This is a genomic window from Streptomyces sp. APSN-46.1 (genome assembly GCF_022815725.1).
Lineage (GTDB): Bacteria > Actinomycetota > Actinomycetes > Streptomycetales > Streptomycetaceae > Streptomyces.
This window is the reverse complement of record NZ_JALGRF010000010.1, coordinates 1-56,783: the sequence shown is the minus strand read 5'-3', so window position 1 is coordinate 56,783 and position 56,783 is coordinate 1. Positions and strand designations below refer to the sequence as shown.

Here is a 56,783-nt window from a genome sequence, read left to right as displayed (position 1 = left end):
CGGGCTGCGGTGCCCCGGCATCAGGTCGGTGCGGTTGCCGTGCGGGGTGATGCCGACGGGCCGGGTGTGCGGAACGCCCATCGGGATGCCGTGGAAGTTCACCGAGAGCCGGACGCCGAGGCGCTCGACGATCTGCCGGACGGCGACGGCGAAGCGCTCCCACTCCACATCCGGCTCCGGGCCGGAGAGCAGCAGGAAGGGCGCGCCGGTGGCGTCCTGCACGAGGCGCACCTCCAGGCGGGGCTCCTCGAAGTCGGACCAGTGGTCGCGCTGGAAGGTCAGCAGCGGACGGCGGGCCCGGTAGTCCACCAGCCGGTCCGCGTCGAAGGCGGCCACCAACTGGTGGGGCAGGGTGTCCAGGAGCCGCTCGACGATCTGCTCGCCGGCCTCACCCGCGTCGATGTAGCCCTCGAAGTGGTACAGCATGACCAGCCCGGCCGAGTCCTGGGCAAGCGCCAGGTCCGCCACCGCCAGGCCCTTGGCGTCCCATTCGTACAAACCTTGTGGATCAAGCACCGTCACCGCTCCTCCTCGCCGCGTTCTCTGCGAAGAACGTCCAAGGCGGCCCCACCATTCCCCAGTTGAGCGCTTTTACGGGAACGCGACGAAGCCGGCGCACCACGGGCACACGTACGCACCGCAGGGCACACATACGCACCGCGGGCACACATGCGACAAGGCCCGCCCCCCTGAGGGGACGGGCCTTGTCTTTCAGCTCAGCTCACACTCGCGCCGAGGCGCGGAGCGTGGTGCGCGCTGCGATCAGCTCTGGCCGCCGGCCAGCTTCTCGCGGAGCGCGGCCAGGGCCTCGTCGGAGGCCAGGGCGCCCGAGGTCTCGTCCGACTCCGAGGAGTACGAACCACCCGAGATGCCCGCACCGGCGCTGGCACCGGCGGCCGGGGCGGCAGCACCCTCGGCAGCGGCGGCCTCGTCGGCCTCGCGGCTCTTGATGACCTGGGCCTGGTGCTGCTCGAAGCGCTGCTGCGCCTCGGCGTACTGGGCCTCCCAGGCCTCGCGCTGCTTCTCGAAGCCCTCGAGCCAGTCGTTGGTCTCGGGGTCGAAGCCCTCGGGGTAGATGTAGTTGCCCTGGTCGTCGTACGACGCGGCCATGCCGTACAGGGTCGGGTCGAACTCGACCGACGCCGGGTCGGCACCGAAGGACTCGTTGGCCTGCTTCAGCGACAGCGAGATCCGGCGACGCTCAAGGTCGATGTCGATGACCTTGACGAAGATCTCGTCGTTGACCTGGACGACCTGCTCCGGGATCTCCACGTGGCGCTCGGCCAGCTCGGAGATGTGGACCAGACCCTCGATGCCCTCGTCCACGCGGACGAACGCACCGAACGGAACCAGCTTGGTGACCTTACCCGGGACGACCTGACCGATCTGGTGGGTCCGGGCGAACTGCTGCCACGGGTCCTCCTGCGTCGCCTTCAGCGACAGGGAGACACGCTCGCGGTCCATGTCAACGTCGAGAACCTCGACGGTGACCTCCTGGCCGACCTCGACAACCTCGGACGGGTGGTCGATGTGCTTCCAGGACAGCTCGGAGACGTGGACGAGACCGTCGACGCCACCCAGGTCCACGAAGGCACCGAAGTTGACGATCGAGGAAACGACGCCGGAGCGGACCTGACCCTTCTGCAGGGTGGTGAGGAACGTCTGGCGAACCTCGGACTGGGTCTGCTCGAGCCAAGCGCGGCGGGACAGGACCACGTTGTTGCGGTTCTTGTCCAGCTCGATGATCTTCGCCTCGAGCTCCTTGCCCACGTAGGGCTGGAGGTCGCGGACGCGACGCATCTCGACGAGGGAGGCCGGCAGGAAGCCGCGGAGGCCGATGTCGAGGATGAGACCACCCTTGACGACCTCGATGACGGTACCGGTGACGATGCCGTCTTCTTCCTTGATCTTCTCGATCGTGCCCCAGGCACGCTCGTACTGAGCGCGCTTCTTGGACAGGATCAGACGGCCTTCCTTGTCCTCCTTCTGGAGAACCAGGGCCTCGATCTCGTCGCCGACCTTGACGACCTCGTTCGGGTCGACGTCGTGCTTGATCGAGAGCTCGCGGCTCGGGATCACGCCTTCGGTCTTGTAACCGATGTCGAGCAGGACCTCGTCCCGGTCGACCTTCACGATGACGCCGTCGACGATGTCGCCGTCGTTGAAGTACTTGATCGTCTCGTCGATCGCGGCGAGGAAGGCTTCCTCGTTACCGATGTCGTTGACCGCTACCTGCGGAGTGGTAGAGGTGGTCTCGGTGCTGCTCGTCATGTGGGAAAGGACTCCGGTTACGGACAGAAAGTCGTAGGTAATGCCACGCCGGGAGCCCTTATCGGCATCTGCCGAAGAAGCCGGACAGCCAAGGAAGCCCTGATCCGCAGCAATAGCGGAGAGGCCTCGAAAACCGAGGGGACATCAACAGATGCAAGCGCAGCCTGCTAGGTCTGAGGAGCACAGGCTCGCAGCGCAACTTGTAGCATACGGGGGTAGCCGGACAGGGTCAATGCGCGAAGGCGCACACCCCGGGCGGATCACCGCACAACCGGCACAATTCCTGGGCGGGCGGGCACCTATGGCCCTTCCCGCTCTGTTCCGCAGACTACGACGACGGGCCCCATGAACCAAGAGGACTACGCCTCCGAAGAAGCGTACGAAGCCGTTTCCGCCGGCAACGCCCCCGGCGACGACGCTGCGGACGACGCCGGCGACGACGCCGAGGCCACCCGGCGTAACGCCGACGACGCGGAGAGCAGCCGGGCGAGCCGCGGCTGGTGGGACCGCAACGCCGACGAGTACCAGAGCGAGCACGGGGCCTTCCTCGGCGACGACCGCTTCGTCTGGGGACCGGAGGGCCTGGACGAGGCGGACGCCGCCCTGCTCGGCCCGGCGGACTCCCTGAAGGGCAAGGACGTCCTGGAGATCGGCGCCGGCGCCGCCCAGTGCTCGCGCTGGCTGGCCGCCCAGGGCGCCCGCCCGGTGGCCCTGGACCTCTCCCACCGCCAGCTCCAGCACGCCCTGCGCATCGGCGATGACGTCCCGCTGGTCGAGGCCGACGCCGGCAGGCTGCCCTTCCGCGACGGCGCCTTCGACCTCGCCTGCTCCGCCTACGGGGCCGTCCCCTTCGTCGCCGACCCCGTCAACGTCATGCGCGAGGTCCACCGCGTCCTGCGCCCGGGCGGCCGCTGGGTCTTCTCCGTCACCCACCCCATCCGCTGGGCCTTCCCCGACGAGCCCGGCCCCGAGGGGCTGTCCGTCGCCGCGTCCTACTTCGACCGGACGCCCTACGTGGAGCAGGACGAGCGGGGCCGCGCGGTCTACGTGGAGCACCACCGCACGATCGGCGACCGGGTGCGCGACGTGGTCGCGGGCGGGTTCCGCCTGGTGGATCTCGTCGAGCCGGAGTGGCCCGAGTGGAACGCCCAGGAGTGGGGAGGCTGGTCCCCGCTGCGCGGCAACCTGATCCCGGGCACCGCGATCTTCGTGTGCGAGAGGGACTGACCGACGTGACCCGCGTGACCCGCGTGAGCCCGCGGACCGCCGCCCTCGACGCCCTTCCCGTACGGGAGGCCGTGCCCGCGCTGGTCTCGGCGCTGGACGGCCACGGCACCGCGGTGCTCTGCGCACCGCCCGGCACCGGCAAGACCACGCTGGTGCCGCTGGTGCTGGCGGGGCTGGTGGGCGGCGAGCCGCGGCGCCGGGTCGTGGTCGCGGAGCCCCGGCGGATCGCCGCCCGGGCGGCGGCGCGGCGGATGGCCTGGCTGCTGGGCGAGGCCGTGGGCGCTTCGGTCGGCTTCACCGTGCGCGGGGAGCGGGTGGTGGGGCCCGACACGCTGGTGGAGGTGGTCACCACGGGTGTGCTGCTCCAGCGGTTGCAGCGCGACCAGGAGCTGTCCGGGGTCGACGTGGTCGTCCTGGACGAGTGCCACGAGCGGCATCTGGACGCCGATACCGTCGCCGCCTTCCTTCTGGACGTACGGGAGACCCTGCGGCCGGAGCTGCGCCTGGTGGCGGCTTCGGCGACGACCGACGCGGCCGGCTGGGCTCACGTACTCGGTCACGGCCGTCCGGGCGGTGCTCCGGTGGTGGAGGCCGCGAGCGTCTCGTACCCGGTGGAGACGGTGTGGGCGCCTCCCGCCCGGCCGGTGCGGCCGCCGCACGGGATGCGGGTGGATCCGGCGCAGCTGACGCATGTGGCCTCGGTGGTCCGGCGGGCGCTGGCGGAACGTTCCGGCGACGTCCTGTGTTTCCTGCCCGGCGTCGGCGAGCTCGCCCGGGTCGCCGGGCAGCTGGGCGGCGTGGACGCGGAGGTGCTCCAGGTCCACGGCCGGGCCCCGGCGTCCGTCCAGGACGCGGCCCTGGCACCCTCGCCGCACCGCCGGGTGATCCTGGCGACCGCGGTCGCGGAGTCGAGCCTGACCGTGCCGGGGGTACGGGTGGTCGTGGACTCGGGACTGGCCCGGGAACCCCGGGTGGACCACGCGCGGGGGCTGGGCGCGCTGGCGACCGTACGGGCGTCCCGCGCGGCCGGCAGCCAGCGGGCGGGCCGGGCGGGGCGCGAGGCCCCGGGGGCGGTGTACCGGTGCTGGACCGAGGCCGAGGACGGGCGGCTGCCCGCGTTCCCCTCCCCGGAGATCCGCATCGCCGACCTGGCGCAGTTCGCCCTTCAGGCCGCGTGCTGGGGCGACCCGGACGCGGGCGGGCTGGCGCTGCTGGACCCGCCGCCGGCCGGGGCGATGGCCGCGGCGCGGGAGGTGCTGCTCGCGGTGGGCGCGGTGGACGCCGCCGGGCGGCCGACGCCGCGGGGGCTGCGGATGGCCCGGCTCGGGTTGCACCCGCGGCTGGCGCGGGCCCTGCTGGACGGGTCTGCCGCGCTCGGGGCCCGGCGGGCGGCGGAGGTGGTGGCGCTGCTGAGCGAGGAGCCGCCGCGGGAGTACGGGGACGATCTGGCGGGTGCGTGGCGTTCGGCCCGGCGCGGGGGCGACGGCTACGCCGCCCGCTGGCGCGCGGAGGTCCGCCGCCTGGAGTCCGCCGCGCGGGGCGATTCCCCCAAAACCGGGGCTCCGCCCCAGACCCCCCGGGGCTCCGCCCCGGACCCCCGCGCCTCAAACGCCGGCGAGGCTGAAATTGCCCTGCGGGCAATCCAGCCGCGCCAGGCGGACAGCACCAGCCAAAATCCAGCCCCGCCGGCGATTGAGGCGCGGGGTGCGGGGCGGAGCCCCGGTTCGGAACGCGTCACCGATGACGGCGCCGCCGGGCTCGTCGCCGCGCTCGCGTTTCCCGAGCGGGTCGCCAAGGCACGGGGCCAGGCGGCGTTCCTCATGGCCTCCGGCACCGGGGCCGAGGTGGGCGAAGGATCCGCGCTGCGCCGCGCGCCCTGGTTGGCCGTGGCCGTCGCCGACCGGCCCCCGCACTCCGCCTCCGCCCGGGTCCGGCTGGCCGCCGTGATCGACGAGGACACGGCCCGGGCCGCCGCCGGGCATCTGCTGAGCACCGGCGAAGAGGTCCACTGGGAGGATGGAGACGTGGTCGCCCGCGCAGCGGAACGGCTCGGGGCGATCGAGCTGGTCGCGCGGCCCCTGCGGACCCCCGACCCCGCCCTCGTACGGGCCGCCCTCCTCGACGGGCTGCGCGCCGACGGGCTCGGCCTGCTGCGCTGGACCCCGGACGCGCAGGCGCTCCGGGCCCGGCTCGGCTTCCTGCATCGGACGCTCGGCGGCGCGTGGCCCGACGTAGCCGATGACCGGGCGCTGCTGGCGCGCGCCGACGACTGGCTGGAGCCCGAGCTGTCGCGGGCCCGCCGCCGCGCCGACCTGGCCAGGATCGACGCCGGGCAGGCCCTGAACCGGCTGCTGCCCTGGGCCACCGGCGAGGCCGTCCGCTTGGACGAGCTCGCCCCGGAACGGATCGAGGTGCCCAGCGGTTCCCGGATCCGGGTCGACTACTCCGCCGAGCAGCCCGTACTGGCCGTGAAGCTCCAGGAGCTGTTCGGGCTGGCCCAGACGCCCCGGGTGGCCGGGGTGCCCCTCCTCGTGCACCTGCTGTCCCCGGCCGGGCGGCCCGCCGCCGTCACCTCCGACCTCGCGTCGTTCTGGCAGGGCGGCTACCGCGCCGTCCGCGCCGAGCTGCGCGGCCGCTACCCCAAACACCCGTGGCCGGAGGACCCGGCGACCGCCGAGCCCACCCGGCACACCAACGCCCGGCTCAGGCGGTGAGCCCTTCTTCCTCCCCGCCCTCGCCGCGGCGGCTCCGGGCCTCCAGCCACAGCGCCGTCCCGAACAGCGCGAGCCCGCCGGCCGCGAGGCCGATCGGCGCGTACGTGTGCAGCGCGAGGACCTTCGTACGGTTCGACTTGACGAGGTCGAGGGTGTACTGGGCGTAGTCCTCGCGCATCTTCACGTGCCCGGCGAAGACGGTGAGCCGGCCGTCGGGGGCGCCGGCGGCGATGCCGCCGCGCATCTCCTGCTCGATGACCTGCTCGGCGCTGACGGGCGCGCCGGTCACCGGATCGACCCAGAACATGGCCTTGACCTGGTACCAGAGGCTGGTGCCGGTGCTCTGCTCGAAGGTCGCCGGGTCGATGCCCTCGATCGGCATCTTCTTCGGCAGGGAGACCTTCGTCCAGGGCACGGTCTGCTCGTAGTAGTAGACCTCCATCCCCTTGAACGTGCGCGGGCCGACGTAGTGGATCGGCGACGAGGTGCGGGTCTGGGCGTCGAAGTAGAGGTAGTCGCGCGGCTCGGTGAAGAACGGCCACTTGAACTCGATGCCCTCGCGTTCGACCGGGTCCCCGTCGACCATCTCGCCGGTGGCGTGCACCGGGGCCTGGGTGTGCGCGTCGAAGATGTAGCGCTCGGGGATCTGGGAGACCATCTTCCCGTCCGGGCCGATGATGTGGGACAGCGTGTCCCAGACGACGACGTCCTTGCCGGCGCTCGCCTCGATCTCCTTCGACGCCTCGACGTTGCCCTTGAGGGTCTGGACGATCGTGACCTTGTCGACCTTCTTGGGCTGCATTCCGGCGGAGTAGTCGAGGAGGGTCGCGTCCTTCGCTTCGAGGACCATCTCCTGGTACTGGCTCGGCGGGATCTTGGCGAGCCGTGGGTACGCGTACCAGCGCAGCAGCGGTGCGAGGGCTGCGCAGAACACGGCGAGGGCGAGCAGGACGAGGCTGGCGGTGCGTCTCATGGTCGGGCCTCCCCTCTACTGTCCGGGCGCGGCGGGCGCGGTGGTGAGCAGGGGCTTGGGCGAGGTCTTGCCTTCGGGCGCCCCGAGCGCCGTGATGGCGAGGACGAGGAGCACCGCGAGGACGAGCCCGCTGGCGGCGGCGATGATTGCGCGCATCCGGGCCTCCGGAATCTGATTGGGCGTCAGGGCGGAGGCACCGTAGCAACGCGGAGGCGAGATGAGAACCGTCGGGCCAGGCCCGCGGCGTGGCGAACCGGCCTGCCGGGCCGGGCCGGCTAGGGGGCGGGCGACGGGGACGGCGTGGTCCCGTGCTTCGCGGAAGCGGTGGCGGTGGCGCTCGGGGTCGGCGGCGACGGCAACGGCGTCGGCTTGGCGGTAGGGGTCGGGGTCGGGGCAGGCGTGAGAGCCGGCTTGGGGCTCTGCGTAGGTGTCGGTGTCGGCGTGGGAGTCGGCGTGGGAGTCGGCGTAGGCGTCGGTGTCGGTGTCGGCGTAGGCGTGGGCGTGGGCGTGGGCGTTGGAGTCGGCGTGGGCGTTGGAGTCGGCGTCGGCGTCGGTGTCGGTGTCGGTGTCGGTGTCGGTGTCGGTGTCGGTGTCGGTGTCGGCGTGGGAGTCGGCTTGGGGCTGGGCGTGGGGGTCGGCTTGGGGGTCGGCTTCGGCGGCGGAGTGGGCTTCGGATCCGGCTTCGGCGTAGGGGTGGGGGTGGGGGTGGGGGTCCGCGGGGGCACCGTCGGCACGCCCGTACTCCCGCTGTCCGGGACCTCGTACGTCCCCTTCACGTAGTACGTGAACCAGGACCGCACCGTCCTCAGGTACTCCCCGGACTGGTTGTACGACAGCACGGCCCGGTCCAGATCCCCAGACACTCGAAGGTCCCGGCTCCCCGCGCACAGGTAGCGCCCGGCGGCGAGGGCCGCGTCGTGGACGTTGTTCGGGTTGCGCCGGCCGTCGCCGTCCGCGTCCTGACCCCACGCCGCCCACGTGGACGGGATGAACTGCATCGGCCCGACGGCCCGGTCGTACACCGCGTCCCCGTCGTACGCCCCGCCGTCCGTGTCCCGGATGGTCGCGAAGCCGTTGCCGTCGAGTACGGGCCCCAGGATCGGCCGCAGCGTGGTTCCGGCGACATCGACCCGGCCGCCGCGCGCCTGCCCGGACTCGACCTTGCCGATCGCGGCGAGCAGTTGCCAGCGCAGCCCGCACCCGGGGTCGCTCTCCCCCACCACCTGCTCGGCGCGCCGGTACGCGGCCAGCACGCTCGCCGGTATCCCCTGCGCGCCCTCGCCGGCGCCCCTCGCCACCGCCTCGGCGGCCGGCCGGTCCGCCGCCGCCGCTGCCGGGACCGGCTGCCGGGCCTGCGGCTCGCCCGTCGGCGTCGGTACGGCCGACGGCTCGGGTCCGACCGGCGGCGGGAGTTCGTCGAGGTAGGCGGAGTCCCCGCCGGATCCGGCGGACGGCGCGGTCCGCGCGCCGCCGCCCCCGGAGGCGGCGGTGGCCAGGCCCTCGCCCCCGGCAGCCGGCCCCTGGGAGGCGGTCACCGCGGCGACCACCAGCGCGGAGACCACGGCGGCGGCCCCGCCCCTGCGCAGCCCGCGTCCGAATCGGGACGTTGTACGAGCCGTCGCACGAGCCGTCGTTCGAGCCGTCGTTCGAGCCGTCGTTCGAGCTATTGCGTGAGCTAATGCGCGAGCCGATATTCGAGCCGGCATGGGCCGGACCCCCTCCTCCTCGACGTCCGCGTGACAGTACGTCAACTCCCTGTGCAGGGCACGTATCACGGCCCGGATTTCACGACTTCCGCACGTCTTGCGCAGGTCACGCATACTGTCCGGACCCGTTCAGGACGCATTGAGGCGAAGTAGGGAACGCCTCAAGACCCTTCGGACATCCAGGAGAGGCACCATGCCGTTCACCCTCAGCCATGCGGCCGCCGTGCTGCCGGCGATCCGCCGGACCGGCCGGGCCCGGGGGCCGCTGGTCGCCTCGGCCCTGGTCCTCGGCTCCTTCGCGCCCGACACCTTCTACTTCGCGGACGCGGTGGTCGAAGGCCTCATGGGGTACGGCGACTTCACGCACTCCCTCACCGGCGTGCTGACAGCGGACGCCGCGCTCACCGCCGCGCTCGTGGCGTGCTGGCTGCTGCTGCGCGAACCGCTGGTCGCGCTCCTGCCCCGCGCCTGGCGGGGCCGCGTCCACACCTTCGTGCGCGGCGAGGACTGGCGGGGGCGCCGCCTCCCCTCGCTCGCGCTCTGGTTCTACCTCTCGGCGGCCGCCGGCTCCCTCACCCACGTGGCGTGGGACAGCTTCACGCACATGGACCGGTGGGGGACCAACGCCCTGCCCGATCTCGGCCGGCCGCTCGCCTTCGGACTGCCGCTCTACTCGTATCTCCAGTACGGCAGTTCGGCGCTCGCGGCCTGCGCCCTGGCCTGGTTCACGGTGACCGCCCTGCGCCGGCTGCCGCTCTCCCCCGCCCCCGCGACCGTTCCCGTGCTCGGCCGCGCGGAGACGCGCGCCGCGCTCGCCCTGCTGCTGGTGTGCGTGGCGGCGGGGGTGACGATGCGCGTGCTGCGCTTCTTCACGTTCTTCGACCGGATCAAGTCCCCGCTCGACATCATCCCGACCGTCTGCTTCGGCGCGGGCGGCGGCCTCACCGTGGGGCTGCTGCTGTACGGGATCCTCGTACGCCTGCGCCCCGCGCGCGAGCGGCGCCACACGGACGAGGACACACGAACGCCCGTCCCCACCGCATAGCGGCGGGAACGGGCGGACGCGGCACGCTTCTTACGGGGATCAGTGCGCGGCGGACTCCCAGTCGGGGCCGACGCCGACGGACACATCCAGCGGGGCCCGGAGCTCGACGGCCGCGCCCATCTCGCGGCGCACCAGCTCCTCGACCTTCTTCCGCTCGCCCGGGGCGATCTCCAGCACGATTTCGTCGTGGACCTGGAGCAGCATCCGCGACTTCAGCCCGGCCTCGGTGATCGCCTTGTCCACGCGCAGCATCGCGACCTTGACGATGTCGGCGGCGGTGCCCTGGATCGGGGCGTTCAGCGCCATCCGCTCGGCGGCCTCGCGGCGCAGGCGGTTGTCGCTGTTGAGGTCGGGAAGGTAGCGGCGGCGGCCGAGCACGGTCTCGGTGTAGCCGGTGGCGCGGGCCTCCTCGACGACGCGCTGGAGGTAGTCCCGTACGCCGCCGAACCGCTCGAAGAAGGTCTCCATCAGCCCGCGCGCCTCGGCGGGCTCGATGTTCAGCTGCTGGGACAAGCCGAAGGCGGACAGCCCGTACGCGAGGCCGTACGACATCGCCTTGATCTTGCGCCGCATCTCGGCATCGACCTTGGAGCGCTCCACGCCGAACACCTGGGAGGCGACGGTGGTGTGCAGGTCCTCGCCGGACAGGAACGCCTCGATCAGGCCCTCGTCCTCGGAGAGGTGGGCCATGACGCGCAGCTCGATCTGGCTGTAGTCGGCCGTCATCAGCGACTCGTAGCCCTCGCCGACGACGAACCCGCGGCGGATGGCCCGGCCCTCGTCGGTGCGCACCGGCACGTTCTGCAGGTTGGGGTCGGTGGAGGACAGACGTCCGGTCGCGGCGACGATCTGGCTGAAACTGGTGTGCACCCGGCCGTCGGCGGCGATCATCTTGATCAGCCCCTCGACGGTGACGCGCAGCTTGGCCTGCTCCCGGTGGCGCAGCATGATCACCGGCAGTTCGTGGTCGGTCTGCGTGGCCAGCCAGGCCAGCGCGTCCGCGTCCGTGGTGTAGCCGGTCTTCGTCTTCTTCGTCTTCGGCAGGTCCAGCTCGCCGAAGAACACCTCCTGGAGCTGCTTGGGCGAGCCGAGGTTGAACTCGTGTCCGACCGCCGCGTGCGCCTCCTTTATCGCCTGCTGCACGGCGCCCGCGAACTGCTGCTCCAACGCCTCCAGGTGGTCGCGGTCGGCGGCGATGCCGGCCCGCTCCATCCGGGCCAGCAGCTCGGACGTCGGCAGCTCCATGTCGTGGAGCAGCTCGGCGGCGCCCACCTCGGCGAGCTTGCCGGTGAAGGCGTCACCCAGGTCCAGGACCGCGCGAGCCTGCGCCATCAGCGCCTCCGCCTCGGCCGTCTCGTCGGCGCCGAAGACCAGCTGCCCGTCAGCCGCGGCCGGCGCCAGCTCCCGGTGCAGGTACTCGTTGGACAGCACGTCCAGCGCGAAGGACCGGCGGCCCGGCTTGACCAGGTAGGCGGCGAGCGCGGTGTCCATGGCGACGCCCGCCAGGCTCCAGCCGTGCTCCGGGAAGACCCGCATCAGGCCCTTCGCGTTGTGCACGACCTTGGGCCTCGCCGCGTCCGCGGCCCAGGCCGCGAAGGCCCGCTCGTCCGCCTCGTCCAGCTCGGACGGATCGAACCAGGCGGCCGCCCCTCCGGCCGCCGCCAGCGCGATCTCGCTGACATTGCCCTGGCCCAGCGCCCAGCTGTCCACCGTGGAAACACCGAGGGGCCCGCCCGCGTGGCTCTCCAGCCACGGCGCCAGCTCGCCCGCGCCCAGGACGCTCGCGTCGAGCTCCACGGCGGCCACCGGGGCCGGCGCCTCCTCCTCGGCCGCGCCCGGGTCCACCGCCAGCAGCCGCTCGCGCAGCGAGGCGTTGCGGATCTCCAGTACGTCCAGCACGCCGGTCACCGCGGACCGGTCGTACGGCAGGCGCGTCAGGTCCGCCGGAGTCTTGGGCAGCTCCACGTCCTTGACCATCTCGGTCAGGACGCGGTTGAGCTTCACGGCCTCCAGGTGGTCGCGGAAGTTCTGCCCGGCCTTGCCCTTGACCTCCTCGGCGCGCTCCACGAGCTCCGCGAACGACCCGAACTGGGTGATCCACTTGGCGGCCGTCTTCTCGCCGACGCCCGGAATGCCCGGCAGGTTGTCGGAGGGGTCGCCGCGCAGCGCCGCGAAGTCCGGGTACTGCTGCGGGGTGAGCCCGTACTTCTCCTCGACCTTCTCCGGGGTGAACCGGGTGAGCTCGGAGACGCCCTTGGTCGGGTACAGCACGGTGGTGTGCTCGGACACCAGCTGGAAGGAGTCCCGGTCGCCCGTGACGATCAGCACCTCGAACCCGAGGGCCTCCGCCTGCGTGGCCAGCGTCGCGATCACGTCGTCGGCCTCGAAGCCGTCGATCGCGAACCGCGGCACATGCATCGCGTCGAGCAGCTCGCCGATCAGCTCGACCTGCCCCTTGAACTCGTCGGGAGTCTTGGAGCGGTTCGCCTTGTACTCGGGGAACTCGGTGGAACGCCACGTCTTGCGGGACACGTCGAACGCCACCGCGAAGTGCGTGGGCGCCTCGTCGCGCAGCGTGTTCGCCAGCATCGACGCGAAGCCGTAGATGGCGTTGGTCGGCTGGCCGCCCGCGGTCGTGAAGTTCTCCGCGGGCAGCGCGAAGAACGCCCGGTACGCCAGGGAGTGCCCGTCCATGAGCATCAGGCGGGGGCGGTCCGCTGCGGTCGTCTGGTCGGTCTTCTTCGATGCTGAATCTGCCACGCCCTCGATCCTAGGCGGCCCCGCTGACAATTCCGGCGCCCGCGGTGTCAGCGGAGCGTGACAGGATCGGAGACGTACGAGAACACAGCAGCCGCGCTGCGAAGCTCAAAGGGGAGCGACATGGCCACCAAGCCGCCCGCAGGTGATCCGGTACAGGACGCGCCGCAGGTCGCGCCCCCCCAGCACGCGGCCGCCGGCCTGCCCGCGATCGCGCACACCCTGAAGATCGCGCAGCAGCAGATGGGCGTCGCCCGCACCGCGCGCACCCTGCTCAAGGTCAACCAGAAGGACGGCTTCGACTGCCCGGGCTGCGCCTGGCCCGAGGGTGACAAGCGGCACACGGCCGAGTTCTGCGAGAACGGCGCCAAGGCCGTCGCCGAGGAGGCCACGCTGCGCCGGGTCACCCCGGACTTCTTCGCCGCGCACCCCCTCGCCGACCTGGCCACCCGCTCCGGGTACTGGCTGGGCCAGCAGGGCCGGATCACCGAACCGATGCTTCTGGAAAGAGGGGCTCTGCCGGAAGGCGCGGACCGGTACCAGGCCATCCCCTGGGAGCGGGCCTTCGAGATCATCGCCGAGGAGCTGAACGCCCTCGGCTCCCCCGACGAGGCCCTCTTCTACACCTCGGGCCGCACCAGCAACGAGGCCGCGTTCCTCTTCCAGCTCTTCGCCCGCGAGTTCGGCACCAACAACCTGCCGGACTGCTCCAACATGTGCCACGAGTCCTCGGGCTCCGCGCTGAACGAGACCATCGGGGTCGGCAAGGGCAGCGTCTCCCTCGAAGACCTCCACCAGGCCGACCTGATCATCGTCGCCGGGCAGAACCCGGGCACCAACCACCCGCGCATGCTCTCCGCCCTGGAGAAGGCCAAGTCCGCCGGCGCGAAGATCATCTCGGTGAATCCGCTGCCCGAGGCCGGCATGGAGCGGTTCAAGAACCCGCAGACCCCCCTCGGCATGCTCAAGGGCACCGCCCTCAACGACCTCTTCCTGCAGATCCGCATCGGCGGCGACCAGGCCCTCTTCCGCCTCCTCAACAAGCTCGTCATCGAGACGGCAGGCGCCACCGACGAGGCCTTCATCCGCGAGCACACCCACGGATACGAGGAATTCGCGGCCGCCGCCAAGGAAGCCGACTGGGACGAGACCCTCACCGCCACCGGCCTGACCCGCCCCGAGATCGAGCGCGCCCTCGCCATGATCCTGGCCTCCGAGCGCACCATCGTCTGCTGGGCCATGGGCCTCACCCAGCACAAGCACGCCGTCGCCACCATCCGCGAGGTCGTCAACCTCCTCCTGCTGCGCGGCGCCATCGGCCGCCCCGGCGCCGGCGTCTGCCCCGTCCGCGGCCACTCCAACGTCCAGGGCGACCGCACCATGGGGATCTTCGAACGCCCCGCGCCCGCCTTCCTCGACGCCCTCGACCGCGAATTCCGGATCACCTCGCCGCGCGCCCACGGCTACGACGTCGTCCGCTCCATCCAGGCCCTGCGCGACGGCAAGGCCAAGGTCCTCTTCGCCATGGGCGGCAACTTCGTCGGCGCCACCCCCGACACCGAGGTCACCGAGGCCGCGATCCGCAACGCCTCCCTGACCGTGCACGTCTCCACCAAGCTCAACCGCTCCCACGCGGTGACCGGCCGGCGCGCCCTGATCCTGCCCACCCTCGGCCGCACCGACAAGGACGTACAGGCCTCAGGCAAGCAGTTCGTGACCGTCGAGGACTCCATGGGCATGGTCCACTCCTCCCGCGGCAACCTCACCCCCGCGAGCCCGCACCTGCTCTCCGAGCCGGCCATCGTGGCCCGCATGGCCCGCGCCGTCCTCGGCGCCGCCTCCGCCACCCCGTGGGAGGAGTTCGAGAAGGACTACGCGGCCATCCGCGACCGGATCTCCCGCGTGATCCCCGGCTTCGAGGACTTCAACGCCCGCGTCGCCCGACCCGGAGGGTTCCAGCTCCCGCACGCCCCGCGCGACGAGCGCCGCTTCCCCACCAAGACCGGCAAGGCCAATTTCACCGCCGCGCCCGTGGAGTACCCGCGCGTCCCGGCGGGACGGCTGCTCCTGCAGACCCTGCGCAGCCACGACCAGTACAACACCACGATCTACGGCCTCGACGACCGCTACCGCGGGATCACCGGCGGCCGCCGCGTGGTCATGGTCAACCCCGAGGACGCGGCGGAGCTCGGCCTGGCCGACGGCTCGTACACCGACCTCGTCAGCGAGTGGAAGGACGGTGTGGAGCGCTGCGCCCCCGGGTTCCGCGTCGTGCACTACCCGACCGCGCGGGGCTGCGCGGCCGCCTACTACCCGGAGACCAATGTGCTGGTCCCCCTCGACTCCACCGCGGACACCAGCAACACCCCCGCGAGCAAGTCCGTCGTCGTGCGCTTCGAACCGGCCTGATAAAACGACCTCAGGACAAGATGGTTAACGAACGTTGACGAACGGAGCCGGCCCATGGGCGAGCACCACGCTGTGAAGTTCCCGCAGGAGATCCTCGACGAGTACGCGGCCCTGGGCATCGACCTGCCCACGCTGTTCTCCGCGGGCCACCTCGGCGAGCGCATGGACATCCGCATCCTGGAGGCCTCACCCCAGCGGCTCGTGGCCACCATGCCGGTCGAGGGCAACACCCAGCCCTACGGACTGCTGCACGGCGGGGCCTCCGCCGTGCTCGCCGAGACCCTCGGCTCCGTAGGCGCGATGCTGCACGGCGGGATCAACAAGATCGCCGTCGGCGTGGACCTGAACTGCACCCACCACCGCGGCGCCCGCTCCGGCCTGGTCACCGGCGTCGCCACCCCGCTCCACCTGGGCCGCTCCACCGCCAGCTACGAGGTCGTGATCAGCGACGAGCAGGACCGCCGGGTCTGCACCGCCCGTCTGACCTGCCTGCTGCGCGACGCCGAGGGCGCCGGCGGGGTCCCCTCCGCCTCCTGAGCCCTGTCGCCGAAGTCCCGCCCGCCAGGCCACGCCGGCCCGGACCCGCCCTCGCGCGGATCCGGGCCCGCGCCGCTTCCCGGTCCGCCTGACCGCCGCATAGCCGCCGCCCAGCCCCGCCTGGCCGCCGCCCGCGACTCGCCCCCGCCGGGGCGCCCGCCGGCCGCCACCCGGCCCGGGAACCACCCGGAATCCGCCAGTCCGGGCAGATTCCGGCGACGGCTGTTGTGTCACCTATGGTGACGACCTACCTTCCCCTCATGGGGACCCCGTCACCCGCCGCGCTCCGGTGCGCGACCGCCGCCCTGCTCGCGGCGCTCGCCCTGTCCGGATGCTCCGCTTCCGCCCCCTTCGCGCCGCAGAACTCCCCAACTCCCGCGCCCAGTCCGTCCTCACCGGCACAGATCTGCACAAGTCTGGTGTCCTACTGGGCCAAGGAGACCCTCGAAGGCACCCTGTGGTCCGGCCTCGACTGGGAGCAGAAGGGCCTGTCCAACGAGCAGTACGCGATCCACGAGGACGCGGTCGCCGCGGGCCGGGCCGAGGAGCGAACTGCCGGTCGCGACAAGGCACTTGAGCTGATCGACCGGTTCGTGGCGCGGCGCTGCGCGGAGCAGGACGGCGCCACCGGGAGTTCGGAGAACTGGCGGCCCCCGACATGACCCGGTGACCGGAATTCCGCGCGCGCTGTCCGCCTTCCGGGCACCTGCCGACGTAGGGACGAACCGCAGGTCGCGAGCACTTTGGGCATCAAGCCAAGATCCAGCCACCCGAAGTGAATCAAGGAGTCCCATTACCCTGCGTAATGCTCACGCCCTACTGAATCCCCTTTTTCCCCTGCGCATTACCACCCGATGGATATTTTCAGACACGCGCAGCAACATTCGGTCAAATTTGATCAATGACAGGACCATGAGGGCCTCAAGCCCCTTAGGAGAACAGGGAATTCTCAGCATGTGGTCACCCCCCGACGTAACCAAATGTCCGATCTGTCCGTACTCTCACCGCACATTCTTGGCCTTGGCATAACAAGAGCGTCACATCCTCCTTTCTCCGCTCCCCGCATTCGCCACCTCGGGCCTAGAGTCACGGCCAGTCACCGCGCCACTGAGGCGCGACTCAGCATGGCCGTGGACATCCCAGTGCGGCCCGGTGACCTATCGGCACCTCTACACATGAGGCGGCCGCGCCAGGGAAAGGAAGAATCGTGCGACACCGTTCTTTGCTCGTCCTCACCACCGTGATCACCACGGGAGCACTGACCCTCACCGCCTGCGGTTCGCGCGATGAGGCGAAGACCGGGGACAAGGCCGACGGTTCCAAGACCGTCGTCGTCATCGGCGTGGACGCCCCCCTCACCGGCTCGCTCTCCGCGCTCGGCCAGGGCATCAAGAACTCGGTCGACCTCGCGGCCAAGACGGCCAACAAGAACAACGAGGTCCCCGGCATCGAGTTCAAGGTCGAGGCCCTCGACGACCAGGCGGTCCCCGCCTCCGGTCAGGCCAACGCCACCAAGCTCGTCGGCAACAAGGACGTCGTCGGCGTCGTCGGCCCGCTGAACTCCGGTGTCGCCCAGCAGATGCAGGGCGTCTTCGCCTCCGCCAACCTGGCGCAGGTCTCCCCCGCCAACACCAACCCCGCGCTCAGCCAGGGTGACAACTGGGGCAAGGGCGAGTTCAAGCGCCCCTTCCCGACCTACTTCCGCACCGCCGCCACCGACGTGGTCCAGGGCAAGTTCGCCGCCCAGTACCTCTTCAAGGACGCCGGCAAGAAGAAGGTCTTCGTCGTCGACGACAAGCAGACCTACGGCGCCGGCCTGGCCGCGATCTTCTCCGACGAGTTCAAGAAGCTCGGCGGCGAGGTCATCGGCACCGACCACGTCACCGTGAAGGAGACCGACTTCTCCTCCACCGCCGACAAGGTCAAGACCTCCGGCGCCGACTCCGTCTACTTCGGCGGCCAGTACCCCGAGGGCGGCCTGCTCGCCGACCAGATCAAGAAGACCGGCGCCAACGTCCCGCTCATGGGCGGCGACGGCATCCAGGACCCCGCCTTCATCACCGCCTCCGGTGAGGCCAACGAGGGCGACCTCTCCACCTCCATCGGCTACCCGGTCGAGAAGCTGGAAACGGCCAAGAAGTTCATCGAGGACTACAAGGCCGCCAACTACAAGGACCCGTACGCCGCCTACGGTGGCTACTCCTACGACGCCGGCTGGGCCGTCATCCAGGCCGTCAAGGCCGCCGTCGCCGCCAACGGCGGCAAGCTGCCCACCGACGCCCGCGCCAAGGTCGTCGAGGCTCTCGGCAAGGTCTCCTTCGAGGGCGTGACCGGCAAGGTCGCCTTCGACCAGTACGGCGACACCACCAACAAGCAGCTCACGGTCTACAAGGTCGAGGGCGGCAAGTGGGTCGACGTCAAGAGCGACACCTTCAACCAGTAATCCCCACGTCCCGCTAGCCGGGACCCCGGGCCGGTCCGTCCCGACGGCCTGACCCCTCAAAAAAACCAGCCGCGCGAGGGCGCAAACAGCGCCCTCGCGCGGAGTCTTATCCGACACGCTCATCGGAGGCCCTGCGGTGCACGAACTGCCGCAACAGCTGGCCAACGGCCTTGCCCTCGGTGCCCTTTATGGCCTCATCGCCATCGGGTACACCATGGTCTACGGCATCGTCCAGCTCATCAACTTCGCCCACGGCGAGATCTTCATGATCGGCGGCTTCGGCGCGCTCAGCGCCTACGCCATCCTCCCGACCGGCACCTCCCTGCTGATCGCGATACCTGTCATGATCGTCGGAGGCGCACTCGCCTCGGTCCTCGTCGCCACCGCAGCCGAACGCTTCGCCTACCGCCCCCTGCGCAGCGCACCACGGCTCGCCCCGCTCATCACCGCAATCGGCCTCTCGATCGCGCTCCAGCAGCTTGTCTGGCAGTTCTACCCGGACGCCAAGAAGGCCGTCAGCTTCCCTGAGTTCAAGGGCGCCGCCTTCAAGATCACCGACAGCCTGGCCATCCAGCGCGCGGACCTCTTCGTCCTCATCCTCGCCCCGCTCTGCATGCTCGCCCTCGGCGTCTTCGTCCAGAAGAGCCGCAGTGGCCGCGCCATGCAGGCCACCGCGCAGGACCCCGACACCGCGAAGCTGATGGGCATCAACACCGACCGCATCATCGTCATGGCCTTCGCCATCGGTGCCGCGTTCGCCGCCGTCGCCGCCGTCGCCTACGGCCTCGACAAGGGCCAGATCAACTTCGAGATGGGCTTCATCCTCGGACTGAAGGCCTTCACCGCCGCCGTCCTCGGCGGCATCGGCAACATCTACGGCGCCATGGTCGGCGGCGTCGTCCTCGGCCTCGCCGAGGCCCTCTCGATCGCGTACATCGAAGAGATCCCCGGCATGCAGCAGCTCGGCGGTGGAGCCTGGTCCAACGTCTGGGCGTTCGTACTCCTCATCGTCGTCCTCCTCGTGCGGCCACAAGGCCTGCTCGGCGAGCGCGTCGCGGATCGGGCGTGAGAACCATGACCACCAACACCACCCCGCAGACCGCCGTCGCCAAGCAGGGCCCCGCCCCCGCCGCGCTCCTCTACGCGGTCATCGGCGGCAGCCTCCTGACCGTCATCAGCGCCTTCCTCGCCTGGACCTGGACCGCCGAATTCCCCGGCGACCTGACGTACTACGGCAGCCCGGCGCCCATCCAGTTCCTCAGCCTGATCGCCGGAGCCCTGACCGCCGCCTTCGCGCTCTCCGCGCTCGGCGTCAAGGGCCTGCGCTGGCTCACCCCCACCGGCGCCCGCAAGCCCGTCTGGATCCTCGCGCTCGGCACCCTCGCCGGCACCTGGTTCACGGTCCTCTCCATCGCGGTCGTCCTCGGCGGCTTCGCCCACCTGGAGCCCGGCGCCTACGTCGCCCTCGTCGGCTCGCTCGTACCGGCCCTCGCCGCGTACAAGCTCCCCGACGACAGCCACAAGGCGGCCCCCGCCAAGGGACTGCCCGCCTGGGCCGAGATCCTCATCATCACCGGCGTCTTCGCCCTCGGCCTCTACGTCATCACCTTCGGCATCGACACCGATGACAAGGAACCGCAGCTCTTCGTCACGTACCTGATCACCGTCGGCATCGCGGGCTTCGCCCTGCTCAAGGCCGGCCTCTTCGACCGGCTCGGCAGCCTCACCGCCAAGCACCGCCAGGTCACGCTCCTCGGCACCGCGGCCGCCGCGATCGCCTTCCCCTTCATCCAGCAGAGCGGCGACACCTACACGCTCATCGCGGTCAACATCCTGATCTTCGCGACCGTCGCCCTCGGCCTCAACGTCGTCGTCGGCCTCGCCGGCCTCCTCGACCTCGGTTACGTCGCCTTCCTCGGCGTCGGCGCCTACGCCGCGGCCCTGGTCTCCGGCAGCACCGCCTCCGCCTTCGGCATCCACCTGCCCTTCTGGGCGGCGGTCATCGTCGGCGCACTCGCCTCGCTCATCTTCGGCGTGGTCATCGGTGCACCGACCCTGCGCCTGCGCGGCGACTACCTCGCCATCGTCACCCTCGGCTTCGGAGAGATCTTCCGCATCGCCATGGGCAACCTCGACGGCGACTCCGGCCCGGACATCACCAACGGCCCCAACGGCATCCCCAACATCCCCCACCTCGACCTCTTCGGGTGGAACTTCGGGGAGTCCCACACCGTCGGCGGCATCGTCCTGGGCGCCTACGCCAACTACTACTTCCTGATGCTGCTCGTCATGGCCCTGGTGGTGCTGGTCTTCGCCCGCGCCGGCAACAGCCGCATCGGCCGCGCCTGGGTCGCCATCCGCGAAGACGAGACCGCCGCCGAAGCCATGGGCATCAACGGCTTCAAGGTCAAGCTCATCGCCTTCGCCCTCGGCGCCACCCTCGCCGGCCTCGCCGGCACCGTCCAGGCACACGTCAACAGCACGGTCGTCCCCGAGAACTACGTCTTCGCCGGCCCCGTACCGCCGAACTCCGCGTTCCTCCTCGCCGCCGTCATCCTCGGCGGCATGGGCACCATCCGCGGCCCCATCCTCGGCGCCGCACTCCTCTTCCTGATCCCGGCGAAGCTGGCCTTCCTCCAGGACTACCAGCTCCTCGCGTTCGGCATCGCCCTCATCCTGCTCATGCGCTTCCGCCCCGAAGGCCTCATCGCCAACAAGCGGGCGCAGCTCGAGTACCACGACGACACCGCTGACCAGGCCCCCACGGACCTGGCCACCGCCAAGGCGGGGGCGTGAACGACATGACCACCACAGACACCACCACCACGACCACGACCACCGTGCTCGAAGCCAGCGGCGTCACCATGCGCTTCGGCGGCCTCACCGCCGTCAAGGGCGTCGACCTCAAGGTCAACGCGGGCGAGATCGTCGGCCTCATCGGCCCCAACGGCGCCGGCAAGACCACCTTCTTCAACTGCCTCACCGGGCTGTACGTCCCCACCGAGGGCACCGTCAGCTACAAGGGCACCGTCCTGCCGCCCACGCCCCACAAGGTCACGGCAGCAGGCGTCGCCCGCACCTTCCAGAACATCCGGCTCTTCCACAACATGACCGTGCTGGAGAACGTCCTCGTCGGACGCCACACCCGCACCAAGGAAGGCCTCTGGTCCGCCATCCTGCGCGGCCCCGGCTTCAAGAAGGCCGAGGCCGCCAGCGAAGCGCGCGCCATGGAACTCCTTGAGTTCATCGGCCTCCAGCACAAGGCCGGCCACCTCGCCAAGAACCTCCCCTACGGCGAGCAGCGCAAGCTCGAAATCGCCCGCGCCCTTGCCAGCGACCCCGGACTCATCCTCCTGGACGAGCCCACCGCCGGCATGAACCCGCAGGAAACGCGAGCGGCCGAAGAACTCATCTTCGCCATCCGCGACATGGGCATCGCCGTCCTCGTCATCGAGCACGACATGCGCTTCATCTTCAACCTCTGCGACCGCGTCGCCTGTCTCGTCCAGGGCGAGAAGCTCATCGAGGGCACGGCGGCAGAGGTCCAGGGCGACGAGCGCGTCATCGCCGCCTACCTCGGCACCCCCTTCGAGGGCGCACCGGGCGAGGAAGAAGTCGCCGAGGTCGAGGCCGCCGAAGCCCACGCCGAAGCCGAGGCCGCTGAGGCCGAAGCCGAAGCCGAGGCGGAAGTCGAGGCCGCTGAGGCCGAAGCCGACGCAGAAGCCGAGGCCGACGCGGACAGCACCACCGGCACCACCAGCACGGAAGGAGAGGCCAAGTGACCGCACTGCTCAAGGTCGAAGACCTCAAGGTCGCCTACGGCAAGATCGAAGCCGTCAAGGGAATCTCCTTCGAGGTCAACGAAGGCGAAATCGTCTGCCTCGTCGGCACCAACGGCGCCGGCAAGACGACCACCCTGCGCACCCTCTCCGGGCTCCTCAAGCCCAGCAGCGGCACCATCACCTTCGACGGCCAGCCGCTCGCCAGCGTCCCCGCCCACAAGATCGTCTCCCTGGGCCTCGCCCACTCCCCCGAGGGACGCCACATCTTCCCCCGGCTGACGATCGCCGAAAACCTCCAGCTCGGCGCCTTCCTGCGCACCGACAAGGAGGGCATCGAGAAGGACGTCCAGCGCGCCTACGAGATGTTCCCCATCCTGGGCGAACGCCGCAAGCAGGCCGCCGGCACCCTCTCGGGCGGTGAGCAGCAGATGCTCGCCATGGGCCGGGCCCTCATGTCCCAGCCCAAGCTGCTCATGCTGGACGAGCCCTCCATGGGCCTCTCCCCGCTGATGATGCAGAAGATCATGGCGACCATCGCCGAGCTCAAGGCCACGGGCACCACCATCCTGCTCGTCGAGCAGAACGCCCAGGCCGCCCTCTCGCTGGCCGACCAGGCCCACGTGATGGAGATCGGCAAGATCGTCCTCTCCGGCTCCGGCCAGGAGCTGCTCCACAACGAGGACGTCCGCAAGGCGTACCTCGGCGAGGACTGACACCCGCTGTACGCGAGTGAGGCCCGCCACCGTTTCCGGTGGCGGGCCTCACTCGTACCTCGGGGCGTACGTCCTACCCGTTGGCGGCGTTCTTCTTCTCCTCGGCGTCCTCGATGACCGCCTCGGCCACCTGCTGCATGGACATGCGACGGTCCATGGAGGTCTTCTGGATCCACCGGAACGCGGCCGGCTCGGTCAGCCCGTACTGCGTCTGCAGAATGCTCTTCGCGCGGTCCACCAGCTTGCGCGTCTCCAGCCGCTGGGAGAGGTCCTCGACCTCCTTCTCCAGCGCCCGCAGCTCCGCGAAGCGCGACACCGCCATCTCGATGGCGGGCACGACGTCGCTCTTGCTGAACGGCTTCACCAGGTACGCCATGGCCCCGGCGTCCCGGGCCCGCTCCACCAGGTCGCGCTGCGAGAACGCGGTGAGCATCAGGACCGGCGCGATGGACTCCTCCGCGATCTTCTCGGCGGCGGAGATCCCGTCCAGGACGGGCATCTTCACATCGAGGATGACGAGGTCAGGCCGGTGCTCGCGGGCCAGCTCGACGGCCGTCTGGCCGTCCCCGGCCTCGCCGACGACGGAGTAGCCCTCCTCCTCCAGCATCTCTTTCAGGTCGAGACGGATGAGCGCCTCGTCCTCGGCGATGACGACGCGGGTCGTCAGCGGCGGAACGTGCGACTGGTCGGCGTCGGGCGTGGGCGTCGACTCGTGCTCGGCGGTCACGGGGGCTCCTCTTTGCGGGGCATAACAGCTCCCCCGAGCCTACCTAGCTCCTGTAAGGTGGTGCCACGCAGGGTTTCCCGAAACCTTCGTTTCTCAGGCCCCAGTACTCCAACTGGTCAGAGAGGCCGCTCTCAAACAGCGGACAGTGTGGGTTCGAATCCCACCTGGGGCACCTTTCCTGGAATTCCAAGGTCACCTCCTGAATGGTTGACCTTCCCCCTTTCGGGCGAAAGTGCCGCGATCCGCACATGAAGGCGAAAGTCTTTCCGCATCCTCGTCCGCATGTACGACCCGATCACCCGTCGCCGAGCTCTCGAACTCGTCGCCCAAGGCCGCAGCCTGAACTCAGTCAGCAAAGAAACCGGCATATCCCGGTCCGCCCTCCGTGCCTGGCAAGTGCGGATCGACCCGCTGCCTCGCCTCAACCAAGTGGCCGCCTGCACCGGCCCGGCCGATTCCCCTGCGTACGCGTACCTGCTCGGTCTTTACTTGGGTGACGGCTGCATCAGCCCGCACCCCCGCGGTGGGCACCACCTCCGGATCTTCTGCGCCGACGCATGGCCGGGGCTCATCGATCAGTGCCGCGCAGCGATCACCAAGGTGCGGCCGAACGACAAGGTCTACGTGCTGCAACGCCAGGGCTGCGTGGCCGTCACGAGCTACGGACGGCACTGGACGTGCTTGTTCCCACAGCACGGGCCCGGCAAGAAGCACGAGCGGCGGATCGCCCTCGAACCCTGGCAACAGGAGATCGTCGATGCGCATCCCTGGGAGTTTATCCGGGGGCTCATTCACTCCGACGGGTGCCGGATCACCAACTGGACCGTCCGGAACGGCAAGCGCTACGAGTACCCGCGGTACTTCTTCACCAACCGGTCCGCCGACATCACGGCGCTCCTGACCAGCACACTGGACCGCCTCGGGGTCGAGTGGAGACAGGCGAACGCCTTCAACGTGTCCATCGCCCGCAAGGCGTCCGTCGCGTTGATGGACGCCCGCATCGGGCCGAAGTACTAGATGCGGCGGCCGGTCACCACCAGGTTACCGTCCGGGGTGCGCCGCGCGAGGTCGCCGGTGCGGAAGTAGCCGTCGGTGGTGAAGGAGCGTGCGTTGTGGTCGGGCGCCCGGTAGTAGCCCCGCAGGGTGTACGGGCCGCGGGCGAGGAGTTCGCCGGGCTCCCCGTCGGGCACGTCCTTGCCGTCGACGTCGACCATGCGGATCTCGTCGTCGGGCGAGAGCGGGCGGCCCTGCGTGGTGAGCACGGTCTCGTCCGGATCGGCGGGCCGGGTGAGAGTGAGCAGCCCCTCGGCCATGCCGAAGACCTGCTGCAGGCGACAGCCCCATTCGGGGCCTATCCGTTCGGCGGTCGCCCGGTGCAAGGGCGCGCCGCCGGTCTGCACGAGACGCAGACTGCTCAGGTCGGCCTGGGTCGTGGGGAGTGCGTCGAGCCAGCGCTGGGCGACGGCGGGCACCACCGACGTGATGGTGACCCGCTCGCGTTCGATGGCCGGAAGGCATTCGGCGGGTTCCGGGTTCTCGGCCAGGACGACGGTGCCGCCGACGGAGAGGGTGCCGACGATGCCGGGGCAGCCGAAGGTGAAGTTGAACTCGGCGGGCAGCGCGGCGAGGTATACGTCGTTCTCGGTGAGCGACACCAGTTCGGCGGCGGCCCGCGCCTGGTAGGCGTAGTCGTTGTGGGTGCGCGGGATGAGCTTGGGCTCCGCGTTGGTATCGCCGGAGAGCAGGAGGAACGCGACCTGGTTGGCGTTCTGCGCGAGCGCCGGTTCGGGCGGGGCGTCGATGGAGCCCAGCGGGCTGTACTGGCAGCCCGAGGGGTCGGTCGTGAGGCCGCCGTACGGGGACGAGGCGCCGGGCGCCTCAAGGGTGAACACCCGTCGCAGGAAGGGCTCTCGGGCCGCGATGTCCGCGGCCATAGCCGTGTGGTCGAAGCCCTGGTACGTCGAGGGGCCGACGTAGCCGACGGCCTGGGTGACCCGCACGAGGTGGGACACCTCGGACGCGCGGTGCGAGACGGGGCAGAACACGGGGACCGCGCCGGCGCGCATCAGCGCGAACACGGTGATGACGAACTCGGGAACGTTCGGTAGCTGGACGACGACCCGTTGCCCGGGCCGGATGCCGCGCAGCCGGATTCCGGCGGCCATGCGGTCCACGCGCCGGTTCAGGTGGGCGTATGTGATGCGGGTGCCGTCGTGCACGAGCGCGGTCCGCGGTCCGTTCTGCAGGGCCCAGCCGCGCAGCAGGTTGTCGAGCGTATTGCCGCGCCAGTGCCCGGCCGCCCAGTAGCGATCGACGAACTCCTCGGGCCAGGGCGTGCAGCCGTCGAGCATGGATGTCATTCGTCGCTTCCTTCTGTACATATCGCCCGTTTCTTGACCTTGGCAATCCAATCCGTCAACGCCCCTGTACGCAATGTGCTTTCCAGACCATGGACGCTGAATTCCCTCAGCAGAAAGACCAATGAGCGCCGCTGACCTGTAGTTCGTGGTGACTCGTGAGGCAGAGTGGGGGCATGTCTACGTACGAGACGATGTCGTTCCACCTTGAGACCGAGCGGCTGATACTGCGGCCGTGGGCCGAGTCGGACGCCGCTGAGTTCCGCGCCCTCCTCGCCGAACGCGGCAACGGGACGACGTCCACGGTTGAGCACACCCGGACGGCCATCGCGAAGCTGCTCACCGCGACGGCGACTACGGGGATCGCCCTATTACCCATCCAGCGCCGTGATGAGGGCGACTTCATCGGCTATTGCGGGTTGATCATCGGCCGCTCCACCCTGGAGGAGCCTGAAATCGCGTATGAGTTGTTCCAGCGCGCGCGTGGGCGTGGCTACGCCACCGAGGCGGCCAGGGCGGTGCTCGATGCCGCTGTTGCGACCGGGCGGAAACGGCTCTGGGCGACCGTTGGCGCGTGGAACACACCGTCGTTCCGTGTTCTTGAGAAGCTCGGGTTCGAGCGGGATCACGTTTCCACGGAAGACAGCGGTGAAGTGGTATGGCTCACACATTCGTTGCCGTGAGGCGGGGTCGCGCCCCTGGGGCTTCATGGTTCCGTTTTCGGCGGACCGCCTCTGCCAGGCGGGCGATCATGCGGGCGGCCAGTCGTTACTGACTTCGGCTCGTCAGGGTGACTTCCTCCCCGACGTGCAGCGCGTACACGTCCTACTCGTGGTTGCGCCGCACGGCTGAAGAACGTGGCCCGCGGCGTGCCACAGGCCCTATCTACGCGCCGTCTCACCATGCTCTGCGATGAAAGACCACAGACCTGGCGTCACCGCAGGAGGAGGATGTTCAATGAGGCTCGCTCATAGGATCATCGCAATTGGCGCCGCCGCTGCAACCGCGGCCATCGTGAGTGCCGGCGGTGCTCACGCAGACGGGGACGGACTGCTGGGGGCCGTCAACGGCATCCTCAACGGACCCTCTCTCATCAACATCTGCTACCCCAACGTCCAAAACGGGTACGCCAACCACAACGGCAACCAGAACTCCAACTGCACTCAGAGCGCGACGCAAACGTCGTCGACGTCGGCGACACCGCTGGAGCGGGAGATCGCCACCAGTGGTCCGTTCAACATTCTCCCCGGCGCTGTCGAGGGCCATGATGTCGAATGCCCGGCAGGCTTGGAGCCGGTGTCGGGCGGCGCTAATGCTGGACCGGCCCAATTCGCTTCCATCCGGATCAATGAGACCCACCCCTCCATCTTCTCCGACACCGCCTGGCACACGACCGTGACCAACGAGGGCAACGACGACATCGACGTGACTCTCTATGCCGTCTGCGAAACACCGGCCTAAGGTAGGGCGTCACGCAGAGCGACGCCACACGTCATGTAGTTACTGCCCCCGGCTTGTCAGGGTGACGTTGGAGCGTCGAGGGACAGGCCGGTGAAGCCTGCCTCGCCCTCGAAGCAGACGTAGCCCTCGCAGGCCGCCCGGGCTCTTTTTACCTCCGCCCAGGTCGCCTCCCGCCACGCGATCACGGACTGCTCGTCGCGCTCGGCGACCCGCCGTGCGGGCACCTGCGGGCTCAACCCGAGCCGGTGCATCAGCCTTGTGGCCCCGGAGACGCTGTAGGAGACGTGGAACTTCCTGCCGATCAGTCTGGCCACCCGCGATGCGGTCCACACCTGGTCCTCCACCCAGCCATGCGCGGCCGGACCCTGCTCCAAGTAGACGGCGAGTTTCTCCAGGCAACGCAGCGACAGACGGCACCGCGACCCGCCCGGGCCGCCGGAGGCCAGAGCCTGCACACCGCCGTCCCGCCACAGCCGGTGCCACTGGTAGGCCGACTTCCGGCTCACCCGCAGCTGCCGCGCGACCTCTGTCGGCTTGATCTTCTGCTCGAACAAGAAGAATCACCCTGACGAGCCGAAGTCAGTAAGTCGGCGACATTGGACCTAGCCGCGGGTCTCGCCCTTCTCGGATTCCGTGAGGCGGGCGGTCTCGGCGACGTGGCCGATCATCTGGAGGCGCGTGGTGGCCGCGGTGAGCTGGAAGAGGCCGACGCCCCCGACCGGTACGGAGAGCAGCACCCAGGCCAGCATGGGGGCCAAGTCGCGTACGGCTTCGCACGCATCGCCCTCGGACTCGTAGTAGCTCTGCTTGTAGCGGTCGTCGACGCCGAAGGCGTAGAAGGCCCGGGACTCGCACTCCCTGTCGCGTCGCCCGTCGCGGTCGATGGTGAACGCGAACACCAGCTGAAAGGCGACCCAGAGCCAGATGAGGGAGGCGACGGCGATCAGGCCTATGCCCCAGCGCTGTTGACGGACGGCCCGGACGCGGAAGTCGGTCTCGCACACCTGTACCAGTGATGTCATGCGACCGAAACTAGCAAAGCGTTCGGCGGCGCCGGGCTGGACGGCCCTTCCGGTGACCGCGTCGGGCGGGCGTTCCCGAGTGGTGGTGGGAGCCGGTTGGGTTGCCCGACGCGGTGCGTCTTGTGCGTCTTGTGCGTGGTCTAGCGGACGGGGTCGCCCATGTGGTGGACGCGGACGAGGTTGGTGGAGCCGGTGACGCCGGGGGGTGAGCCGGCGGTGATGACGACGATGTCGCCGGGTACGCAGCGGCCGATGCGCAGGAGTTCTTCTTCGACTTGGGCGACCATGGCGTCGGTGGAGTCGACGTGGGGGCCGAGGAAGGTTTCGACGCCCCAGGTGAGGTTGAGTTGGGAGCGGGTGGCGGGGTCGGGGGTGAAGGCGAGGAGGGGGATGGGTGAGCGGTAGCGGGAGAGTCGGCGGACGGTGTCTCCGCTCTGGGTGAAGGCGACGAGGTATTTGGCGCCGAGGAAGTCGCCCATTTCGGCGGCGGCGCGGGCTACTGCTCCGCCTTGGGTGCGGGGCTTGTTGCGGTCGGTGAGGGGTGGGAGGCCCTTGGCGAGGATGTCTTCTTCGGCCGCTTCGACGATGCGGGACATGGTTTTGACGGTTTCGACGGGGTATTTGCCGACGCTGGTTTCGCCGGAGAGCATGACGGCGTCGGTGCCGTCGATGATGGCGTTGGCGACGTCGGAGGCTTCGGCGCGGGTGGGCCGGGAGTTCTCGATCATCGAGTCGAGCATCTGGGTGGCGACGATGACGGGTTTGGCGTTGCGCTTGGCGAGTTTGACGGCTCGCTTCTGGACGATGGGGACGTGTTCGAGGGGCATTTCGACGCCGAGGTCGCCGCGGGCGACCATGATGGCGTCGAAGGCGGCGACGATTTCGTCGATGTTCTCGACTGCCTGGGGCTTTTCGATCTTGGCGATGACGGGGAGGCGTCGGCCTTCTTCGTCCATGACGCGGTGGACGTCTTCGATGTCGCGGCCGCTGCGGACGAAGGAGAGGGCGATGACGTCGGCGCCGGTGCGCAGGGCCCAGCGGAGGTCTTCGATGTCCTTGTCGGAGAGGGCGGGGACGGAGACGGCGACGCCGGGGAGGTTGAGTCCCTTGTGGTCGGAGACCATGCCGCCTTCGATGACGAGGGTGTTGACGCGGGGGCCGTCCACGGTGGTGACTTCGAGGGTGACGCGGCCGTCGTCGACGAGGATGCGTTCGCCGGCGGTGACGTCTGCGGCGAGGCCTTTGTAGGTGGTGCCGCAGGTGTGGCGGTCGCCTTCGTGGTCTTCGGTGGTGATGGTGAACTCGTCGCCGCGTTCAAGGAGTACGGGGCCTTCGCGGAAGCGGCCGAGTCGGATCTTCGGGCCTTGAAGGTCGGCGAGGATGCCGACGCTGTGGCCGGTCTCGTCGGAGGCTTTGCGTACGCGCTGGTAGCGCTCCTCGTGTTCGGCGTAGGTGCCGTGGCTGAGGTTGAGGCGGGCGATGTCCATTCCGGCTTCGACCAGGGCTTTGATCTGGTCGTATGAGTCGGTGGCGGGGCCCAGGGTACATACGATTTTCGCTCGGCGCATGAGGCGAGCGTATTCCCCTACCAGGCAGTAGGAAATTGGTTCCGGGTGTCCGCTCAACAACCTTTGAGCAAAAGGTTATTGACAATTGTTGAATGTGCATGGGGGTGCTCCGATGAGCACCCCCGGGGCGTGATTCTTGTGGTTTTCAGAGTTGCGGCGGGGTCATCGTGAATCGCGCGTTCACCTGGGCGAACACGGTCTGCCGCTGGGGTTCGAGATCGAGTGGCGGGGCGCCGGCTTCCTCGGCGGTGCCGTAGGCCATGGAGCGCATCATGCCGCCGGGGGCGGTCGCGGTGAGGGCGATGGCGTTCTCGGCGCCGAGGTCGGCCAGTTCGACGAGGGCGGCGAGGCGGGCGCCGAGGGCTTCGGCGTATTCGCGGGCGCGTTGGACGGCTTCGAGGACGGCTTGGCGGCGGGCCTGGCCGTGGGCGGGTGAGGTGGGCCGCAGGGCCCACCAGGGGCCGTCGACCTGGGTGAGTTCGAGGTCGGCGAGGCGGGTGGTGAGTTCACCGAGGGTGGTGAAGTCGTTGAGTTCGGCGGTGAGGTGTACGCGGCCGTGGTAGGCGCGGACGCGTTCGCCGCGTCCGTGACGGGTGAGTTCGGGGGTGATGGAGAAGGCGCCGGTTTCGAGCTTCTCGACGGGGTCGCCGTAGCTCTTGATGAGGTCGAGGACGGTGGCGTTGCGGCGGGTGAGGTCTTCGAGGGCGGTGCGGCGGTCGGTGCCGCGGGCGCTGACGGTGATGCCGATGCGGGCGATCTCGGGGTCGACCTCGATGCGGGCTTCGCCGCGGACGGCTACACGGGGGACTTCGGGGGTTCCGTAGGGCTGGTGCGATGCGTCCTGAGTCATGGCTTCACTGTCGCACTGTCGCTCGTACGGGTGTGGTCATCGGATCGAAACCTGGTGGGGGTGTTGCTCCTTGTTACCGGTGGGCCAGAATCTACGCGCGTGAATCTACGCGCGTTGTTCACGCCTCAGAAGGGGAGATGGCATGGCGTTCGACCGCAGGACTTTTCTCGGGACCACGGCCGCTACAGGTGCGGCCGTCGCGTTGACGGGGGCCGCGAGCAGCCCGGCAGCCGCACAGGGCGAGTCGGGGGGACCGGCGCCGCGGACGTACTCGTTCACGGTGATGGGGACGACCGATCTGCACGGGAACGTCTTCAACTGGGACTACTTCACGGACAAGGAGTTCGACGACAAGGCGCACAATGACGTCGGTCTGGCGAAGATCTCCACCTTGGTGAACGAGGTGCGCGCGGAGAAGGGGCGGCGCAACACGCTGCTGATCGACGCGGGTGACACCATTCAGGGCACGCAGCTGTCGTACTACTACGCGAAGGTCGATCCGATCACGGCGCGGCGGGGTCCGGTGCACCCGATGGCGCAGGCGATGAACGCGATCGGGTACGACGCGGCGGCGCTGGGGAACCACGAGTTCAATTACGGCATTCCGGTGCTGCGCAAGTTCGAGGAGCAGTGCGACTTTCCGCTGCTGGGGGCGAATGCCCTGGATGCGAGGACGTTGCGGCCGGCGTTCCCGCCGTACAGCGTGCACCGGCTGCGGACGCCGCACGGGCCGGATGTGAAGGTGGCTGTGCTGGGGCTGACGAACCCGGGGATCGCGCTCTGGGACAAGGCCAATGTGCAGGGCAAGATGACGTTTCCTGGTCTGGAGGAGCAGGCGGCGAAGTATGTGCCGCGGCTGCGTTCGCTGGGCGCGGATGTGGTGATCGTGTCGGCGCACTCGGGTTCGAGCGGGACGTCGAGTTACGGGGATCAGCTGCCGTACATCGAGAACGCGGCGGCTCTGGTGGCGGAGCAGGTGCCGGGGATCGACGCGATCCTGGTGGGTCACGCGCACACGGAGATCCCGGAGTACCGGGTGAAGAACAAGGCGACGGGCAAGGACGTGGTGCTGTCGGAGCCGCTGAAGTGGGGGCAGCGGCTGACGCTGTTCGACTTTGAGCTGACCCGGTCGAAGGGCTGCTGGTCGGTGGCGAAGGTGTCGGCGCGGGTGCTGAATTCGAACACGGCGGCGGAGGACCCGAAGATCACCGGGCTGCTGTCGGACGAGCACCGCAAGGTCGTGGCGTACGTGAACCAGGTGATAGGCACCTCGACGCGGGCGATGTCGTCGGCGGAGGGCCCGGTCAAGGACGTGGCGATCATCGACCTGATCAACCATGTCCAGGCGGAGACGGTGAAGACGGCACTCGCCGGTACGGAGTGGGCGGCGCTGCCGGTGCTGTCGCAGGCCTCGTGCTTCTCGCGGACGGCGTCGATCCCGGCCGGGCAGGTGACGATCAGGGACGCGGCGGGCCTGTATCCGTTCGAGAACACGATGGAGGCGCGGCTGCTGACGGGTGCGCAGCTGAAGGATTACCTGGAGTATTCGGCGCGGTACTTCGTGAGGACGGCACCCGGAGACGCGGTGGATCCGGCGAAGCTGACGAACGCGGAGGGCATCCCCGACTACAACTACGACGCCGTGTACGGGCTGGCGTACGACATCGACATCGCGCAGCCGGTGGGTTCGCGGATCACGGGGTTGTCGTTCCAGGGGAAGCCGGTGGATCCGGTGGGGCAGTTCGTGCTCGCGGTGAACAACTACCGGGCCTCGGGTGGCGGGAACTTCCCGCATGTTCCGCAGGCCAGGCAGTTGTGGGCGAATTCGGATGAAATCCGTAACACGATCATCCAGTGGGTGAAGGCGAAGGGGACGGTGGATCCGGCGGGGTTCGCTTCGGTGGACTGGCGTCTGACGCGGGCGGGTGTGCCGGTGTTCTAGTCGTCACCCGGTGCGGCGTGGCCGGGGTCCGCTGTGGCGGCCCCGGCGGCGCGGTGTGTCCGGCGGGGGGTCAGGGGTGTTCGACCAGGGGGAGGAGTTCGCCGGCGGGCCGGGGGCGGGTGTGTTCGCGTGGTGCGAGGCCGAAGGTGGTGAAGGCGGTGCGGGTGGGCCGGGGGTAGGGCTCTTTGCCTGTGAGGGTGTTGAGGATGGCGGCGCTGCGCGAGGCGGCGAGGCCGAGGTCGGGGGCTCCGACGCCGTGGGTGTGGCGTTCGCCGTTCTGGACGAAGATGCTGCCGGTGACGCTGGGGTCGAGGATCATCCGGTAGTCGGCGTCGATGCGGGGGCGGTCTGAGGAGTCCTTGCGCAGGTAGGGGTCGAGGCCGGCGAGGAGGCTGTCGAGGGGGCGTTCGCGGTAGCCGGTGGCGAGGATCACGGCGTCGGTGGTGAGCCGGGAGCGGGTGCCCTGTTCCACGTGTTCGAGGTGGAGTTCGACCTTGGTGGTAGCGACGCGGCCGGCGGTGCGGACGCTGACGCCCGGGGTGAGGACGGCGTCGGGCCAGCCGCCGCCGAGGGTGCGGCGGTAGAGCTCCTGGTGGATGGCGGCGATGGTGTCCGCGTCGATGCCTTTGTGGAGTTGCCATTGGGCGGGGACGAGGCGGTCGCGGACGGGTTCGGGGAGTTGGTGGAAGTAGCGGGTGTAGTCGGGGGTGAAGTGTTCGAGGCCGAGCTTGGAGTACTCCATGGGGGCGAATGAGGGGGTGCGGGCGAGCCAGGTGAGGCGTTCGCGGCCGGCGGGGCGGGAGCGGAGCAGGTCGAGGAAGACTTCGGCTCCGGACTGGCCGGAGCCGATGACGGTGACGTGTTCGGCTTCGAGGACGCGTTGGCGGTTGTCGAGGTAGTCGGCGGAGTGGATGACCGGGACGGTGGGGGCGTCGACGAGGGGGCGCAGGGGTTCGGGGACGTAGGGGGCGGTGCCGATGCCGAGGGCGAGGTTGCGGGTGTGGGTGCGGCCGAGGGCTTCGGCTTCGCCGTCGGGGTCGAGTTGGGTGAAGTCGACTTCGAAGAGGTCGCGTTCGGGGTTCCAGCGGACGGCGTCGACCTGGTGGCCGAAGTGGAGTCCGGGGAGGCGGCCGGCGACCCAGCGGCAGTAGGCGTCGTACTCGGCGCGCTGGATGTGGAACTGCTCGGCGAAGTAGAAGGGGAAGAGCCGTTCCTTGTGCTTGAGGTAGTTGAGGAAGCTCCAAGGGCTGGTGGGGTCGGCGAGGGTGACGAGGTCGGCGAGGAAGGGGACTTGGAGGGTCGTTCCTTCGATGAGGAGTCCGGGGTGCCAGCGGAAGTCGCGGCGCTGGTCGTAGAAGGCGGTGGCGAGTTCTGCGGCTCCCTGCTGGGGCAGGCCGTGGGCGAGGGCGGCGAGGGAGAGGTTGAAGGGGCCGATGCCGATTCCGACGAGGTCGTGGGGTGCATCGAGGTGGGCGGTCATCGGTGGGTGCTGCCTTCCAGGAGAGTGACGAGGGTGTCCAGGTCCCCAGCCGTGGTGTGGGGGTTGAGCAGGGTGGCTTTGAGCCACAGACGGCCGTGGGCGGTGGCCCGGCCGAGCACGGCGGTGCCGTCGAGGAGGAGGGTGCGGCGCAGGGTGGCGAGCCTGGTGTCGTCGGCGGGGGTGGGCCGGAAGAGCACGGTGCTGATGGTGGGTGGTGCGTGGAGTTCGAAGCGGGGGTGTGCTTCGAGGAGCCGGGCGAGCTGGTGGGCGAGGTCGCAGGTGCGGTCGATGAGGCGGATGAGGCCGTCGCGGCCGAGGGAGCGCAGGGTTGCGGCGATCTTGAGGGCGTCGGGGCGGCGGGTGGTGCGCAGGGAGCGGCCGAGGAGGTCGGGGAGGCCGGCTTCGGTGTCGTCGGGGGCGTTGAGGTAGTCGGCCTGGTGGGCGAGGGGGGCGAGCAGGGCGGTGTCGGGGACGGCGAGGAGGCCGGCGGCGACGGGTTGCCAGCCGAGTTTGTGCAGGTCGACGGTGAGGGAGTGGGCTCGGGTGAGGCCCGCGAGTTTGTGTCGGTGGCGGGGGCTGAGGGCGAGGAGGCCGCCGTATGCGGCGTCGATGTGGAGTTCGGCGCCGTGGTGGTGGCAGAGGCCGGCGATGGTTTCGAGGGGGTCGATGAGTCCGGCGTCGGTGGTTCCGGCGGTGGCGGTGACGAGGACGGGGCCGGGGGTGCGGTCGAGGGTTTCGGTGAGGCGGGCCGGGTCGAGGGTGCCGGCGGGAGTGGGGATGGCGACGGCGGGGGCCAGGCCGAGGAGCCAGGCGGCGCGGGGGATGGAGTGGTGGGCGTTGGCGCCGTGGAGGACGGTGAGGCCGGGGCCGTGGCGTTCGCGGGCGAGGAGGAGCGCGAGCTGGTTGGCTTCCGTGCCGCCGGTGGTGACGAGTGCGTCGGCGTGCGGGGTGGCGTAGAGCTCGGTGGCGAGGGTGCGGGTGACGAGGGCCTCGATCGCGGAGGCGGCGGGGGCCTGGTCCCAGGAGTCGAGGGACGGGTTGAGGGCGCTGGCGGCGAGGTCGGCGGCGACGGCCACGGCGAGCGGCGGGCAGTGCAGGTGGGCCGCGCACAGCGGGTCGGCGGGGTCGGCCGCTCCGGCGGCCAGGGTGTGGACGAGGGTGCGCAGGGCTTCGTGGTCGCCGGTTCCCCGGTCGGGCAGTACGTCGCCGAGTGCGGTGTGGACGCGGGCGGTGACGGTGTGGGGGCCGCCGGCGGGGAGGGGGCCGCCGCGTGCGGCGGTGCCGGTGCGCAGGGCGTCGAGGACGGTGTCGAGCAGGGGCCGCAGGGCGTCGGCGCCTCCGGGGCCGCCGGCGAGCGGGGGCGGCGGGGTGGGTGTGCCGGGGAGCGCTGTCATGCGGGGTCCTCACGGAGGCTGGGCGGGGGCGACGTGGTCCCCGCCCAGCACAACGATCCGACCCGAATGGGGTAACCGCCGGGGTTTGTCCGGTGGTTTTGCCGCTCGTGGGTTGGGTGTCTTTCAGCCGGTTCGGACGCGCAGGGCGCGGGCGAGGTCGTCGAGCTGGTCGACGAGTTTGCGGCGCAGGATGGGGAGGATGTCGGGGTTCTCCAGGCAGGTGCGGCCGGCTTCGAGGTTGCCCTCGTCGACGGCGTGGGCGGGGAAGGCCCAGTGTCCGGCGGCTTCGCCGATGGCGGGGCCCCGGCGGGCGCCGAGGGCGACGGCGTCGGGGTAGTAGCGGGGTACGTAGTCCCGTACGAGTTCTGCCTGTTCGGGCTGCCAGAAGCCTTGGGCGACGGCCTTGAAGAGGTAGTTGGACACGGTGTCGTCGTGGAACATGCGCTGCCAGGCGGCGGCCTTGGCCTCGGCGGTGGGGAGGGCGGCGCGGCAGCGGGCGGCGCCTTCTTCGCCGGTGGCGCTGGGGTCGGCGGCGAGGGCGGCCTCGATGTCGGTTTCTTCGACGGCGCCGAGGACGGCGAGCCGGGCGAGGATGCGCCAGCGCAGCTCGGGGTCGAGTTCGGGGCCGCCGGCGACGGTGCCGTCGGCGAGCCAGCCGAGGAGGGTGTCGGGCTGGGTGGCGCTGTCGGCGAGGACGCGTACGGCGGCGAGCCGCATGCCGGGATCGGAGCCGTCCTCGGTGCGGCGCAGCAGGGCACGGGCGATGGCGGTGAGGGTGGCGAGGGCTTCGGTGCGCTGTGCGGGGGCGACGTAGCGCAGGGCGATGTGCTCGCGGGCGAAGGCGAGGACTCCTTGGACGATGGCGAGGTCGGCTTCGTCGGGGAGGTGGGCCTCGGCGGTGGCGAGGTAGGTGGCGGGGTCGAGTTCGCCGTCGCGGACCATGTCGCGCAGGGAGGTCCAGACGACGGCGCGGGTCAAGGGGCCTCCACAGCTCGGAGAGCTAGGGGAAGGGTCGGGGATGCGGGAGAGGGCGTGCAGGGCGGTGTCCACGGAGGTCTCGTCGAGGCGGACCTTGGCGTAGGTGAGGTCGCCGTCGTTGAGGAGGAGGAGGGCGGGGCGCGGGCCGCTGACGGAGATGACCTCGTCGGTGGGGAGGTCGAGGGTGAGGGTGTCGCGGGCTTCGAGGGTGCCGTCGGGCTTGCGGTCGTAGGAGCCGGCGGCGATGTGGTGGGGGCGGCTGCCGTGGTGGTCGACGGTGAGGGTCCAGCCGCCGGGGCTCTCCTCGATGCGCGGGGTGAGGGTGTCGGCGCCGGTGGTGCGCAGCCAGATGTCGGCCCAGGCGTGGACGTCGCGGTCGGTGTGGGCGGCGAGGGAGTCCACGAAGTCGGCGAGGGAGGCGTTGGCGAACTTGTGGCGGGTGAAGTGGGTGTTGATGCCGGCGAGGAAGTCCTTCTCGCCGAGCCAGGCGACGAGCTGGCGCAGGGCGGAGGCGCCCTTGGCGTAGGAGATGCCGTCGAAGTTGAGGAGGGCGGAGGCGGTGTCGGGGACGGCGTCGGGGGCGACGGGGTGGGTGGAGGGCCGCTGGTCGGCGTCGTAGCCCCAGGGTTTGCGCTGCATGCCGAATTCGGTCCAGGTGCCGGTGAAGCGGGTGGCTTCGGTGAGGGTCTGGTAGCCCATGTACTCGGCGAAGGACTCGTTGAGCCAGATGTCGTCCCACCAGCGCAGGGTGACGAGGTCGCCGAACCACATGTGGGCCATTTCGTGGGCGATGACCATGGCGCGGCGCTGTCGTTCGGTGTCGGTGACGGCGGAGCGGAAGACGAACTCGTCGCGGAAGGTGACCAGGCCCGGGTTCTCCATGGCGCCGGCGTTGAATTCGGGGACGAAGGCCTGGTCGTAGGAGTCGAAGGGGTAGGGCTCGTTGAACTTCTCGTGGTAGCGGTCGTAGCAGTCGGTGGTGATGGAGAGGATTTCCGCGGCGTCGGCGTCCAGGTAGGGGGCGAGGGACTGCCGGCAGTGGATGGCGAAGGGCAGTCCGGCGTGTTCGGTGCGGATGCTGTGCCAGGGGCCGGCGGCGATGGCGGCGAGGTAGGTGGAGATGACGGGCGTCGGGGCGGACTGCCAGATTCCGGCGCTGCCGGTGGCGTCGCCGCCTGCGCTGCCCGTGCCGCCGCCGCTTGCGCTGCTTGCGCTGCCCGTGCCGTCACGGTCACCGCCGCTGCCGGCTTCGCGGTCGCCGGTGCGGGTGGTGATGCCGTTGGCGAGGACGGTCCAGTGCGCGGGGGCGGTGACGGTGAACTCGAAGACGGCCTTGAGGTCGGGCTGGTCGAAGGCCGCGAAGACACGCTGGATGTCGTCCATGAACATCTGGGAGTAGACGTACGTCTCCCCGTCCACGGGGTCGGTGAAGCGGTGCAGGCCCTCGCCGGTGCGGGAGTAGCGCATCCGGGCGTCCACGCGCAGCTCGTGCGGGCCTTCGCTCAGCCCGGTGAGGGGGAGGCGGTTGCCGTCGAGGGAGGCGGGGTCGAGGGGGCGGCCGTCGAGTTCGGCGGCGCGCAGTTCGTCCGGTTTCAGCTCCACGAAGGTGTCTGCGGCGGCGCGTGCGCTGAACCGGATGACGACGGTGGAGTCGAACGTGTCGTCGCCGCCGGTGGTGAGGTCGAGGGCGACGGCGTAGTGGTGGACGTCGAGGACCTGGGATCGGAGCTGCGCTTCGTTGCGCGTCAGTGCGGACATGGGGCCCATGCTGCCGCAAAAGCGCTGCCGGGCCCCAGGGGCCTACTCTTCGCCTGCGGCGATCGTCTCGTGGTGGCGGATGACCTCGGCGATGATGAAGTTGAGGAGTTTCTCGGCGAAGGCCGGGTCGAGTTTGGCGTTTTCGGCGAGCTGGCGCAGGCGGGCGATCTGGCTGGCCTCGCGGGTGGGGTCGGCCGGCGGCAGCTGGTGTTTGGCCTTGAGGTGGCCGACCTGCTGGGTGCACTTGAAGCGCTCGGCGAGCATGTGGACCACCGCCGCGTCGATGTTGTCGATGCTGTCCCGCAGGCGGGCCAGTTCGGCGGTGACGTTCTCGTCGGTGTCGTCGGTGTCGCTGCTGTTCATGGTTCCCGAGAATACGTGGCCGGAGTGTTCGGTTCCCCGGGCAGTCGTCCCTTGAGACGGCCGGGCGGTACGGGATTCCGCGGGCGTTTCCAGGGGCGGGGCAGCGATACCGAGCCGGCCGCCCTCGGGGGGCGGGGCCCGCGGTGAGGAAGCCGCCGCGCCGACCGGTCGGCCGCACGCAGGCCTCCCCGCCGGGCCCGCGCCTGCCCGGCCCGCGCCCGGCGGGCCGGGCCGGAAGCATCGGGCCTGCCGGACGCATCGGGCCTGCCGGGCCTGACTGTTTGCAGCAACGTTCGCAGGTACCAGAGTTCCGAGTTCTTTTGGCTCCGGTGCCTGTTCGACCGCCGGGCCGGTGATGGGCTGATGCACAAGCGTGACCTGCGAGAAGAGGCCGTCAGCGCCTCGGGTGAGTCGTCGGCTGCCGGTTCGAGGGTGGTACCAAAACACCTGGAACCGTGGTCCCGACGGAAGTGCTTACAGACACCCAGCCGGACCGTATCGGGCCTGCCGGGCTGGACCACACCCGGTCGGCAGGGCCAGGCCGCATCCGGCGGGGCCGCACCCCGTCCAACCGCATCCGACCAGACCGCGCCCAGCCTGACCACATCGGGCCTGCCGGGCCGAATCACACCCGGCGGGCCGGGCCGGGCCGGGCCGCACCCGGCGGGGACGGCAAGCGGTTTTGGTACCACTCGCGAGCTAGCCGACAGCCGACAGCCGACGACTCACCCGAGGCACAGACGGCCTCTTCTCGCAGGTCATGTCTGTACATCAGCCCATCACCGGCCCAGCGGTCGAACGCAGTCGGCCAAGCGCGCCCTCGCGGGGTCCGCGCCCGCGTTCCCCGGGGGCGCGGGCTCGGACGCCGCGCCGCGAATCCCCCGCACGGCCCGTAAACCGGCGGCAGCCGACCGGACGCGCGGACCGCCTCAACCGGCATGGCCGGGCTCGCGTCTTTCAGGAGGAAGCCGGACGCTTCGTTGTGGAGCGCCGTGTGGAGGTACTCGTCGAGGTCGAAGGTGGTGACGATGACGACGCGTGGCTCGTCCCGGTCGGAGAGCCGCCGGGCGACTTCGAGGCCGTCGAGTTTCGGCGTCGGGGGGACCGGTGCGCGCGGCCGACCGCCGGGAGGGGTCCGCGGGGCCGGGGCCGGGGCCGGGACGGCGCTGTCCCAGCCCCGCGATGCGGCGCCGGCCGGCCTTACGTGCGCAGGCGGCACGGGGCCTCGTCCTTCCGGCCGGTTCGCGCTCGGCCGGAAGGACGAGGGGTCTTCAGGAGCCCACGGGCTCGGGCTCAGCTCACAGGGTCGCGGCCGCGCTCTTGATCTGCGAGGCGAAGGTGGAGACCTCGGTGTAGACGCCGGGGAAGTCCGGCCGGGCGCAGCCCTCGCCCCAGCTCACGATGCCGACCTGGATCCAGGCGCCCACGTTGTCCCGGCGGAACATGGGGCCACCGGAGTCGCCCTGACAGGTGTCCACCCCGCCCTGGGCGTAGCCGGCGCAGATCTCCTCGCTCGGGACGAGGGAGCTGCCGTACGACTCCTGGCAGCTGGCGTCGGAGACGAAGGGGACGGTGGCCTTCATCAGGTAGCGCTGCTGGGCGCCGCCCTCGCGGGTGGCGCCCCAGCCGGCGACGGTGAAGGTGCCGTTGTCGTAGGCCTTGGTGTCGGCGATCTTGAGGGTGGGCAGGTTGATGGGCTGGGCGAGCTTGATGAGTGCCCAGTCCTTGCCCGTGCCGTTGTAGCCGGGGGCCTGGAGGACCTTGGTGGACTTGACCTTGATGGCGCTGGAGCTCTTGAGGTCGACGACTCCGGCGGTGGCGGTGATGGAGGTGTTGTTGCCGGAACCGCTCACGCAGTGGGCGGCGGTGAGGACGATCTGCTGGGTGTAGAGGGCGCCGCCGCAGCCCATGGAGAGCCGGACCATGAAGGGGAATTCGCCCTGGGCGGCGCGGGTTCCGCCGACGACGGGCGTCGGGGAGGCGCCGGCGTTGGCGGGCTGGAGGCTGACCGCCGCGAGGGCGACCGCACCGACGGCGAGGGTCCGCTTGAGGATCCGGGCAAGGGAAGACACAGTCAACACACTGCCTTTCGTGGGGGGTTGGGCCGTGCGCGTCATTGGGTGAATGACAAGTCCATGACACATCGGCGGTATGCCCGGCATCAAGAAGGAGTTTTCGGCCAACTTCCGGCAGGACGTGCGGCGAGGGGGACGGCATGACGGAGAACCGTGGGCCGGGCGGCCCGATCGAGCACGGATTTCCGCATCTGGACACGGTCCACAGGGCGATCACGGCCCTGTTCCGCCGGCTCTCCTGCGACGGGATCCGGTCCTACGACACCAGCTTCGCCCCCGCCGACGCGGCCTTCGGTCCCGACGACGACCTCCACTTGGGAGCCCAGCGCGTCGCCTCCGCGATGGTGCGCGCGCTCGGGCTGCCCGACGCGCGGATGGTGATCAGCTACCGGAAGATGGAGCAGGCGGCGACCGTCGAACTGGCCGCCGGCCCCGAGTACTTCATCGAGGTCAACGACCGCTTCCGCACCCACCGCCGCGATCTGGCGGCCGCCCTCGCCCACGAGATCACCCATGTCCTACTGCACCGCCTGGACCTGGGTTTCCCCACCACCGCGGAGAACGAGATCCTCACCGACACCGCCGCCGCCCTCCTCGGGACCGGCTGGCTGCTCCTCGACGCCTACCGCGAGGACGCGCTGACGCACCAGAGGCTCGGCTACCTCACCCCGGAGGAGTTCGGCTACGTCCTCGCCAAACGCGGCAGCCTGCTCGGCGAGGACCTCTCCACCTGGTTCACCAGCCCCCAGGCGTACGAGGCGTACGTGCGCGGCCGCGCCCGGGCCGACCGGGACCACCGCCGGGCTCCGCTGGCGGCCGCGGGCTGGGCGGAACGGCGCCGCTACGCGGCCGCCCGGCGGGCCGGAGCCGCCGCGCCCGGGTCCTCGTACCGCTTCGAACGGCATGCCACCGACGCCGACGGGCTGCGGGTGGACTTCCCCTGCCCGGTGTGCGCGCAGCGGCTGCGGCTTCCGGTGCGGGGGCGGATCAGGGCCCGCTGCGCGCTGTGTCACACCGTTCTCGACTGCGACACCTGAGCGCCCTCCCCCGGCCGGCCGCCCGCCTGTTCACCCACCTGCTCAGCCTCCACAGCCCCCGCAGCCGGGGGCAAACCCGATGGGGTGGCTGGGGTTCAGGGAGTGAGCGCAGTGGGTAGAGATACCTCATCGCACGAGTGCCGGATGCGGGCCCGACCCCTCGCCAGGGGGCCGGGCCCGCGTCTTGTTCCGCGTCCCGCGTCTGCGGTGGTCCTACTCCGCGACCGGCTCGCCCTCGGCCCCGCCGCCAAATCCAGCCTCGCCGGCCTTTGAGTGGGGGTCCCCCCGGACAGAGTCTGGGGGAGGGTCCGGGCGGAGCCCGGTGCCCGGCGGAGCCGGGTTTCCTGGGGCTCCGCCCCAGACCCCGCGCCTCAAACGCCGGCGAGGCTGAATATGCCCGCCCCGCGCAGTAGGCGAAGCCCGAGTATGCGGGGCAGGCGGGCCGGCCCGAGCGGGCCGAGCGGGCGGGTGTCTGTAAGCACTTCCGTAGGCGCCACGGCTCCAAGCCGTTTTGGTACCACTCTCAAGCCGACAGCCGACGACTCACCCGAGGCGCTGACGGCCTCTTCTCGCAGGTCATGTCTGTACATCAGCCCATCACCGGCCCAGCGGTCGAACGGGGTCAGAGCCAAACGGGCGTCGGAGCCAAAGGAACTCGGAACTGCAGGCCAGGCCCAGGCCAGGCCCAGGCCCGGCCCAGGCCGGACCTAAGGGGTGCCCGAGCCGTAAACCGGGTGCGGGGATGGGGAGCGGGAGAGGAGTTTCGCGGCGGTTTCGCCCGCCTCGGTGGGGGTCCAGCGGGCGCCGCGGTCCGCCGAAGGGCCCGGCCGCCAGCCCTCCATCACGGTGATCCGCCCGCCCTCCGTCTCGAAGACCCGCCCCGTGACCCCCGCCGACGCGTCGGAGCCCAGCCAGACCACCAGGGGCGACACGTTCTCCGGCGCCATCGCGTCGAACGCGCCCCGCGCCGGCGCCGCCATGGCGTCCGCGAACGCCCGCTCCGTCATCCGCGTCCGCGCCGCCGGGGCGATCGCGTTGACCTGCACCCCGTACCGCCCCATCTCCGCCGCCGCGACCAGCGTCAGGCCCAGGATCCCCGCCTTGGCCGCGCTGTAGTTGCCCTGGCCCACCGATCCCAACAGCCCGGCCCCCGACGAGGTGTTCACCACCCGCGCCGCCACCCCCCGGCCCGCCTTCGCCTCCGCCCGCCAGTGCGCCGCCGCGTACTTCAGCGGCAGGAAGTGCCCCTTCAGGTGCACCCGCATCACCGCGTCCCAGTCGGCCTCCTCCAGGTTCACCAGCATCCGGTCCCGCAGGAACCCGGCGTTGTTGACCAGCGTGTCCAGCCGCCCGAACGCGGAAAGGGCCCGGTCGACCAGCGAGGCCGCGCCTTCCGGCGTCGCGATGTCCCCGCCGTGCGCCACCGCCTCCCCGCCCAGGTCCCGGATCTCCGCGACGACCCGCAGCGCCGGGCTGTCCTCCCCCGGCAGCCCGTCCAGTCCCACCCCCAGGTCGTTGACCACGACCCGGGCCCCTTCCGCCGCGAAGGCCAGGGCGTGCGCCCGCCCCAGCCCCCGCCCCGCGCCCGTCACCACGACGACACGCCCCGCGGCCAGACCACCCGAACCACCCGGACCACCCATCTCAGCCATCTCACCCATCTCAGCCGTCTCAGCCATCTCACTTCTCCTTGTTCGCAGTCGCCGCGTCCAGGAACGCCGGGCGTTCCCCGCCCCCGTGCACGAGCAGGCTCGCCCCGCTCACGTACCCGGCCCGGTCGTCGCAGGCCAGGAACACCGCCGCCGCCCCCACGTCCGAGGGCTCCGCCAGCCGCCCCAGCGGTACGGTCGCGCCCACCGCCGCGACACCCGCCTCGTCCCCGTAGTGCAGGTGCGCCAGCTCGGTCCGGACCATGCCCAGGACCAGCGAGTTGACGCGTACCTCCGGGGCCCACTCCACGGCCATCGACCGGGCCAGGTTCTCCAGTCCCGCCTTCGCCGCCCCGTACGCCGCCGTGCCCGGGGAGGGCCGGGTTCCGCTGACGCTGCCGATCATCACGACCGAGCCCCGGCTTCGCCGCAGCCACGGGTACGCCGCCAGCGAGGCCGCCATCGGGGCCAGCAGGTTCAGCTCGACGACCCGCGCGTGCCGTTGCGCCTCGCCCTCCCCCAGCAGCCGGTACGGGGTCCCGCCCGCGTTGTTCACCAGGCAGTCGAGCCGCCCGTACCGCCCCGCGACCGCGGCGAAGAAGTCCTGGGTCGCGAGGCCTCCTTCGCGCAGGTCCAGCGCCGCGAAAGAGGCCTCGCGGCCCGCCGCCGCCACCGGTTCCTCCGGTGGCCGCCGCGCGCAGACGACCACCTGCGCCCCCGCCGCGAGGAACGACCGCGCGATCCCGGCGCCGACGCCCCGGGTTCCGCCGGTGACGACGACGACCCTCCCGTTGAGCTCCATCGGCTGCTACCTTCCTCACCTAACAAATGTTTGGTGGAAAGGTAGCTGATCCGCTCATGGGTGTCTCCACCTCAAGCCCCGGCAAGGGCATCGCACTTGTCACGGTCGACTTCCCACCCGTCAACGCGCTCCCCGTGCGCGGCTGGTACGACCTGGCGGACGCCCTGCGCGCCGCCGGCCGCGACCCCGAGACCCGGTGTGTCGTCCTCGCCGCCGAGGGCCGGGGCTTCAACGCCGGTGTCGACATCAAGGAGATGCAGCGCGACACCGGCCACGCCTCCCTCATCGGCGCCAACCGCGGCTGCTACGAGGCGTTCGCGGCGGTCTACGAGTGCGAGGTCCCGGTCGTCGCGGCCGTGCACGGATTCTGCCTGGGCGGCGGCATCGGCCTGGCCGGCAACGCTGACGCGATCGTCGCCTCCGACGACGCCACCTTCGGACTTCCCGAGCTCGACCGGGGCGCGCTCGGCGCCGCCACGCACCTGGCCCGGCTCGTGCCCCAGCACCTGATGCGCGCCCTCTACTACACCTCGCGCACCGCCACCGCCGCCGAACTGCACCTCCACGGCTCGGTCTGGAGGGTGGTCCCGCGCGAGGAGCTGCGCGCCGCCGCCCTCGGACTCGCCGCCGAGATCGCGCGGAAGGACGGCTACCTGATCCGGCTGGCCAAGGCCGCCATCAACGGCATCGACCCCGTGGACGTACGCCGCAGCTACCGCTTCGAGCAGGGCTTCACCTTCGAGGCCAACCTCAGCGGGGTGGCCGACCGGGTCCGCGACACCTTCGGAAAGGCGGAATCGGCATGAGCGGCGGCGACGGCCCGGACAAGGTGATGTCCCCCGAGGACGTGGTCGGGCGGCTGCGCAGCGGGATGACCGTCGGCATCGGCGGCTGGGGATCCCGGCGCAAGCCGATGGCGCTGGTGAGAGCACTGCTCCGCTCCGAGATCACCGATCTGACCGTGATCTCGTACGGCGGCCCCGACGTCGGCGTGCTGGCCGCGGCCGGCCGGATCCGCAGGCTGGTCGCCCCCTTCGCCACCCTCGACTCGATCCCGCTGGAGCCGCATTTCCGGGCCGCCCGCGAGAGCGGCGCCTTCACCCTCACCGAACTCGACGAGGCGATGTTCATGTGGGGCCTGCACGCCGCCGCGAACCGGCTCCCCTTCCTCCCCGTCCGCGCGGGCCTGGGATCCGACGTCATGCGGGTCAACCCGGAGCTGCGCACCGTCACCTCCCCGTACGCCGACGGCGAGGAGCTGGTCGCCGTCCCCGCGCTGCGGATGGATGCCGCGCTCGTCCACCTCAACCGCGCCGACCGCCTCGGCAACGCCCAGTACCTGGGCCCGGACCCGTACTTCGACGACCTCTTCTGCGAGGCCGCCGACGCCGCCTACGTCTCGTGCGAGCGGCTCGTCGAGACCGCGGAGCTCTCCAAGGCGGGCCCCCCGCAGTCCCTGCTGGTCAGCCGGCACTCGGTCACCGGGGTGGTGGAGACCCCGAACGGCGCGCACTTCACCTCCTGCGTGCCCGACCACGACCGCGACGAGGCCTTCCAGAAGCTGTACGCGACCACCCCCTGGCCGGAGTTCGCCGCCCGGTTCCTCTCCGGTGCGAGCGAGCACGACTACCAGTCCGCCGTCCGGGCCTGGCACGAGGAGCAGAGTTGAGCAGCACAGAGTTGAGCAGCACAGGGCTGAGCGGCACAGGGCTGAGCGGCACAGAGACAGCGGCCGATTCGGCCGACGCCGTGACCCGCGCCGAATACTGTGTGGTCGCCTGCGCCGAGGCCTGGCGCGGCAACGGCGAGGTGCTCGCCAGCCCGATGGGCCTGATCCCCTCGTTCGGGGCCCGGCTCGCGAAGCGGACCTTCTCCCCCGAGCTCCTCCTCACCGACGGCGAGGCCATGCTGGTAGGTCTCGACGGCACGCCCGAGGGCTGGCTCCCCTACCGGCGCCACCTCACCATGGTCACCGGCGGCAAGCGGCACGTGATGATGGGCGCGAGCCAGATCGACCGGTTCGGCAACCAGAACATCTCCTGTATCGGCGACTGGGAGCGGCCGGCCCGCCAGCTCCTCGGGGTGCGCGGGGCGCCCGTCAACACCCTCAACAATCCGGTGAGTTACTGGATCCCGAGGCATTCCACCCGGGTCTTCGTCGAGCGCGTCGACATGGTCAGCGGTGTCGGCTACGACCGTGCCGAGGCGGCGGGGGTGACCCGGTTCCACCGGCTCCCCCGGGTGGTCAGCGATCTCGGCGTCTTCGACTTCACCGGCCCGCACCACTCGATGCGCCTCGTCTCCCTCCACCCGGGTGTCACCGTCGAGCAGGTCCGGGCGGCCACCGGGTTCGCCCTGGCCGTCGGCCCCACCGACGGCGGGGCCGTTCCGTACACGCGGGAGCCGACGGCGCTGGAGCTGCGGCTGATCCGCGAGGTCATCGACCCCGAGGGGCTGCGCGAGCGGGAAGTGCGGGTCTGACGCCATGGAGACGGCACTCACCGAGCTGGTCGGGGTGCGGTACCCGATCGTGCAGACGGGCATGGGCTGGGTCGCGGGGCCCCGCCTGGTGTCGGCCGCGGCCAACGCGGGCGCCCTGGGCATCCTGGCGTCGGCGACGATGACCCTGGACCAGTTGCGGGCGGCGGTCCGGGAGGTCAGGTCCCGTACGGACGCCCCGTTCGGGGTGAATCTGCGCGCGGACGCCGGGGACGCGGCCGAGCGTGCCCGGCTGATCGTCGACGAGGGCGTACGGGTGGCCTCGTTCGCGCTCGCGCCCTCGAAGGAGCTGATCGCGCGGCTCAAGGACGCGGGCGTGGTCGTCATCCCCTCGGTCGGGGCCCGCCGGCACGCCGAGAAGGTCGCGGCCTGGGGCGCGGACGCGGTGATCGTGCAGGGCGGCGAGGGCGGCGGGCACACCGGGGAGGTGGCCACGACCGTACTGCTGCCGCAGGTGGTCGACGCCGTGGACATTCCAGTGATCGCGGCGGGTGGCTTCAGCGACGGCCGGGGCCTGGTCGCGGCGCTCTCGTACGGGGCGGCGGGCATCGCCATGGGCACCCGCTTCCTGCTGACCTCCGATTCCACGGTCCCGGACGCGGTCAAGGCCGCGTACCTGAAGGCGGGCGTCAAGGACGTCACCGTCACGACGGCGGTCGACGGGCTTCCGCACCGGATGCTCCGCAGCGAGCTGGTCGATTCCCTGGAGCGGGCGGGTCGCGCCGGGGCGCTGGTCCGGGCCGTCCGGCACGCGGCCGGCTTCCGGGAGCTGTCCGGCCTGTCCTGGTCCCGGATGGTGCGGGACGGCCTCGCGATGAAACACGGCAGGGACCTGTCCTGGAGCCAGGTCCTGCTCGCCGCGAACACCCCGATGCTCCTCAAGGCGTCCATGGTCGAGGGCCGTACGGACCTCGGTGTCATGGCATCAGGCCAGGTCGCGGGCGTGATCGAGGATCTTCCGTCCTGTGCGGAACTCGTCGCGCGCGTCATGGCCGAGGCACACACCGTGCTGGACCGACTGCACGGCCTCAACCCCCCCGCACCCGCCGCACCACCCGCACCCCCGCACCCGCTCGGCGCCCTGCCACCACCAGGGTGATCCCCCTTCTCCGCCACAGGAGTCGCCCAGATGAGCCGTGCCCGAATCCGACTGGCGACCGCGGTGCTCGCCTCCGCTCTCGCCCTCGGGACCCTGCCCGCCTCCGCGTACGCGACACAGGCCGCCGCGCCCGGAGCAGCCGCCGGCCAGCACCGGCAGCTGTGGGCAGAAACGATTCGCCAGATTCCCCTCCAGGGTGCGGTCAACGTCCGCGACCTGGGCGGATACCGCACCTGGACCGGCGGCCGGGTCCGCCAGGGGCTGGTCTACCGCTCCGACGCACTGAGCAAGCTGACCGCCGCCGACGTCACCACCGTCGCCGGTCTCGGCCTCACGAAGGTCGTCGACTTCCGCATCCCGATGGAGCTCCAGTACGACGGCGCCGACCGGCTGCCCGCCGGGCTCTCCGTCACCTCACGCCCCGTCAGCGACCTCGGCCTGTACGGGACCCTGGTCGGCGCGATCTCCAGCGGCGACCCGGTCAAACAGGAGCAGATGCTGGGCGGCGGCCGCGCCGAGGCCTACATGCGCGACATCTACCGCACGTTCGTCACGAGCCCCGAGAACCGGGCGCAGTTCGCGGCGACCCTGCGGGAGATCGCGGCCGGCGGCCAGGGCCCGCTGCTGTACCACTGCACGTCGGGCAAGGACCGGACGGGCTGGCTGAGTTACGTGCTGCTGCGCGCCCTGGCCGTCCCCGAGGACACGGCCGAGCGCGACTACCTGGCGTCCAACACCTTCCGCGCCACGTACGACGCGCAGGTGCGCGCGGGCCTGAAGCAGTCGGGGCGGATGCAGAACCCGGACCTGCTGATTCCGCTCCAGGAAGTCCGCCAGGACTACCTGGACGCCGCGACCGCCCGGATGGAGGCCGACTTCGGCGGCTTCTACGGCTATCTGACGGACGGTCTCGGCCTGGACCTGCGGACCCTGGCGAACCTCCAGGCCAAGCTGGTCGGGTAAGGAACGGAACGGGCGGCTGCGCGACGGGCCCGGACAGCGGTACGCCGGGCAGCGCGCGTGGCGCTGCCCGGCGTACCGGCATGTTTTCAAATGTCACGGCCGAAGGGTCGGCGTCAGGAGCTGGTGCGCCCCGCCGCGGGACGACCGCCACCGGAGCGGCGGCGAGCCGCCGCAGGGGCGCCGCCGGAGCGGGCACCGCCCTGGCCGCCACCCTGACCGCGGGCGCCGGACTGGCCGCCCTGGCCGCCGGCGGAACCGACGGAGCGGGCCCGGCGCGAGCGGCCCTCGCCCGTACCGGCCGAGGTGGCGGAGGATCCCTGGCCGCCACCCTGGCCGCCGCCCTGGCCGCCGCCGGAGCGACGGCGCGCACCGCCGGAACCGGAGCCGGAGCGGCCGGAACCCGAGCCGGAGCGCGCCTTCGGCTGCGTCGGCTGCGGAACCTCCAGCACCACGGGGACGCCCGAGGGCTCCTTGGCGCCGGTCAGGCGGGACAGCTCCTCGTCGGAGGACTTGATCTGCGCGGTGCGCGGGGAGATCCCGGCGTCCGACATCAGACGGGTCATGTCCCGCCGCTGCTCGGGGAGGACCAGGGTGACCACGCTGCCGGACTCACCGGCGCGGGCGGTACGGCCGCCGCGGTGCAGGTAGTCCTTGTGGTCGCTGGGCGGGTCCACGTTGACGACGAGGTCCAGGTCGTCGATGTGGATGCCGCGCGCGGCCACGTTGGTGGCGATCAGCGCGGTGACCTCGCCCGTCTTGAACCAGTCCAGGGTCCGGTTGCGCTGCGGCTGGGAGCGCCCGCCGTGCAGGCCGGAGGCGCGGACGCCGTCCGCGAGGAGCTTCTTGACCATGCGGTCGACCCCGCGCTTGGTGCCGACGAACATGATCACCCGGCCGTCGCGAGCGGCTATACGCGTCGCCACGGCCTTCTTGTCGGTCTCGTCCATGACGTACAGGACGTGGTGCTCCATGGTGGTGACCGCGCCGGCCGACGGGTCGACGGAGTGGCCGACCGGGTCGTGCAGGAACATCTTGACGAGCCTGTCGATGTTCTTGTCGAGGGTCGCCGAGAACAGCATGGTCTGGCCCTCGGGCTGGACCTGCTTGAGCAGGGCGGTGACCTGTGGCATGAAGCCCATGTCGGTCATCTGGTCGGCCTCGTCGAGGACCGTGATGGAGACCTGGGAGAGGTCGGCGTCACCGCGGTCGATGAGGTCCTTGAGACGGCCGGGGGTGGCGACGAGCACCTCGGCGCCGCGGCGCAGGGCGCCCGACTGCCGGTTGATCGACATGCCGCCGACGACGGTGGCGATGCGCAGGTTGACGGCGGTGGCGTAGGGGGCCAGCGCGTCGGTGACCTGCTGGGCGAGCTCACGGGTCGGTACGAGGACCAGCGCGAGCGGCGACTTCGGCTGTGCGCGGCGCCCGGCGGTGCGGGCCAGCAGGGCCAGGCCGAAGGCCAGGGTCTTGCCGGAGCCGGTGCGGCCGCGGCCGAGCAGGTCGCGGCCGGCGAGCGAGTTCGGCAGCGTGGCGGCCTGGATCGGGAACGGCTCGGTGACGCCCTGGGCTGCGAGGGTCTTCAGCAGCGCCTCGGGCATGCCCATGTCCTCGAACGCGGCGACCGGCGGCAGCGCCGGGGTCAGCGGTTCGGGCATGGTGAATTCCTGGGGCCTGGCAACGGGAGCGGACTTCTGCCGTCCCGCGCCAGACTTCGGACGCCCCTGGGCCGCACCTCGACCCCGGGTGGGGCGGCGGCTGGGTCGTGCGGAGTTGGAGCTGGTCATGCGAGAAAGCCCTCCTGAAACCGGCAGGTAAAACAAAGGTCGAAACAGTCGAAACAGCAGACAAGCCGGGGCCCGCACCTCGCGGTGCGGACCCCGGCATGCTGAAAAAATTAGGCGGGGAGGATGTTCTCCGCCTGGGGGCCCTTCTGGCCCTGGGTCACGTCGAAGGAGACGCGCTGACCCTCGGTGAGCTCACGGAAGCCCTGGGTGGCGATGTTCGAGTAGTGGGCGAACACGTCCGGACCGCCACCGTCCTGCTCGATGAAGCCGAAGCCCTTTTCCGAGTTGAACCACTTCACGGTGCCAAGTGCCATTTTGAATCTCCTGAATAGGCGGCAAGGGCCCCATCCGGAGATTCCGGTAAAAACAAATGAAGCGCCTGTCGGAGCAATCCCGTCAGGCGCACATAAAGTTCATGGGTACCACAACTGCAACGTGTCCAAAGCTAGCACACCCCGGTCCGGCGTGCCGACCCGTATATGTGACCTCCGTCCCCTTCCCGGCAGACCCGCCCGGCGGGGCCCGGCCGGCGGGCCCCCCTGCCACCCGCCGACTACAGCCGCTCGATGATCGTCACGTTGGCCTGGCCGCCGCCCTCGCACATGGTCTGGAGGCCGTACCGCCCGCCCGTGCGTTCCAGCTCGTGCAGGAGCGTGGTCATCAGTTTGACGCCGGTCGCGCCCAGGGGGTGGCCGAGCGCGATGGCGCCGCCGTTGACGTTGACGCGCTCCGGGTCCGCGCCCGTCTCCTTCAGCCAGGCCAGGACCACGGGGGCGAACGCCTCGTTGATCTCGACGAGGTCGATGGCGTCCAGCGACATGCCCGTCTTCTTCAGCGCGTACGCCGTCGCCGGGATCGGCGCGGACAGCATCCGGATCGGGTCCTCGCCCCGCACGGACAGGTGGTGGATCCGCGCCCTCGGTGTCAGGCCGTGTTCCTCGACCGCGCGCCCGGACGCGATCAGCATCGCGGCGGCCCCGTCCGAGACCTGCGAGGACACCGCCGCCGTGATCGTGCCGTCCTCCAGCACCGGCCGCAGAGCCGCCATCTTCTCCAGGGTCGTGTCCCGGCGCGGCCCCTCGTCCACCGCCACGTCCCCGTACGCGACGATCTCGCGGTCGAAACGGCCCTCGTCGATGGCCCGGACGGCGCGCTGGTGCGACCTCAGCGCGAACTCCTCCATGTCCCGCCGCGAGATCCCCCACTTGCGCGCGATCAGCTGCGCGCCGTGGAACTGGTTGACCGGCGCGTCCCCGTACCGGGCCCGCCAGCCCTCGGATCCGGCGTAGGGGCCTTCGGTGAGGCCCAGCGGCTCCGCCGCCTGCCGGGAGGCGAACGCGATGGGGACCATTGACATGTTCTGCGTGCCGCCCGCGACCACCAGGTCCTGGGTCCCCGACAGCACGCCCTGCGCGGCGAAGTGCACCGCCTGCTGCGAGGAACCGCACTGGCGGTCGATGGTGACCCCCGGCACCTCCTCCGGCAGACCCGCCGCCAGCCACGCCGTCCGTGCGATGTCGCCCGCCTGCGGTCCCACCGTGTCCAGGCAGCCGAAGACCACGTCCTCCACCGCGGCCGGGTCCACACCGGAGCGCGCGACCAGGGCCTTCAGGACATGGGCGCCCAGGTCGGCGGGGTGGACGGCGGCCAGGCCCCCCTTGCGCCGCCCCACGGGGGTGCGTACCGCGTCGATGATGTAGGCCTCGGACATGGGGACTCCTCTGATCGGTTCTGACCGGTCGGGTCCCGGTCAGTCGGGTCAGCTGCGTACGGCGATCCCGTCGAGCACCATCGACAGGTACTGGCGGGCGATCTCCTCGGGGCTGTGCTGTCCGCCCGGCCGGTACCAGGACGCCGCGACCCACACCGTGTCGCGTACGAAGCGGTAGGTGAGGCGGATGTCCAGGTCGGCCCGGAAGACCTTGGCGGCGACTCCGCGCTCCAGCGTCCCCAGCCAGGCCTTCTCGAACTTCTGCTGCGAGTCGGACAGGTAGTGGAAGCGGGGCTGCGCGGACAGGTGCCGGGATTCCTTCTGGTAGATCGCGACGGCGGCGCGGTGCCGGTCGATCTCCCGGAACGACTCGGTGACGAGGGCCTCGATGGTCTCCCTGGGGCCGAGACCGGCGGCGAGGACGCTGTCGTAGCCCTCCCACAGTTCGTTCAGGAAGGCCGAGAGGATCTCGTCGAGCATCGATTCCTTGGAATCGAAGTGGTAGTAGAGGCTGCCGGCGAGCATGCCGGCGGCGTCGGCGATCTTGCGGACGGTGGTGGCGTTGTAGCCCTGCGCGGCGAAGACCTCGGCGGCCGTGTCGAGGAGTTCGCGGCGCCGCTCGGGTGAGGCGGTCACCTGCTGTTTCTTCTTGTTCGTTGGCACGCGCCCATTCTCGGCCTACGCGCGCTGGCTGCTGACCGAAACGGTCTCGCCCGTCATGTACGACGCGTACGGGCCGGCCAGGAACACGATGACGTTGGCGACCTCCCACGGCTCGGCGTAGCGGCCGAACGCCTCGCGGGCCGTCAGCTCGGCCAGCAGCTCCTCGCTGGTGACCTTCGCCAGGTGCGGGTGCATGGCCAGGCTCGGGGCGACCGCGTTGATCCGTACGCCGAACGCGGCGGCCTCCAGCGCGGCGCAGCGGGTCAGCGCCATCACCCCGGCCTTGGCGGCGGCGTAGTGGGCCTGGCCGGCCTGGGCGCGCCAGCCGATGACGGAGGCGTTGTTGACGATGACGCCGCGCCCGGTGCCGGCCGCCTTGAACGAGCGCAGTGCGGCGCGGGTGCAGCGGAAGGTGCCGTTCAGGGTGACGTCGAGGACCCGGCCCCACTGTTCGTCGGTCATGTCGACGAGGGTGGCGGTGCCGCCGAGTCCGGCGTTGTTGACCACGATGTCCAGGGCGCCGTGGAGCTGCTCGGCGCGCGCGAAGAGGGCCTGGACCTGCTCCTCGTCGGTGACGTCGCAGGGCTGGGAGGTGACGCGGTCGGCCCCGAATTCGGCGGCGAGAGCGTCCTCGGTCTCCTTCAGCCTGCGGGCGTGGGCGTCACTGATGAGGATGCGCGCGCCCTCCTCCAGGAAGCGGCGGGCGGTGGCCCCGCCGATCCCGGCGCCGGCGGCGGCGGTGATGACGGCGGCCCGGTCCTTCAGCAGCCCGTGCCCGGGCACGTACGCGGGTGCGTGCGTGCCCCTCCGTATCCGGGTGCGGAACTCCTCGACGCTACTCATGGCCGTACGTTAACCTACCAAACACTTGTTAGGGAAGGACGTGCTGCCTGATGGACCTGACCCATGACGCGGAGGTGGAGGCGTTCCGGGCCGAGGCCCGGGCCTGGCTGGCCGACCGCGTACCCTCCCGCCCCCTCCCCTCGCTGGAGACCGAGGAGGGATTCGCGGCGCACCGGGAGTGGGAGGCGCTGCTGCACGCGGACCGCTGGTCGGTGGTGTCCTGGCCCGAGGAGTACGGGGGCCGGGGCGCGGACATCGAGCGGTGGCTGGTCTTCGAGGAGGAGTACTGGGCGGCGGGCGCGCCCGGCCGGGTCTCCCAGAACGGCATCAGCCTGCTGGCCCCGACCCTGTTCGACCACGCGACGCCGGAGCAGCGGGCGCGGGTGCTGCCGTCGATGGCGAGCGGCGAGGTGATCTGGGCGCAGGCCTGGTCGGAGCCGGAGTCGGGCTCCGACCTGGCCTCGCTGAGGTCCCGGGCGGTGCGTACGGAGGGCGGCTGGCTGCTGTCCGGGCAGAAGACCTGGTCCTCGCGGGCGGCCTTCGCGGACCGGGCCTTCGGGATCTTCCGCACGGACCCGGCGGCCTTGAGACCGCACCAGGGGCTGAGACCGCACCAGGGGCTGACGTACCTGATGTTCGACCTGCGGGCGCCGGGGGTGACGGTGCGGCCCATCGGGCGGCTGGACGGCAAGCCGGCCTTCGCGGAGCTGTTCCTGGACGAGGTGTTCGTACCGGACGAGGACGTCATCGGGGAGCCGGGGCAGGGCTGGCGGATCGCGATGTCCACGACGGGCAATGAGCGGGGGCTGACGCTCCGCTCGCCGGGGCGGTTCCTGGCGGCGGCGGACCGGCTGGTGTCGCTCTGGCGCTCGGCCGGGGATCCGGCCGACACCGCGCTGCGGGACCGGGTCGCGGACGCGGCGGTGGGGGCGCGCGCGTACGAGCTGTTCACCTGGGGATGCGCTTCGCGGTTCGCGGCGGGTGAGGCCATCGGCGCCGAGTCCAGCCTGAACAAGGTGTTCTGGTCGCAGTACGACATCGCGCTGCACGAGACGGCGCTGGACCTGCTGGGCCCGGACGCGGAGCTGGCGGACGGCGAGTGGGCCGAGCCCTGGATCTTCTCGCTGGCCGGGCCGATCTACGCGGGCACGAACGAGATCCAGCGCGACATCATCTCCGAGCGGCTGCTCGGCCTGCCGAAGGGGCGCCGCTGATGCGATTCCTGCTGACCGACGAGCAGTCGGACTTCGCCCGTGCGCTGCGCGGACTGCTGGGCTCGTCGGACGTACCGGCGGCGGTACGGGCCTGGTCGCGCGGGGACCACGCGCCGGGGCGGGCGGTGTGGGGGCGGCTGGCGGACGCGGGGCTGTTCGCGCTGGGGGCGCACGAGGCGTACGGGGGTGTGGGGCCGGAGCCGCTGCCGGTGGAACTGGCGGTCGCCTTCGTGGAGCTGGGGCGGGCGGGAGTGCCGGGGCCGGTGGTGGAGACGGTGGCGGCCTCCGTACTGCTCGGGCGGCTGGGGGACGAGGGAGTGGGCGACGAGGGGGTGGCGAAACGCTTCCTCCCCGGGCTGGTGGCGGGCGAGGCGATGGCCACGCTGGCGCTGCCGGGCGGGGGGCCGTACGTCCTGGACGCGGATGCGGCCGCGTACTGCTTCGTCGTGTCGGAGGCGGGTGAGCTGCGGCTGGGGGGTGGGGGTGGGGGCGTACGGGCTTCCACCGATCCGGCGCGGCGGTTGTCGGTGGCGGCCGGGGTGGGGGGTGGTGACGTGCTGGCGGCGGGGCCCGCCGTGACCGCGGCGGCGGAGGCGGCCTGCTGCTGGGCGCGTCTCCTGACGGCTGCCCAGTGTCTGGGCGTCGGGGAAGCGCTCCTGGCGCGGACGGTGGAGTACGCGAAGCGGCGGACGCAGTTCGGCGCGCCGATCGGGTCCTTCCAGGCCGTGAAGCACCGGCTGGCGGACACGCTCCTGGCGCTGGAGTTCGCCCGCCCGCTGCTCTGGGCGGCGGCGCTGTCCCTGGATCCGGGTGACGTGGCGGCCGCCAAGCTCACGGCGGGCGAGGCGGCGTACGCGGCGGCGATGACCGCGCTCCAGTTCCACGGCGCGGTCGGTTACACGGAGGAGCTGGACCTCTCCCTGTGGCTGCGGAAGGCGCGGCCGCTGCGGGACGCGTGGGGCACGCCGGCCGCGTGCCGGTCGGCGGTGCTCCGTGCGGCCTCCCACGCTCCTTCCCGCGCTCCCTCCCGCCTCAGAGGACGGCCACGCTGAGGGTGACGACGTAGGGCTCCTCCACCACCGCGTCGGGGAAGAGCGCGGCCAGCCGGGCCCGCTCGCCCCGGAGGAACTCGGTCGTGCGCGGTTCGCCGAGGAGGAGGAAGGCGGAGTGGCTGGCGAGGTTGGCGAGGTGGTGGTCGAGGGAGATCCGGCGGGACCAGGGGATGGTGCGGGTGGTGAAGTCCAGCTCGTCCAGGGATTCGCGCGGTGTGAGCCCGATCTCCCCGAAGAAGGTGCGGATCCGCTCGGCCTGCTCGGCGACCCAGGGGACCTCGGTGTCCAGGTCGTTCCACCAGAGGGCGAGCGCGCCGCCGGGGCGCAGGACGCGGCGGGCCTCGGGGACGGAGCGGGCGGGGTCGGTCCAGTGCCAGGCCTGGGCGTACGTGAGCAGGTCGAACCCGGCGGTGGCGAGGGGCAGCCGGTCTCCGTCCCCGCGCACGACGGGGATCCCGGGGTGCGTGCGGCGGAACTCGGCGGCCATGCCGTCGCCGGGCTCGACGGCGACGACGTCCGCGCCGCGGGCGCGCAGGAGCCCGGTGGCGATCCCGGTCCCGGCGCCTACGTCGGCCACCCGCGCCCCGCGCAGCGAACGGCCGCTCAGCTCCTCGACGGCGTCGAACAGCGAGTCGGGATACCCGGGCCGGTGCGCGGCGTACAACGCGGCGGCGGCATCGAAGGACCGCGCCCGTGCGCGGGGAGTCGAGGTCACCCTCCCATTCTGGCGGCTGGCCGGGGGTGGGGCCGATGCCGGGGGGTGCCGGGGGTGGGGGTGGGGGTGGGGGCCGGTGCCGGGGGGGGGGGGGGGGGGGGGGGGGGGGGGGGGGGGGGGGGTGTGGGGGGGGGGGGGGGGGGGGGGGGGGGGGGGGGGGGGGGGGGGGGGGGGGGGGGGGGGGGGGGGGGGGGGGGGGG

General features: G+C 71.0%; 48 protein-coding genes and 1 tRNA gene (1 of these 49 running past the window's edge). 24 read left to right on the top strand and 25 right to left on the bottom strand.

Annotated elements, in window-relative coordinates; translation table 11 throughout:
* Positions 1-516, bottom strand: the 5' portion of a protein-coding gene (locus tag MTF65_RS23335) for a PAC2 family protein (RefSeq protein ID WP_243630868.1). Its footprint begins 423 nt before the window's first position; the window shows 516 of its 939 coding nt (coding positions 1-516); the start codon lies at positions 514-516; the stop codon falls past the left edge of the window.
* A 246-nt stretch (positions 517-762) separates the two neighbouring features.
* On the bottom strand, positions 763-2,271 hold the full coding sequence (gene rpsA, locus MTF65_RS23330; protein WP_243630867.1) for a 30S ribosomal protein S1: 1,509 nt from the start codon (positions 2,269-2,271) through the stop codon (positions 763-765).
* 345 nt (positions 2,272-2,616) lie between these two features.
* Between rpsA and MTF65_RS23325 the strand changes: the two genes are divergently transcribed.
* Both MTF65_RS23325 and MTF65_RS23320 read left to right on the top strand, forming a co-directional pair.
* Positions 2,617-3,498: a class I SAM-dependent methyltransferase gene (locus MTF65_RS23325; protein ID WP_243630866.1), complete on the top strand. Its 882-nt coding sequence runs from the start codon at positions 2,617-2,619 to the stop codon at positions 3,496-3,498.
* A gap of 5 nt (positions 3,499-3,503) precedes the next feature.
* A complete protein-coding gene (locus MTF65_RS23320; RefSeq protein WP_243630865.1) occupies positions 3,504-6,212 on the top strand; it encodes an ATP-dependent RNA helicase in 2,709 nt (902 codons plus the stop codon).
* Here MTF65_RS23320 and MTF65_RS23315 read toward each other — a convergent pair.
* The 3 genes from MTF65_RS23315 to MTF65_RS23305 all read right to left on the bottom strand — a co-directional run bounded on the left by MTF65_RS23315 (position 6,202) and on the right by MTF65_RS23305 (position 8,747).
* Positions 6,202-7,185 carry a DUF3068 domain-containing protein gene (locus MTF65_RS23315; RefSeq protein ID WP_243630864.1) on the bottom strand — a complete coding sequence of 328 codons (984 nt, stop codon included), beginning with the start codon at positions 7,183-7,185 and terminating at the stop codon, positions 6,202-6,204. The genes MTF65_RS23320 and MTF65_RS23315 overlap by 11 nt on opposite strands.
* Before the next feature lie 15 nt (positions 7,186-7,200).
* A complete protein-coding gene (locus MTF65_RS23310; protein WP_243630863.1) occupies positions 7,201-7,341 on the bottom strand; it encodes an SPW_0924 family protein in 141 nt (46 codons plus the stop codon).
* Positions 7,342-7,460: 119 nt separating this feature from the next.
* Positions 7,461-8,747, bottom strand: a complete 1,287-nt coding sequence (locus MTF65_RS23305) for a lytic transglycosylase domain-containing protein (protein WP_243630862.1) — start codon at positions 8,745-8,747, stop codon at positions 7,461-7,463.
* Positions 8,748-9,084: 337 nt separating this feature from the next.
* Between MTF65_RS23305 and MTF65_RS23300 the strand changes: the two genes are divergently transcribed.
* A complete protein-coding gene (locus tag MTF65_RS23300; protein WP_243630861.1) occupies positions 9,085-9,936 on the top strand; it encodes a DUF4184 family protein in 852 nt (283 codons plus the stop codon).
* 39 nt (positions 9,937-9,975) lie between these two features.
* Here MTF65_RS23300 and polA read toward each other — a convergent pair whose 3' ends face one another.
* On the bottom strand, positions 9,976-12,696 hold the full coding sequence (polA, locus tag MTF65_RS23295; RefSeq protein WP_243630860.1) for a DNA polymerase I: 2,721 nt from the start codon (positions 12,694-12,696) through the stop codon (positions 9,976-9,978).
* Positions 12,697-12,816: 120 nt separating this feature from the next.
* Between polA and MTF65_RS23290 the strand changes: the two genes are divergently transcribed.
* The 8 genes from MTF65_RS23290 (at position 12,817) to MTF65_RS23255 (ending at position 22,577) form a co-directional block, all read left to right on the top strand.
* The gene (locus tag MTF65_RS23290) at positions 12,817-15,102 is read left to right on the top strand and encodes an FdhF/YdeP family oxidoreductase (protein ID WP_243630859.1); all 2,286 of its coding nucleotides are present in this window, start codon (positions 12,817-12,819) and stop codon (positions 15,100-15,102) included.
* Between the two features lie 54 nt (positions 15,103-15,156).
* Positions 15,157-15,639, top strand: a complete 483-nt coding sequence (locus tag MTF65_RS23285) for a PaaI family thioesterase (protein WP_243630858.1) — start codon at positions 15,157-15,159, stop codon at positions 15,637-15,639.
* A gap of 260 nt (positions 15,640-15,899) precedes the next feature.
* Entirely contained in the window at positions 15,900-16,301 is a 402-nt protein-coding gene (locus MTF65_RS23280; protein ID WP_243630857.1) for a hypothetical protein, read from the top strand.
* Between the two features lie 545 nt (positions 16,302-16,846).
* The gene (locus MTF65_RS23275) at positions 16,847-18,082 is read left to right on the top strand and encodes a branched-chain amino acid ABC transporter substrate-binding protein (protein ID WP_243630856.1); all 1,236 of its coding nucleotides are present in this window, start codon (positions 16,847-16,849) and stop codon (positions 18,080-18,082) included.
* A gap of 136 nt (positions 18,083-18,218) precedes the next feature.
* On the top strand, positions 18,219-19,151 hold the full coding sequence (locus tag MTF65_RS23270) for a branched-chain amino acid ABC transporter permease (protein WP_243630855.1): 933 nt from the start codon (positions 18,219-18,221) through the stop codon (positions 19,149-19,151).
* Positions 19,152-19,156: 5 nt separating this feature from the next.
* A complete protein-coding gene (locus MTF65_RS23265) occupies positions 19,157-20,878 on the top strand; it encodes a branched-chain amino acid ABC transporter permease (protein ID WP_243630854.1) in 1,722 nt (573 codons plus the stop codon).
* A 5-nt stretch (positions 20,879-20,883) separates the two neighbouring features.
* The gene (locus MTF65_RS23260; RefSeq protein WP_243630853.1) at positions 20,884-21,864 is read left to right on the top strand and encodes an ABC transporter ATP-binding protein; all 981 of its coding nucleotides are present in this window, start codon (positions 20,884-20,886) and stop codon (positions 21,862-21,864) included.
* Positions 21,861-22,577, top strand: a complete 717-nt coding sequence (locus MTF65_RS23255) for an ABC transporter ATP-binding protein (RefSeq protein WP_243630852.1) — start codon at positions 21,861-21,863, stop codon at positions 22,575-22,577. Before MTF65_RS23260 ends, MTF65_RS23255 begins: the two co-directional genes overlap by 4 nt.
* Positions 22,578-22,650: 73 nt before the next feature.
* On the opposite strand, the gene MTF65_RS23250 is transcribed toward MTF65_RS23255, so the two are convergent.
* Positions 22,651-23,304, bottom strand: a complete 654-nt coding sequence (locus MTF65_RS23250) for an ANTAR domain-containing response regulator (protein ID WP_243630851.1) — start codon at positions 23,302-23,304, stop codon at positions 22,651-22,653.
* Positions 23,305-23,401: 97 nt separating this feature from the next.
* On the opposite strand from MTF65_RS23250, the gene MTF65_RS23245 reads away from it, so the two are divergent.
* Positions 23,402-23,476 (top strand) — tRNA-Leu (locus tag MTF65_RS23245).
* A 110-nt stretch (positions 23,477-23,586) separates the two neighbouring features.
* Entirely contained in the window at positions 23,587-24,321 is a 735-nt protein-coding gene (locus MTF65_RS23240; RefSeq protein ID WP_243630850.1) for a helix-turn-helix domain-containing protein, read from the top strand.
* Here MTF65_RS23240 and MTF65_RS23235 read toward each other — a convergent pair.
* On the bottom strand, positions 24,318-25,664 hold the full coding sequence (locus MTF65_RS23235; protein ID WP_243630849.1) for a (2,3-dihydroxybenzoyl)adenylate synthase: 1,347 nt from the start codon (positions 25,662-25,664) through the stop codon (positions 24,318-24,320). The genes MTF65_RS23240 and MTF65_RS23235 overlap by 4 nt on opposite strands.
* A 173-nt stretch (positions 25,665-25,837) precedes the next feature.
* Between MTF65_RS23235 and MTF65_RS23230 the strand changes: the two genes are divergently transcribed.
* Together MTF65_RS23230 and MTF65_RS23225 are read left to right on the top strand one after the other, a co-directional pair.
* The gene (locus tag MTF65_RS23230) at positions 25,838-26,344 is read left to right on the top strand and encodes a GNAT family N-acetyltransferase (protein WP_243630848.1); all 507 of its coding nucleotides are present in this window, start codon (positions 25,838-25,840) and stop codon (positions 26,342-26,344) included.
* Positions 26,345-26,618: 274 nt separating this feature from the next.
* Positions 26,619-27,122 (top strand): hypothetical protein, encoded by a 504-nt coding sequence (locus MTF65_RS23225; RefSeq protein ID WP_243630847.1) that lies wholly within the window; start codon positions 26,619-26,621, stop codon positions 27,120-27,122.
* Between the two features lie 56 nt (positions 27,123-27,178).
* On the opposite strand, the gene MTF65_RS23220 is transcribed toward MTF65_RS23225, so the two are convergent.
* The 4 genes from MTF65_RS23220 to MTF65_RS23205 form a co-directional block, all read right to left on the bottom strand.
* Entirely contained in the window at positions 27,179-27,676 is a 498-nt protein-coding gene (locus tag MTF65_RS23220) for a winged helix-turn-helix domain-containing protein (RefSeq protein WP_243630846.1), read from the bottom strand.
* 48 nt (positions 27,677-27,724) lie between these two features.
* Positions 27,725-28,144, bottom strand: a complete 420-nt coding sequence (locus MTF65_RS23215; RefSeq protein WP_243630845.1) for a hypothetical protein — start codon at positions 28,142-28,144, stop codon at positions 27,725-27,727.
* 140 nt (positions 28,145-28,284) lie between these two features.
* Positions 28,285-29,712 (bottom strand): pyruvate kinase, encoded by a 1,428-nt coding sequence (gene pyk / locus MTF65_RS23210; protein ID WP_243630844.1) that lies wholly within the window; start codon positions 29,710-29,712, stop codon positions 28,285-28,287.
* A 145-nt stretch (positions 29,713-29,857) separates the two neighbouring features.
* Entirely contained in the window at positions 29,858-30,562 is a 705-nt protein-coding gene (locus MTF65_RS23205; protein ID WP_243630843.1) for an SIMPL domain-containing protein, read from the bottom strand.
* A gap of 142 nt (positions 30,563-30,704) precedes the next feature.
* Between MTF65_RS23205 and MTF65_RS23200 the strand changes: the two genes are divergently transcribed.
* Positions 30,705-32,504 carry a bifunctional UDP-sugar hydrolase/5'-nucleotidase gene (locus tag MTF65_RS23200; protein WP_243630842.1) on the top strand — a complete coding sequence of 600 codons (1,800 nt, stop codon included), beginning with the start codon at positions 30,705-30,707 and terminating at the stop codon, positions 32,502-32,504.
* Positions 32,505-32,574: 70 nt separating this feature from the next.
* On the opposite strand, the gene MTF65_RS23195 is transcribed toward MTF65_RS23200, so the two are convergent.
* The 5 genes from MTF65_RS23195 to MTF65_RS23170 form a co-directional block, all read right to left on the bottom strand.
* A complete protein-coding gene (locus MTF65_RS23195; protein WP_243630841.1) occupies positions 32,575-33,984 on the bottom strand; it encodes a lysine N(6)-hydroxylase/L-ornithine N(5)-oxygenase family protein in 1,410 nt (469 codons plus the stop codon).
* Positions 33,981-35,378 carry an aminotransferase class V-fold PLP-dependent enzyme gene (locus tag MTF65_RS23190; protein WP_243630840.1) on the bottom strand — a complete coding sequence of 466 codons (1,398 nt, stop codon included), beginning with the start codon at positions 35,376-35,378 and terminating at the stop codon, positions 33,981-33,983. Before MTF65_RS23190 ends, MTF65_RS23195 begins: the two co-directional genes overlap by 4 nt.
* Positions 35,379-35,501: 123 nt before the next feature.
* Entirely contained in the window at positions 35,502-38,114 is a 2,613-nt protein-coding gene (gene pepN / locus MTF65_RS23185; RefSeq protein WP_243630839.1) for an aminopeptidase N, read from the bottom strand.
* 42 nt (positions 38,115-38,156) lie between these two features.
* A complete protein-coding gene (locus tag MTF65_RS23180) occupies positions 38,157-38,477 on the bottom strand; it encodes a chorismate mutase (RefSeq protein WP_243630838.1) in 321 nt (106 codons plus the stop codon).
* Between the two features lie 1,298 nt (positions 38,478-39,775).
* Positions 39,776-40,594, bottom strand: a complete 819-nt coding sequence (locus MTF65_RS23170) for a serine protease (RefSeq protein ID WP_243630837.1) — start codon at positions 40,592-40,594, stop codon at positions 39,776-39,778.
* A gap of 98 nt (positions 40,595-40,692) precedes the next feature.
* Here MTF65_RS23170 and MTF65_RS23165 point away from each other — a divergent pair, with 98 nt between their 5' ends.
* Positions 40,693-41,589, top strand: a complete 897-nt coding sequence (locus MTF65_RS23165; protein WP_243630836.1) for a hypothetical protein — start codon at positions 40,693-40,695, stop codon at positions 41,587-41,589.
* 707 nt (positions 41,590-42,296) lie between these two features.
* Here the strand turns inward: MTF65_RS23165 and MTF65_RS23160 are convergent.
* Positions 42,297-43,232 (bottom strand): SDR family oxidoreductase, encoded by a 936-nt coding sequence (locus tag MTF65_RS23160; RefSeq protein WP_243631007.1) that lies wholly within the window; start codon positions 43,230-43,232, stop codon positions 42,297-42,299.
* A 37-nt stretch (positions 43,233-43,269) separates the two neighbouring features.
* The gene (locus MTF65_RS23155; protein ID WP_243630835.1) at positions 43,270-44,040 is read right to left on the bottom strand and encodes an SDR family oxidoreductase; all 771 of its coding nucleotides are present in this window, start codon (positions 44,038-44,040) and stop codon (positions 43,270-43,272) included.
* A gap of 56 nt (positions 44,041-44,096) precedes the next feature.
* On the opposite strand from MTF65_RS23155, the gene MTF65_RS23150 reads away from it, so the two are divergent.
* The 5 genes from MTF65_RS23150 to MTF65_RS23130 are packed head-to-tail and all read left to right on the top strand — an operon-like array spanning position 44,097 to position 48,601.
* Positions 44,097-44,846, top strand: a complete 750-nt coding sequence (locus MTF65_RS23150; RefSeq protein ID WP_243630834.1) for an enoyl-CoA hydratase family protein — start codon at positions 44,097-44,099, stop codon at positions 44,844-44,846.
* A complete protein-coding gene (locus MTF65_RS23145) occupies positions 44,843-45,709 on the top strand; it encodes a CoA transferase subunit A (protein ID WP_243630833.1) in 867 nt (288 codons plus the stop codon). Before MTF65_RS23150 ends, MTF65_RS23145 begins: the two co-directional genes overlap by 4 nt.
* A gap of 41 nt (positions 45,710-45,750) precedes the next feature.
* Positions 45,751-46,521, top strand: coding sequence for a CoA-transferase subunit beta (locus MTF65_RS23140; RefSeq protein ID WP_243631006.1), 771 nt, complete (start codon positions 45,751-45,753; stop codon positions 46,519-46,521).
* A gap of 4 nt (positions 46,522-46,525) precedes the next feature.
* Positions 46,526-47,638, top strand: a complete 1,113-nt coding sequence (locus tag MTF65_RS23135) for a nitronate monooxygenase family protein (RefSeq protein WP_243630832.1) — start codon at positions 46,526-46,528, stop codon at positions 47,636-47,638.
* Positions 47,639-47,668: 30 nt separating this feature from the next.
* Entirely contained in the window at positions 47,669-48,601 is a 933-nt protein-coding gene (locus tag MTF65_RS23130; protein ID WP_243630831.1) for a tyrosine-protein phosphatase, read from the top strand.
* A gap of 113 nt (positions 48,602-48,714) precedes the next feature.
* On the opposite strand, the gene MTF65_RS23125 is transcribed toward MTF65_RS23130, so the two are convergent.
* The 5 genes from MTF65_RS23125 to MTF65_RS23105 form a co-directional block, all read right to left on the bottom strand.
* Complete coding sequence (locus tag MTF65_RS23125) at positions 48,715-50,385, bottom strand: DEAD/DEAH box helicase (RefSeq protein ID WP_243630830.1); 1,671 nt, start codon at positions 50,383-50,385, stop codon at positions 48,715-48,717.
* Between the two features lie 110 nt (positions 50,386-50,495).
* A complete protein-coding gene (locus MTF65_RS23120) occupies positions 50,496-50,699 on the bottom strand; it encodes a cold-shock protein (protein ID WP_008743912.1) in 204 nt (67 codons plus the stop codon).
* 239 nt (positions 50,700-50,938) lie between these two features.
* Positions 50,939-52,096 (bottom strand): acetyl-CoA C-acetyltransferase, encoded by a 1,158-nt coding sequence (locus tag MTF65_RS23115; protein WP_243630829.1) that lies wholly within the window; start codon positions 52,094-52,096, stop codon positions 50,939-50,941.
* 48 nt (positions 52,097-52,144) lie between these two features.
* Entirely contained in the window at positions 52,145-52,759 is a 615-nt protein-coding gene (locus MTF65_RS23110) for a TetR/AcrR family transcriptional regulator (protein ID WP_243630828.1), read from the bottom strand.
* A gap of 15 nt (positions 52,760-52,774) precedes the next feature.
* On the bottom strand, positions 52,775-53,602 hold the full coding sequence (locus MTF65_RS23105) for an SDR family oxidoreductase (RefSeq protein WP_243630827.1): 828 nt from the start codon (positions 53,600-53,602) through the stop codon (positions 52,775-52,777).
* A 50-nt stretch (positions 53,603-53,652) separates the two neighbouring features.
* Between MTF65_RS23105 and MTF65_RS23100 the strand changes: the two genes are divergently transcribed.
* Complete coding sequence (locus tag MTF65_RS23100; protein WP_243630826.1) at positions 53,653-54,816, top strand: acyl-CoA dehydrogenase family protein; 1,164 nt, start codon at positions 53,653-53,655, stop codon at positions 54,814-54,816.
* Entirely contained in the window at positions 54,816-55,868 is a 1,053-nt protein-coding gene (locus tag MTF65_RS23095; RefSeq protein WP_243630825.1) for an acyl-CoA dehydrogenase family protein, read from the top strand. Before MTF65_RS23100 ends, MTF65_RS23095 begins: the two co-directional genes overlap by 1 nt.
* Here MTF65_RS23095 and MTF65_RS23090 read toward each other — a convergent pair.
* The gene (locus tag MTF65_RS23090) at positions 55,849-56,583 is read right to left on the bottom strand and encodes a class I SAM-dependent methyltransferase (RefSeq protein ID WP_243630824.1); all 735 of its coding nucleotides are present in this window, start codon (positions 56,581-56,583) and stop codon (positions 55,849-55,851) included. The two genes, MTF65_RS23095 and MTF65_RS23090, sit on opposite strands and share 20 nt — an antisense overlap.
* Positions 56,584-56,783 lie beyond the last annotated feature (200 nt).

Coding starts and splice junctions, on each gene's coding strand:
- MTF65_RS23215 (WP_243630845.1), bottom strand. CDS start 28,144: ATGACATCACTGGTACAGGTGTGCGAGACCGACTTCCGCGTCCGGGCC.
- MTF65_RS23325 (WP_243630866.1), top strand. CDS start 2,617: ATGAACCAAGAGGACTACGCCTCCGAAGAAGCGTACGAAGCCGTTTCC.
- MTF65_RS23100 (WP_243630826.1), top strand. CDS start 53,653: ATGGACCTGACCCATGACGCGGAGGTGGAGGCGTTCCGGGCCGAGGCC.
- MTF65_RS23155 (WP_243630835.1), bottom strand. CDS start 44,040: ATGGAGCTCAACGGGAGGGTCGTCGTCGTCACCGGCGGAACCCGGGGC.
- pyk (WP_243630844.1), bottom strand. CDS start 29,712: ATGCGCCGAGCGAAAATCGTATGTACCCTGGGCCCCGCCACCGACTCA.
- MTF65_RS23150 (WP_243630834.1), top strand. CDS start 44,097: ATGGGTGTCTCCACCTCAAGCCCCGGCAAGGGCATCGCACTTGTCACG.
- MTF65_RS23230 (WP_243630848.1), top strand. CDS start 25,838: ATGTCTACGTACGAGACGATGTCGTTCCACCTTGAGACCGAGCGGCTG.
- MTF65_RS23145 (WP_243630833.1), top strand. CDS start 44,843: ATGAGCGGCGGCGACGGCCCGGACAAGGTGATGTCCCCCGAGGACGTG.
- MTF65_RS23290 (WP_243630859.1), top strand. CDS start 12,817: ATGGCCACCAAGCCGCCCGCAGGTGATCCGGTACAGGACGCGCCGCAG.
- MTF65_RS23205 (WP_243630843.1), bottom strand. CDS start 30,562: ATGACTCAGGACGCATCGCACCAGCCCTACGGAACCCCCGAAGTCCCC.
- MTF65_RS23170 (WP_243630837.1), bottom strand. CDS start 40,594: ATGACGCGCACGGCCCAACCCCCCACGAAAGGCAGTGTGTTGACTGTG.
- MTF65_RS23260 (WP_243630853.1), top strand. CDS start 20,884: ATGACCACCACAGACACCACCACCACGACCACGACCACCGTGCTCGAA.
- MTF65_RS23285 (WP_243630858.1), top strand. CDS start 15,157: ATGGGCGAGCACCACGCTGTGAAGTTCCCGCAGGAGATCCTCGACGAG.
- MTF65_RS23095 (WP_243630825.1), top strand. CDS start 54,816: ATGCGATTCCTGCTGACCGACGAGCAGTCGGACTTCGCCCGTGCGCTG.
- MTF65_RS23265 (WP_243630854.1), top strand. CDS start 19,157: ATGACCACCAACACCACCCCGCAGACCGCCGTCGCCAAGCAGGGCCCC.
- MTF65_RS23130 (WP_243630831.1), top strand. CDS start 47,669: ATGAGCCGTGCCCGAATCCGACTGGCGACCGCGGTGCTCGCCTCCGCT.
- MTF65_RS23310 (WP_243630863.1), bottom strand. CDS start 7,341: ATGCGCGCAATCATCGCCGCCGCCAGCGGGCTCGTCCTCGCGGTGCTC.
- MTF65_RS23135 (WP_243630832.1), top strand. CDS start 46,526: ATGGAGACGGCACTCACCGAGCTGGTCGGGGTGCGGTACCCGATCGTG.
- MTF65_RS23120 (WP_008743912.1), bottom strand. CDS start 50,699: ATGGCACTTGGCACCGTGAAGTGGTTCAACTCGGAAAAGGGCTTCGGC.
- pepN (WP_243630839.1), bottom strand. CDS start 38,114: ATGTCCGCACTGACGCGCAACGAAGCGCAGCTCCGATCCCAGGTCCTC.
- MTF65_RS23165 (WP_243630836.1), top strand. CDS start 40,693: ATGACGGAGAACCGTGGGCCGGGCGGCCCGATCGAGCACGGATTTCCG.
- MTF65_RS23300 (WP_243630861.1), top strand. CDS start 9,085: ATGCCGTTCACCCTCAGCCATGCGGCCGCCGTGCTGCCGGCGATCCGC.
- MTF65_RS23190 (WP_243630840.1), bottom strand. CDS start 35,378: ATGACAGCGCTCCCCGGCACACCCACCCCGCCGCCCCCGCTCGCCGGC.
- MTF65_RS23195 (WP_243630841.1), bottom strand. CDS start 33,984: ATGACCGCCCACCTCGATGCACCCCACGACCTCGTCGGAATCGGCATC.
- MTF65_RS23225 (WP_243630847.1), top strand. CDS start 26,619: ATGAGGCTCGCTCATAGGATCATCGCAATTGGCGCCGCCGCTGCAACC.
- MTF65_RS23235 (WP_243630849.1), bottom strand. CDS start 25,664: ATGACATCCATGCTCGACGGCTGCACGCCCTGGCCCGAGGAGTTCGTC.
- MTF65_RS23125 (WP_243630830.1), bottom strand. CDS start 50,385: ATGACCAGCTCCAACTCCGCACGACCCAGCCGCCGCCCCACCCGGGGT.
- MTF65_RS23105 (WP_243630827.1), bottom strand. CDS start 53,602: ATGAGTAGCGTCGAGGAGTTCCGCACCCGGATACGGAGGGGCACGCAC.
- MTF65_RS23115 (WP_243630829.1), bottom strand. CDS start 52,096: ATGTCCGAGGCCTACATCATCGACGCGGTACGCACCCCCGTGGGGCGG.
- MTF65_RS23200 (WP_243630842.1), top strand. CDS start 30,705: ATGGCGTTCGACCGCAGGACTTTTCTCGGGACCACGGCCGCTACAGGT.
- MTF65_RS23315 (WP_243630864.1), bottom strand. CDS start 7,185: ATGAGACGCACCGCCAGCCTCGTCCTGCTCGCCCTCGCCGTGTTCTGC.
- rpsA (WP_243630867.1), bottom strand. CDS start 2,271: ATGACGAGCAGCACCGAGACCACCTCTACCACTCCGCAGGTAGCGGTC.
- MTF65_RS23240 (WP_243630850.1), top strand. CDS start 23,587: ATGTACGACCCGATCACCCGTCGCCGAGCTCTCGAACTCGTCGCCCAA.
- MTF65_RS23160 (WP_243631007.1), bottom strand. CDS start 43,232: ATGGGTGGTCCGGGTGGTTCGGGTGGTCTGGCCGCGGGGCGTGTCGTC.
- MTF65_RS23180 (WP_243630838.1), bottom strand. CDS start 38,477: ATGAACAGCAGCGACACCGACGACACCGACGAGAACGTCACCGCCGAA.
- MTF65_RS23280 (WP_243630857.1), top strand. CDS start 15,900: ATGGGGACCCCGTCACCCGCCGCGCTCCGGTGCGCGACCGCCGCCCTG.